A 55,513-nucleotide genomic window follows, 5' to 3' on the forward strand; every position below is an offset into this window, starting at 1 on the left:
ACGGCGTGATTGAGCTGACCCCGGGCATCCGTTCCCTGCAGGTGCATTTCGATCCGCAACGCTTGCCCCGTCACACCCTGCTGAAAACACTGGTCGAAGCCGAACGGGCCCTGCAACAACAGGATGATCTGGAGGTGCCCTCCCGGATCGTGCATATCCCGCTGAGCTGGGATGACCAGGCCTGCCACCAGGCCATCGAGAAATACATGCAGTCAGTGCGCAAGGATGCCCCCTGGTGCCCCTCCAACCTGGAATTCATTCGCCGCATCAACGGCCTGGACAGCATCGATGAGGTAAAAGAGATCCTTTTCAGCGCCAGCTATGTGGTCATGGGGCTGGGCGATGTGTATCTGGGTGCGCCGGTGGCCACGCCCTACGATCCGCGTCACCGTCTTGTCACCACCAAGTACAATCCGGCCCGCACCTGGACCGCGGAAAACTCCGTGGGCATTGGCGGCGCCTACCTGTGCGTGTACGGCATGGAAGGTCCCGGGGGGTACCAGTTCGTGGGCCGCACCCTGCAGATGTGGAACCGTTACCGAAAAACCGGAGCCTTCGACAAACCCTGGCTGCTGCGCTTCTTCGACCAGATTCGCTTCTATGAAGTCAGCCACGAAGAACTCAACCAGATCCGCCGGGATTTCCCCAAAGGGGACTATCCCATCAAAGTGGAAGAAACCACCTTCAAGTTGAGCGAGTATCAGCGTTTTCTGGATGACAACCAGCAGGACATTACCCAATTCACCGAAGCACGTAACCGGGCCTTTGATGAAGAACTGCAACGCTGGGTGGAGAGCGGCCAGATCCACTTCCAGTCCGCACAGGATCTGGATGCAGACAACGTCACCGAAGAGGTGGCCGGCACCCCGGTGGAGTCCCCGGTGGCCGGCAACATCTGGAAACTGAACGTGAGCGAAGGGGACACCGTGAACGAAGGCGACGTGGTAGCCGTACTGGAATCCATGAAAATGGAAATCGAAATCTACGCCCCGGCAACCGGCAAGGTAGTCGCCCTCTCGCGACAGGAAGGTCAGCAGATCAATGCGGGGCAGGCCATCATGGTGCTGGATTGAAGCCTGTGACGGGTGCTGTCACTGAGACAGCACCCGTTCCAGCCAGCCCTGGATCGTTTCAGAGACCGTCGCAGGCGTGCGCGCCCAACGAAAATGGTCCGCCTTGTCGCCCAGCACCTGGGCATTTAACACCCGATGCTCTACTTCGGCCTGTATGAACTTGTCACTGACCGCATGCACCGCACCCCGGGGCGCGAACACATCGTCCTGCATACGCAGGCAGAGCACCGGACCGGTATAGGCGGCGATGCCGCTGTCCAGGTCCTGGCTCAGACCACTGGCCTGATAGCGGTTGGTTTTTGCCACGGCCAGCCAGTCCGTCATCAGCGTCCGGGCCTCACGGTCCCCAAAACCCAACTGCTTTCCGGGGTAATAGCCGAGCAACGCACAGGCCGGCGGAATCAGTCTGCAGAGCCATTTTAACTTCCGTGCAGTGTCACCGTTGAAGCCTCCCAGCCAGGGACTGCCGCAGGCAGCCAGAATCACCCCATTCACCTGTTGGGGATAGAGCCCCGCCGCCATGGCGGCATAGTGCCCGCCCAGGGAATGACCCATCAGATAAACCGGTTGATGCGGCGCCGTGGCCGTCAGCCATTCCAGGGCGGCGGGGATTTCATTGATCAGGGTCTCTCGAAACCCCCAGTCACAACGGCGCGATGCACGCCATGGACTGTCGCCGTGGCCGCGCTGTTCCAGCAGAGCCACATTAATGCCCTTGTCCTGCATCGCCAAAGCCAGGGGCTGATAGAACCGTGCCCCCATCCCCAACGCCGGCATCACCACCACCGTGGCAGCAGCAGCCTCGGCGGCAAACCACTGCAAGGGAAGCCTATAACCGGCACCGGCAGGCAGGGAGACGGATTCAGCCGCTCTCATTGCTGGCCTCCTGACGGCGGGGGCGACGCACCAGCTCCCCCTGACAATTGGGGCAACGGCTGGCATGGACGGTGCAACAGTCCACGCAGTAGGTGCATTCGTAGGAGCAGATATAGGCTTCTGCCTGGGCCGACAAGAGACGCTGGCAGGTCTCGCACTGTGTTTTCATCTTCAGCATGAAATGTCCTTGCAGGCTGTCGAAGTGCCCGTTGCATGTTCAGCGTGAAACGGGCTCTTCAACACGCAGCTAGTGGGCCTTCACTTTCTGTTTGCCGCAGCGCTCGCAGCGATACACCGTCACCAGCTTTCCCTGCTTCACATCGAACTGCTTGTCCTTGCACACCACCCATTTATGAAAGCCATGCTGACACATGCCTTTGCGCGGGGTTTTCTTTTCCGGTTTCTTGAACGGCAGAATATCGCCCATGACCACAGCACATCTTGATAACGATCCACCGAGGATAGCGTAATTTCCTGTTCAACGCGTCAGCAGCCCATGGCGAGAGATGTCATTTCCTTGATAGAGAAACCGGAGCCCCTGCCAGGCCCCGGCACTCGCTCAGGCCAGTTGTTGACGTTGCAGGCCCCGCCGCTGGCATAGCGCACAAAACGCCACCAGTAACGCCACATCCAGCAGCAGGATCTGGCCCCAAAAGGACAGCCAGGGAGCGGCCACGATCATGGCCACCGGGGTGGCCACCACCCAGGCAGCATCCGCTGTAGTGATCATTTTGGCCAGGAGCCGAGAAATCGGCTTGCGGGTAGCCACCCAGGCCACATCAGCGGCAAACAGCAGCAGCCCGGCGCCAAGTACCATCAGGATCAGCGGATTGAACTCACCCATCAGCGCCGCCACGGCACTGGGGTAAAACAGCAGAATCACTCCCAAAATGGTAGAACACAGGGCATTGAACAGCAGAGCAGATTTAAGAGACGTCCAGGGCATGATGCACCTCCGATTTGATTAAGTGGTACATTCAGATTTCCCTGATCAGGGAAGAGGAACAATTACCTCAGAGGTAATGGTGAAGCCTGCCACGCTCTTTCATGCTTACCCGGCACTCGGACAACCCCGCTCCAGGAGAGCCCATGCAGACCGGACAGATACTCGCTGAACTGCGCAAGACACGGCGCCTGAGCCAACTGGATCTGGCTCTGCGTGCGGACGTTTCCAGTCGACATCTGAGTTTTATCGAGACCGGCCGTAGCCAGGCCAGCTCGCAGATGCTCAAACGTCTGGCCATGGAGCTGGAGTTGAGCTGCCGGGACACCAATCGGCTGCTGCTGTCCGCCGGTTATGCCCCGGCCTTCAGTGAAACCGATCTGGACAGCGAGTCCATGGCACCGGTGCGCCAGGCGCTGGAGGTCATGCTGGTCAATCACAATCCTTTCCCTGCCGTGGTGCTGGATGCCCAGTGGAATGTGTTGATGGCCAATCAGGCACAGCAACAGCTGATGGCCATGATGATGCAGGAGCGTGGCCCCTTCCCGCAGACCACCAATGTGGTGGAGCTAGTGTTTGACCCCCAGGGTTACCGGCCTTTCCTGGCCAACTGGGAGGAAGTGGCAAGCGTTCTGTTACGGCGCCTGCATCGGGACCAGCAAGCCCGTCCGACCCCGGCGCTGACCCGCCTGCTGGAACGCCTCGGAGCACTGGCGGATGTGGAGACCCTGCTCCACCGGGACCCGCCGAGCGACCGCAACGAGCCCATGCTGGCTCTGGATATCCACCTGGCCGGGCAACGCCTGCGCAGTTTCTCCACCCTGGCCAGTTTCGGCACCGCTCTGGATGTGGTGATGGAAGAGCTGTGTATCGAGCACTTTTTCCCCGCCGATGACGCCACCCGCCGCTGGTTTCGCAAGCAGATTCAATAACCCCATCGAAGGGGCAGGCGCAAACCCGTATAATTCGCCCCCCGAGAATCAACCGGCAGTGATAATGACTGATTTTACCCCCGGCCAGCGCTGGCTGAGCGAATCCGAAACCGAACTGGGCCTCGGCATCATCAAGGAATTGGATTACCGACTGGTCACCGTGGGCTACCCGGCGGTAGAAGAGGAGCGTACCTACGCCATCAACAACGCGCCCCTGTCGCGGGTCATCTTCAGCACCGGCGATACCATCCGCACCGCCGACGAGCTGGAGCTGGTGGTGACCGAGGTCAACGAACTCAACGGCCTCAAGGTCTACATGGCTCACCCACTGGGCCAGCCAGAAGACGTGCAGCCGGTGCCGGAAACCCATCTGGGCCACAAACTGCGCCTGACTACCGCCCTGGATCGTCTGCTGTCCAACCAGTTGTCCTCCAATCGCTGGTTCGAACTGCGGGTGGATGCGCTGAACGCTCACTGCCAGCAACAGCAGTCCACCATCAAGGGATTACGTGGCCCGCGCATCGACCTGATCGGCCACCAGCTCTACATTGCCGACCAGGTGGCCAACCGCTTCGCTCCCCGGGTACTGCTCGCCGATGAAGTGGGCCTGGGCAAGACCATCGAAGCCGGTCTGATTCTCCATCAGCAATTGCTCAGCGGCCGTGCCAAGCGGGTACTGGTGGTGGTGCCTTCACCGCTGGTGCACCAGTGGTTTGTGGAAATGGTGCGTCGTTTCAATCTGCACTTTTCCATTTTCGATGCGGAGCGGCTTAACGCGCTGCAGCCGCAAACCAGCATCAAGGATATGCTGGCGCAGATTATCGAAGAGGAAAAAGCCGCCGCAGAAAACGACGGGGGAGATGACACCGACGAGGCCGCAGAGCAGACCTGGGACAACCCCTTTCTCAGTGAACAGCTGATCCTGTGCAGCACTGATTTTCTCGCCGAGTGCGATATCGACCAGCTGGCGGCTGCCGACTGGGATCTGCTGGTGGTGGACGAAGCCCACCACCTGGAATGGGCGTCAGACGCCCCCAGCGACGATTACCAGCGGGTAGAGACCATTGCCCGCCAGGCCCGTGGCCTGCTACTGCTCACCGCCACCCCGGAACAACTCGGCCTGGAAAGCCACTATGCGCGGCTGCGCCTGCTGGACCCGGATCGCTACCCCAGCCTGGAGGCCTTCCGCGAGGAACAGACCCACTACCAGGAAATCGCCAGCCTGGCCGGCAAGCTCCATGACGAGGACAGCTGGTCCGCTGACCTGAAGGCCGAGGCAGCCCGCCTGCTGCCGGACATGACCATCAGTGAAGACCAGCGTGAGGCAATTCTGGCCGAACTGCTGGACCGCTCGGGCCCCGGCCGGGTCATGTTCCGCAACACCCGTCATAACATTGCCGGCTTCCCGACCCGCCACGTGCACGGCATTCCGTTACCGCTGCCGGAGGAATACCAGTACGACAGCGACGAGGAACGGGAAGGCCATCTGCACCCGGAAACCCTGTTCCACGACGACCGCTGGTGCACCCTGGACCCTCGGGTCAGTTGGCTGGAAAAGTTCTTCAAGGAACACCGCAAAGACAAGGTGCTGGTGATCTGTGCCAACCGCCATACCGCCACCGATCTGCATGCCCACTGCAACTACAAGCTGGGCATGAACGTGGCCATGTTCCATGAGGACATGGACCTGATCGAGCGGGACCGGGCTGCCGCCTTCTTCGCCGATGATGTGGATGGCGCCCAGGCGCTGATCTGTTCCGAGATCGGCTCCGAAGGCCGGAACTTCCAGTTTGCCCACCATCTGGTGCTGCTGGACCTGCCGCTGAATCCGGACCTGCTGGAACAGCGCATCGGCCGGCTGGACCGTATCGGCCAGACTGAAGACATCCAGATCCATGTGCCCTACTTTGAGGCCCACGCCCAGGAAGTGCTGTTCCGCTGGTACCACGAAGGCATGAATGCCTTCGAGCACACCAACCCGGCCGGCCACGACATCTACCTGCGTAGCCGCGATGCCCTGGAACCGCTGCTGTGTGGCGACCCGGAATACACCGCCATTGATGCCCTGGTGTCGGAGACCCGCACCATTGCCGATGAACTGCATACCCTGATGGAAACCGGCCGCGACCGGTTGCTGGAGCTGAGTTCCTTCGACAACGATCGGGCCGAACAACTGAAACAGGCCCTCGCCGACTCCGATAACGACAGCCCCCTGCCCTTCATGCAGCGGGTCTTCGATCGCTACGGTGTGGATCAGGAAGACCATTCCGACACCGCCGTGATCCTCAAACCCGGCCCGCATATGCGCGATGCCTTCCCGTGGCTGCCGGAGGAAGGCGTAACCATGACCGACAACCGGGCCACCGCCCTGGCCCGGGATGACATGCAGTTCCTTACCTGGGAGCATCCCATGGTCACCGGCAGCCTGGACATGCTGCTTACCGAACACCGTGGCAAGGCTGCCGTGAGTCTGCTCAAAAACCCAAAGATCAATGCTGGCACCCTGCTGATCGAGGCCATCTACACCATCGATGCGGTGGCCCCCAAATACCTGCAGGCGGACCGCTTCCTGCCCACCACGGTGATTCGCCACTTGCTGGATGCCAACGGCAAGAACATCAGCCAGGCGATCAGCCACGAGGGCCTGAGCCAGCAATGTCACAAGATGGACAAGCCACTGAGTCGCAAGATTGTCGGCAGCCAGAAACCGCTGCTGGACAAACTGCTCAAGGCCGATGAAGCCCGCGCCGCCGAAGAGGCCCGCAGCACCATCGACGATGCCCTGGAAAAAATGCGCCTGGAACAGGCCCATGAACTGGCCCGCCTGAAAGCCCTGCAGGCCAAGAACCCGGCGGTGCGCGATGAGGAGATCCAGGCGCTGGAAGCACAAACTGAGGCGCTGGAAAAGGTACTCGGCGAAGCCCGCTGTCAGCTGGAAGCCGTGCGCGTAATTGTGGCCGGCGGGGTTTAAGCACTGGCTGTTGCGCTGCCCCGGCGACACCCACGTTACCAAGTGCCTATTGTAGGAGCTATGCTTGCATGGCGAACCGGCTAGCGGACCGACCTGCGGTCGGGTTCGCCATGCAAGCATAGCTCCTACAATGCCACTCATTCGCCGGGCGGGAAATTCCCCTCCGACCAGACAAGGACAAAGCATGAGCGAACTGTTGAAGTGTGTGGAAATCGAGCCGGCCGGCGACGCCACGGCTACCGTGATCTGGCTGCATGGCCTTGGGGCCAGTGGCCACGATTTCGAGCCCATCGTGCCGGAGTTGCAGTTGCCCGCTGGATTGCCGGTACGCTTTGTCTTTCCCCATGCGCCGGACATTCCCGTCACCGTTAACGGCGGCATGGTAATGCCCGCCTGGTACGACATTCTCGCCATGGATATCGACCGCAAGGTGGACGAGGCCGGCGTGTTGGCGTCCGCCGATGCCGTAGACGCTCTGATCGAACGGGAAATCCAGCGCGGCATTCCCGCCCATCGGATCGTCATCGCCGGTTTCTCCCAGGGCGGTGCCGTTGCCTACCAGGCTGCACTGCGCTACCCGCAGAAGCTGGCCGGGCTGCTGACCCTGTCCACCTATATGGCCATGCCGGTCACACCGTCTGCTGCCAATGCGTCCCTGCCCGTCATGATCTGCCACGGCAGCCAGGACCCGATGGTCCCGGAAGTGCTGGGTCGTCGCGCCGCAGACACCTTGACCACTATGGGCTTCGCGCCGGAATACCTGACCTACCCCATGGAGCACATGGTCTGCCTGGAACAGATCCGCGATATCGGGCAGTGGCTGAGCCGCGTACTCTCAGACTGATCTTCACTTTCTGTTGGAGCCTTGCTTGCAAGGCGAGTCCTGGCTGGCTTTGTGAAAAAGGATAGCCTTTCGCCTTGCAAGCAAGGCTCCAACGCGGTCATCTCTACTCTCTTTCCAACGCCATTCACAATGGCGCCTCGATAACAGCCCTTTGCCGGGGCGTTGCTCACACCATTCAGATCGAAACAAAAAAAGCCGCGCTCCTCTCGGAGCGCGGCTTTTTTGGTGTTGCCTGCAGCGTGAAGCGTGCTGCCGCCTGCTTACAACCAGTAAACGGTCACGAACAGGAACAGCCAGACCACGTCCACAAAGTGCCAGTACCAGGCACCCGCTTCCCAGGCAAAGCAGTTATCCGGGCTGAAGTGACCCTTGATCACACGGATCAGAGTGATAAACAGGAAGATGGTCCCGATGGTCACGTGGGCACCGTGGAAGCCGGTGAGCAGGAAGAACAGGCTGCCGTAGATGCCTGCATCCAGCGTCAGACCCATGTCATAGGCGTGCACATATTCCAGGCCCTGCAGACCCAGGAAGATGACACCCAGTACCACCGTAATGGCCTGGAAGATGATCAGCTTGCCACGCTGGTTTTCCAGCAGAGCGTGGTGGGCAATGGTCAGGGTAATGGAGCTAACCAGCAGGATGGCGGTGTTGATGGCCGGCAGACCCCAGGCCCCCATGGGCGTGGTGGTGGTACCGTCCGGGGTCACAGTCAGCGGCCACATGGCCTGGAAACCCGGCCACAGCAGTTCGTGGGTCATGGCGTTGGAGCCTTCACCGGACAGCCACGGAATGATCAACCAGCGGGTGTAGAACATGGCGCCAAAGAAGGCGGCAAAGAACATCACCTCGGAAAAGATGAACCACAGCATGCCCTGGCGATAGGACCCGCCCAGCTGGTTGCTGTGCAGACCGCCCACGGATTCCTTGATGGTGTCGCGCCACCAGGCGGCAATCACCAGCAGCAACCAGGCCAGACCAATGAAGAACAGCGGCTTGCCGAAGAAGTTCGGCTCCATGGTATCCATGGTGCTCTGCTGAATGAACTTGGCACCGCCAATGGCGGTCATGAACAGGCCGATGGACGCGGTCAGCGGCCACGGGCTGCTCTCGGGAACGTAATACTTTTCAGTAGCCATTCGAAAATCTCCTCTACAACCGGCTGTTATCAGTTCACAGCCACGCTGTTATTTTTACCGGCGACCCGCTCTGTCACATCGAAGATCGTATAGGACAGAGTGAATTGATTAATGTGACCGGGAATTTCCGGGTCCAGATAGAAAATCATCGGCATGTCCTTGCGCTCTCCAGCCGCCAGGGTCTGCTGATCAAAGCAGAAACACTGGGTCTTGTGCAGGTAGCGCGCAGCTTCCCCCGGTGACACGGAAGGGATGCTCTGGGTAATCATGTCCTTTGATGTCGGGTTGCTGGCGTAAAAATGCACCAGGGTGATTTCCCCCGGATGTACCTTGACCCGCTTGGTCTCGGAGGTGAATTCTCCTGTGAGACCATCGCCTTTCTGGGTAATGAATTCCACGGTCACGGTACGGTCAGCCACCACCTGTTCGGGAACATCGGTGGCTGCCGTACTGGATGTCTTGCCGTTGAGACCGGTGATGTCACAAATAACGTTATAGAACGGCACCATGAGAAAGGCGAAGCCGAACATGGCTACCGCCCAGATCAACAGCTTCTTCAGCGTACGCTGGTTGCGTTCTTCCACGCTGAGCTGTTTTTCACTCATGGTGCCCGCTCCTGTCCGTTATCCGGGACTTACTTGACCACCGGCGGGGTGTCGTAGGTGTGGAACGGCGCCGGAGACGGCACTTCCCATTCCAGACCCTCGGCCCCATCCCACGGCTTGGCCGGGGCTTTCTCGCCTTTCTTCATGGCGCACAGCACGGCGACCGCAAGGAACAGCAGCTGGGACAGACCGAACCAGAAGCCACCAATGGAAATCCAGAAGTTGTAGTCCGCAAACTGCAGCGCGTAGTCAGCGTAACGACGCGGCATGCCGGCCAGACCCACGAAGTGCATGGGGAAGAACAGCAGGTTGGCGGAAATCAGGGAGTTCCAGAAGTGCAGCTCACCCAGGGTCTTGTTGGGCATCACGCCGGACCACTTCGGCAGCCAGTAGTAGGCGGCGGCGAAGATGGAGAAGATGGCACCGGTCACCAGTACATAGTGGAAATGCGCCACCACGAAGTAGGTGTCATGGTACTGGAAGTCCACCGGAGTGATCGCCAGCATCAGGCCGGACAGACCGCCACAGGTAAACAGCACCACAAAGGCGATGGCCCACTTCATCGGCAGCTCGAAGCTCATGGAGCCGCGCCACATGGTAGCCACCCAGTTGAACACCTTCACACCGGTGGGAACGGAGATCAGCATGGTCATGTACATGAAGAACAGGGTGCCGGCCAGCGGCATGCCCACGGTGAACATATGGTGGGCCCAGACCACGAAGGACAGCAGCGCAATGGACGCGGTCGCATATACCATGGAGGCATAACCGAACAGCGGCTTGCGGGCAAAGGCCGGGATGATCGCTGACACGATACCGAAGCTCGGCAGGATCATGATGTACACCTCGGGGTGCCCGAAGAACCAGAAGATGTGCTGGAACAGGACCGGATCACCACCACCGGCGGCATCAAAGAAGCTGGTGCCGAAGTGACGGTCAGTCAGCATCATGGTGACCGCACCGGCCAGTACCGGGATAACCGCGATCAGCAGGAAGGCGGTGATCAGCCAGGTCCAGACGAACAGCGGCATCTTCATCAGGGTCATGCCGGGGGCACGCATGTTGAAGACGGTAACGACCACGTTGATGGCACCCATGATGGAAGAAATACCCATCATGTGGACGGACAGGATGAACAGGTCCGTGGAATCCGGGCCATATTTGGTGGACAGCGGAGCATAGAAAGTCCAACCGAAGTTCGGCGCACTGGGATTGCCATCACCGAAGGCACTCATGATCACGGAACCGATCAGGATCGCGAAGGCGAAAGGCAGAATCCAGAAGGACCAGTTATTCATCCGCGGCAGCGCCATATCCGGCGCACCAATCATCAAGGGAATCATCCAGTTGGCCAGGCCAACCGTGGCGGGCATTACCGCACCAAACACCATGACCAGGCCGTGTACGGTGGTCATCTGGTTGAAGAATTCCGGATCGACAAACTGCATGCCGGGCTCGAGGAGCTCGGCACGAATCACCATGGCCATGAAGCCGCCAGCGAGGAACATGGCGAAGCTGAACCACAGGTACAGAGTACCGATATCTTTGTGGTTGGTGCTGAACAGCCAACGTTTCAGGCCGGTCGGGGCGTGGTGATGATCGTGGTGATCATCATGGGTTGCAGCTGCAGTAGACATTGCTATCCCCTCCCTTATTCGTGGTCGTTAACGTCGGCGGGCTGGATCAGGTCGCCGGTGTCGTTGCCGAATGCGTTACGCTCGTAGGTCACTACCGCGGCAATCTGGCGCGGAGTCAGCTGAGCCTTGAATGCAGGCATGGCAGCACGGCCATTAACCAGCACATCGATGTGTTCGTTCAGGTATTCCGGCTTGGTGGAGAAATCGGTACCCGCAAACGGCAGACCGATACCACCTTCACCATTGGCGCCGTGGCACAGTGCACAGGCGCTGGCATAGACCTGCTTGCCTTCTTCCATGGCCTGATCCAGACCACTGAACGGGGTCAGGTCAGGGCCGGAGGCGGCTTTCTCTTTCTCTTCGGCAATCCAGGTCTTGAATTCGTCCTGGCTGACCACTTCCACTGCGATCGGCATGAAAGCGTGGTTCTTGCCGCAAAGCTCGGCGCACTGACCGTAGTAAGTGCCTTCCTTGCCTTCCGGAACCTTGGCCCACATTTCATTGACGAAACCGGGGATAGCGTCTTTCTTGCCACCGAAATCGGGGATCCAGAAAGAGTGGATCACGTCGTCGGAGGTTACCAGGAAGCGAACTTTCTGGCCGGACGGAATGACCAGCTTGTTATCCACTTCCAGCTGGTAGTTGTGATCTTTCTCGGGAGCTTCCTTGCCGACCAGCTCTTTGGCGGTGCCATAGGGGAACAGACCACCGGACAGCACCGGGTTGTTGTACTGCTCCGGGGGAGTCGCCAGGTTGGAGAAGAAAGACACACCAATGTCGTTGTCGTCTTCGTAGGTCAGGTACTCGTAGCTCCACTTCCAGCGGTAGCCGGTCACCTTCACCGTCAGTTCCGATTCTGCGCTGTCGTCGATCTGCACCAGAACCCGGGTTGCAGGCACCGCCATGGCGATCAGAATCACGAAGGGAATCACGGTCCAGAGGACTTCCAGAAAGACATTCTCATGGAAGGTGGCCGGATTGGGGTTCTTGGCGCGGCGATGGCGGATCATGGAATACACGATCAGGCCAAACACCAGCAGACCAATAACGGTCACAATCCAGAGCACGGTGGTGTGAAGATCTTGAATATCCTGACTGACCTGGGTCACCCCCGGTCGCAGGTCGAGGTCGGAACGTTCGGTCCAGTCGCTGGCGAAGGTCATGCCACTGATCATCAGTGACGTCAGACCCGCCGCCGCGCGGTGGAACAGAGTTGACTGCATGCGTTTGCTCCCTGTTTTCCCCAGCATGGCCTCGTAGGGCACGCTTGTTCTTTGCCGTCACCGGCACCTGGAAAGCGAAGTTTCAGGATGATGCGGTGGAGCCACAGCCAACGCCTTGACCCGCAGACCTCAGCGACCAAGGGGGCGGCCACCAATAGGGATCATACGGGTGGCAAAATCCAATAAAATCAAACAGCTAGAAATCAGCATGATCAATTTCGCCGGATAGCCACAGGTGCGGCAAATTGCCCCACTGCATATATGGGCGCCAACTCTAGTCATTCGGATGGCCAAAGTCCAGCCGAAAGGTAGGGTTTATCAAGCCTTTCAGGCAGATACGAGCCCTCCCTCATCGTGCTAGACTCCGCTCCCCTTTACCACACACAGCTTGTACCACATCCATGTCAAAACGACGTCAAATCTATCGGGTGATATTCCACAATCAAGGTCATGTGTACGAGATCTATGCCTCACAGATATACCAAAGCGACCTTTACGGCTTTGTCGAGGTGGAAGACTTTCTGTTCGGAGAGCGGGCCAGCCTGGTAGTGGACCCGGGGGAAGAAAAGCTGAAACGGGAATTCAACGATGTGATGCGTTCCTTTATTCCCCTGCACGCGGTGATCCGTATCGATGAGGTGGAAAAGGAAGGCGTCGGCAAGATCATCGAGTCCAGCGGCAACAATATCACCGCTTTTCCCATGCCGCCGGGGCCGGCACCCAAGAAGTAACCCTTCTCGCCGGACATCAGACAAAAAAGAAGGGCGCCAGTCTTACTGAACGCCCCGAGGGTTGCCTGATGTTACAAGAGGAGAAAACGTATCTTGCTTACCTGATTGGTCCACCGGCGGGGAAAAAGGTTCCACCCACCGGAAAAAAATGTGATCGGGTTCAAACCCGGGGTTTCGCCGAATCGCGCAGCGGGTCGCCGGTATTGAGCGTCACCTGCTCGGCCCGGGCCAGCAACCGCACGAACAGAACCACCATCACTCGGGTTATCCATTCCATAACGCAGCCTCCAGACAATTCGGGGATGGGGTGAAGTGCATCCTGCTCCTTGGCCATCCATTTCCTGGCCCTTCACCACACTGTGCCCGCACTCGGCGGGCTCGTCAGGTGAGAGGCCGGCACTCAGGAGAAGTTCGGGGACCCGGCCCGTTTTTACCTGACTTTTACAAGCCGCTTCTTCTTATATAGGCAGGGAGCGTTACTGGGCCGGGGCGCTCTGCTCGATGGGCTGACCGTAACGTTTGGTGGGATTCACATCGTGAGGCTGAATCCAGCCCATCATCATGCTCAGCAGAATGAACAGGAAGATCACCGCCGAAAACCCTACCCGCCAGGCCAGGGCACGCATGGTCTTGCCGGACCTGCCATCATCCTTGACCAGGGAGAACAGCGCCCGGCCCAGGGAAACCACCGCCGCAATCAACAGCACGATGACTATCAGTTTCACCCACCACATACATACACTCCGTCTCGATGGCCCTTGGTCTTGACACGCGCTTGGCGGCAAGCGGGCTTTACTATACTGTGCCGCCATTGTAATGGCCGCACCTGCCAGTGCACGCACTATCCGCTGCAGCCCATTCATCATGGATGCTGCAATCGCGAGAGCAAAGATCATGTCAAACACCGAGAACCGACGTCCGGTTCTGTCCTGGATCGCCTTTCTGGCTACCCTTGCGGTGGTAGCCATCTGCCTGCGGCTGAGCTGGTGGCAGCTGGAACGGGCCGAGGAAAAACGTCTGTGGCTGGCGACACAGGAAGAAAAGGCTCGCCAACCGGCAGCAGGCCTGCCCGCCCTGCTGGCTGATCCTGCCCCCCTCCACAGACAAGCCGCGCTCTCCGGCAGACTGGATAACACCCACAACGTGCTGCTGGACAACCGAATCCGCGATGGAATCGCCGGTTACTATCTTCTTACCCCCCTGCAGACCCCGGAGAATCATTGGGTGCTGATCAACCGGGGCTGGCTGCCACGCGGCGCCAGCCGGGAGCAGTTGCCGGAGATAGCCGCCATCAGCGGGACAATTACGGTGGAGGGCACGGTGTATCGCCCCTCCCGGGAGACATTTGTCCTGCAGAATGCCCCATTGCCCGACAATCAGTGGCCTTTGCGTGTACAGAAAGTGGATTTTGACGCCATTGGCGAAAAACTTGGGGTAGAATTGGCGCCCTTCGAAATCCGGGTGCGCCCGGATCTGGCTCTGGGCGGCCAGGCGCCCTTGCCTCGCCCCTGGCAGGACATCGCCCCCATGGGCCCGGACAAACACAAGGCGTATGCGCTGCAGTGGTTTGCACTGGCATTGGCCGCACTGCTGATATATGTTGCCGCCGCCGTGCGCAACCGGCGCAGAACCCGAGAGGACACCTAATGTCTCCACGGATCAAGAACATTGCCACTCTGGTGGCAATCGTTGCCCCTTTTATCCTGTTTTTTCTGGCGGGTCGCTTTCTGATAGACCCCTGGGAACTGCCAAGGGAAAACAAGGGCCAACTGCTGATTCCCCATATCGACATGGCCACCCTGAATGCCGTCGATGAAGAGGGTGAAAACTATAACGGCGACGACATGGCCGGCCTGTGGACCATCCTGTATGTGGCAGGCAGCGACTGTGACACTCGCTGCAAGAATGGTCTCTACTACCAGATTCGCCAGGTACGCCTGACCCTGGGTGCCGATGTGGACAGGGTGCGCCGCGTGATCCTGCACACGGCTCCACCCAGCGAAGCCCTGAACGACTTCCTCAACAATAACGTGGACGGCATGGTCTCCATTCATGCCGATCCGCAAACCGTGAATACCGCCCTGGCACCGGTTTACGACACGACCACCGGTGAACCGATTGGCGATATTTTCCTGGTCAGCCCGGACGGCCAGATCTTCATGCGTTATCCCACGCACGAAAACATGGATGCCACCCTGGAAGAGGCGGAAAACATCCGCGTCGATCTCAAACGCACCCTGAAAGGGTCTCTGATCGGTTAACGGAACGCTAACTATGCAAGCGCTTACTCGCTCACAAATCTGGCTGCGCCGTTTTTGCGTACTGGCTGTGCTTATGGTGTCAGTCGTCATTATCCTTGGAGCCTGGACACGCCTGTCGGATGCCGGCCTGGGTTGTCCGGACTGGCCCGGTTGCTATGGACACCTGGATGTTCGAAAAGCCATCGATCATGTCAACACGACCAACAGCGCCATGCCGGGCAGCCTTCGCGAAGCGCACAAAACCGTGCCGGAGATGGTCCACCGCTATTTTGCCTCCAAGCTGGGCCTGGTGATCCTGATCATCGCCGCACTCTCATTACTCAATCGCAAAAAAGAGAAACAACCGGTCAAACTGCCCCTGTTCCTGCTGGCTCTGGTGATCTTCCAGGGGATTCTCGGCAAATGGACCGTCACCATGGGGCTGCAACCCACCATCGTGATGCTGCACTTGCTGGGGGGATTCACCACATTCACGTTGTTGGTACTGCTGACGGCGCGGCTTTACCGGTGGCCCAGCTTCCTCAATGATTGCGACGTGCGCATGCTGAAACCGCTTGCCTCGATCACCCTGGTAGCCGTGATCCTGCAGATTGCGCTGGGCGGCTGGACCGCCAGCAACTATGCGGCGGTCGCCTGTACCGAACTGCCGGTGTGCGAAGAAGGCTGGCAGGACCGTCTGGACTTCGAGGAGGCCTTTATTTTCTGGGGGCACGAGCATGACAAACCGGACTACGAATTTGGCGTGCTGGATAACGACGCCCGCACCACGATTCATGTGATGCATCGCTTCGGCGCCTTGCTGGTGACCCTGCTGGTGCTGGCACTGGTGGGTAAAATCTTGCTGCGGGCCCGCAGCGTCTTTTTCCGCAATTTTGCCCTGGTGATCCTTGGCCTGCTGGTGGTGCAAATCGGCCTGGGGCTGAGTAATGTGATGTTTGCCGTTCCCCTGGATGTGGCCGTGGCCCATAACTTCGTGGCCGTGTTGCTGCTTGCCAGCCTGGTGCTGTTTATCCGTGCCATCAACGTGAAATGCGGCCTGCGCAAACCGTCTGCGTCAACATCGTCCAAAGCGCAAGGAGCGTGACCATGAGCCAACCTGCCACCTGGCGCGACTATCTGGCCCTGACCAAGCCCGGGGTTGTCATGCTGCTGATGGTGACTGCCGTGGCCGGCATGTTTCTGGCCACCGAGCCAGCCGGCATGGTGCCCATGGAGATCTTCATTCCGGCTTTCCTGGGACTGACCCTGGCCATGATGTCGTCCGCGGCCATCAACCAGATCATGGACCAGAAAATCGATGCGATAATGAAACGCACCGAAAAACGCCCGCTGGTGGCCGGCAAGCTGAGCCCGAAAGCCGCCATTGCCTTCGCGGTGCTGCTGGCGGCCGCATCCATGGTCATGCTGTATTTTCTGGTCAATCCGATCACCGCCTGGCTAACCCTGTTCGGCTTCGTCGGCTACGCCTTCGTCTATACCCTCTATCTGAAGCGTGCCACCCCACAGAATATCGTTATCGGCGGTATTGCCGGGGCGATTCCCCCGCTACTAGGCTGGGTGGCGGTCACCGGGGAAGTGCATCCCTACGCCTGGCTGCTGGTGCTGATCATCTTCGTCTGGACGCCACCGCACTTCTGGGCCCTGGCCATTCACCGCCGGGACGAATACGCCAAGGCAGATATCCCCATGCTGCCAGTGACCCACGGCATCCCCTTTACCCGGGAATCGGTGCTCTACTACACCATCCTGCTGTTTATCTGCACCCTGCTGCCCTATCTCACCGGCATGAGCGGCCTGATCTACCTGCTCAGCGCCCTGATTCTCGGGCTGGTGTTTCTCTACCACGCGGTGCGACTGCGGTTTTCCACCGACCCCAAGCTGCCGATGAAAACCTTTGGCTATTCCATTACCTATCTGTTTGCGCTGTTTACCGCACTGCTGGTCGACCACTACCTGCCGGTGACGCCGCAGGCTGTGGCCGGGTGGCTTGGCGCGTAAGCAAGACATTTCCCGATACGAGTTTCGAGTCGCGAAAAGCAAGCCCCGGGCCCGACCTGGCCTTTCGCAACTCGCTTCTCGTCGCTCGCAGCCGAACTTTCCGAGCTGCATTTTGGGTGCGATACTCCTGATAACGGCAAACACACCGAGGGAGTAAATCATGACTACCCGCAGCATGGATGAGTGGCTGGACGCCTACGGCGAGAGCCACCAGAACCCAACGAACAAGAAAGTACACTTTATCTGTGTCCCGGTGATCTTCTTCAGCATAGTGGGGTTCCTGTGGGCACTGCCTGCGCCCTTCTTCGCCGGCTTCTGGGCCTTTCTCACCCTGGTTGGCGTCACCCTCTATTACGCGCGTCTTTCCCGCCCCATTGCCCTGGGAATGCTGATTTTCAGTCTGGCCTGCCTGTTCGTTCTCTTCCTGATTGCCGCCAGCGGTGCCAGCGTCTTCTGGGTTTCCCTGGTTCTGTTTGTTGCCGCCTGGATCGGCCAGTTCTGGGGCCACAAAGTAGAAGGCAAGAAACCGTCCTTCTTCGAGGATATCCAGTACCTGATGATTGGTCCGGCCTGGATCATGGGATTTCTGTATCGCAAGTGGGGGATCAAATACTGACAGCCTCTCTACGAAACCACTGTAGGAGCACCTCTCGAGGTGCGAACCGAGCGATAGCGAGGGATGCGTTAGAGGTTAGCGCCAAAAGCATTTTATTGATAAAGCATTGAAGCAAGGATGACCGCTACTCCTTCGCCAGGGCTCGGATTCGCACCTCAAGAGGTGTACTGGCTACGCTCACCCTTCGGGCCGCACGGAACTGCGTGCGTTACTCCGCTACGCTCCGTTCCTACAGGCGCCTACTAGTGCCGCCTTTCCCCATTAACACTTTTGCAGTAGTTTATAGCCACAATAAAACTGCACGGGGAAGGCTGTCGTCATGGGGACTCTTATCTTTATCGGTGTGATCGTCGCCGTCATCATCTACATCATCGCCGTCTACAACCGTTTGATTGCACTCAAGAACCGTTTCAAGAACGGCTTCGCCCAGATTGATGTGCAACTGCAGCGCCGTCATGACCTGATCCCCAATCTGGTGGAAACCGCCAAGGCCTACATGAGCCATGAAAAAGACACCCTGACCCAGGTGATTGAGGCCCGTAATCAGGCAGTGAACGCCAAAAAAGCCGCTGCAGACCATCCTGACGATGCTGGCGCGGTCCGCAATCTGGGCAAGGCCGAATCCCTGCTCTCCGGCTCCCTGGCCAACTTCTTCGCCCTCAGCGAAAACTACCCGGATCTGAAGGCCAACGAGACCATGGCCCAATTGATGGAAGAGCTCAGCAGCACGGAAAACCGCATCGGTTTTGCCCGCCAGGCGTTCAATGATGCGGTGATGAACTACAACACCTACCGCGAACAGTTCCCGCAGAATTTTATCGGCGGCCTGTTCGGCAGCTTCAAGGAAGCCCAACTGCTCAAGATTGAAACCGAGGAAGCACGTCAGGCGGTGAAAGTCACCTTCTGAGTCGGCCACCATGGATTTCTTTCGGCATCAGGAGCGGGCCCGCCGCAAGACCGGACTGCTGGTCCTGTATTTTATTCTCGCGGTGGCGGCGGTGGTCCTCTGCGTCAATCTGGCATTGCTGCTGGCCTTCGTGTGGATGGACGTACAACTGGTCCCCCCCAGCCAGTGGTTTAGTCACCCTCTGACGCTCTGGATCACCCTCTTCACCCTGTTGGTGATGGTGTGTGGCTGCCTGTTCAAGACCTGGCAATTGCGGCGGGGAGGCAAGGGACTTGCTGCCATGCTCGGCGCTCGCCCGATTGATCCGGATACCCGGCACGGCGACGAAAAGAAACTGATCAATGTGGTGGAGGAAATGAGTATCGCCTCCGGCATCCCCGCCCCTCAGCTTTATGTTCTGGACAAGGAAGAGGCGATTAACGCCTTTGTGGCCGGCTTCCGCCCCTCGGAAACCGTGCTGGTGGTCACCCATGGCACCTTGAAAAAACTGGACCGGGACGAACTCCAGGGCGTGATCGCCCATGAATTCAGTCATATTTTTAACGCTGACATGCGCCTGAATCTGCGACTGATCGCCGTGCTTGCGGGCATTCTGGCAGTGGGCAAGATCGGCGAATTCATGCTGCGCGGCTCCTCCCGTCGCAGCACCTCCAACCGCAAGGGCAACAGCCTGATACTGGTAGCGCTGGCTCTGGTAGTGGTGGGCTATCTGGGCCTGTTTTTCGGTCGGCTGATCAAGGCCGCCATTTCCCGGCAGCGAGAGTTGCTGGCCGACGCCTCCGCGGTACAGTTCACCCGTAACCCGGCCGGCCTGGCCGGTGCGTTGATCAAGATCCGTAACGGCGACGGCTCCCACCTGGATTCGGTACACGCCGAAGACATGAGCCATATGTGTTTCGGCGAAACCCTGGGGTTTCGTTTTCGCAATCTGCTCGCCACCCACCCCCCGCTGGATGACCGTCTTGGCGCCCTGGGCAGCGACTGGGTTGCCCGGGCCCGCAGCCGCGCACGTTCGGCGACCCAGGCCGCCACGCCATCCACCGCATCCGTACCGGAAGGTGTGTCAGCATTCCAGGGAGACAGTGGCGCCAGCGTCGAGCCGACTGTGGCCGAGCCGGCAACGTCCCGGCGGGTGGGGACAGTCAGCGACGCGGACCTGGGCTATGCCCGCACCCTGCTGGAGACCCTTCCTGCCGATCTGCACAAAAAGCTTCACAACCCGCACCAGGCCGAACTGGCCCTGTATGCGCTGATACTCAGCAGCTCGGACAGCGACCCGCAACGCCTTCTGCAAAGCGCCGGCCTGGGCGAACACCTGTCTGACCTGCTGCCCTTGCGCCAGCAACTGTCCGAGCTGGGCAGCCGACTGCGCCTGCCCATCATCGATCTGGCACTTCCTACCCTCAAGGGGCAACCTTCAGCCCAGCGCAAGGCTATTCTGGAGCGGCTGACAAGCCTGACCCAGGCCGACCAGCGCACCACCCTGTTTGAGTGGGCACTGGTCGCCCTGGCTCGACAGCAACTCGACGATCATGCCAGGCGCAACCGTCACACCCGCTTCAATCGCTACCGCTCAGTGGCAGGTGAGCTGCAACTGGCCTTCTCGGTGATGACCTGGGCCAGTGGCGCTCGCGACGAGCAGGCCCGGGCCCTGTTCCGACAGGCCAGTCATGGACTGCTGCCGGAGGCTCGCACTCTATTGCCTCTGTCCCAGTGCAGCAGTCAACGACTGGGACAGGCGCTGGATCGGCTTGCCGACCTGTCTCCCCTGCTCAAGGGCCCGGTGATCGACGGGCTGGCGGACCTGGTGTTGGTGGACGGCAAAGTGCAGGTGAGCGAAGCCGAAATGCTGCGCGCCATAGCCGCCTTGATGGAGTGCCCCTTGCCGCCCCTTTTCGCAGGCCGACAACACAGCTAAATGCGCACATCAAAAAAATGAATAATGTTCATTTGTCCGATATCTCTTACACTTTTTGCGGCAAATCGCCGCTGTACCGGCTTTTGATTGCAGGCACAATGCAGTCATCGCCATAACGCTGCCACCGGTCGCAAGCCGTGTGATAAGCCAGCCGCATTCAAGGACGATCCGGAAGCAAGGTCGAGGAAGACGCCATGGAACCGAACAAAGCCAGCACTCGCAATGCCTGGGATGCTGTGGCCAGCATCACCACACAAATCCGCGACGGCAGCCTGGACCCGGCGCTGACTGACTGGATCACCGCCCGCGGCTTTGCTCTCACCAGCACCGTATTTTCCAGCGTTTGCCGTTTTGATGATGGCGTCTACACCGGCACCCTGGTGGATCATCAGGGCCACGCCTGGGAGTTCCTGGCCGACCTGAATGATCCCCATGGCAGCGAGCTGGAAGATGTCACCGCCCACCTGGGGCCGAAATCCCCGGATCACCCCAACGCCGATCTCTGCGATCTGGTTACCATGGCGATTTACTACCAGCGCGAACAGCAAGTGGCTGCTTAACACCAAATACGAAACCGAAGATCGGGAATTCCGGCAAGGTATTCAGCTTGCCGCTGGTGCGTCGCTGGCGGCGCGATTCCTTCCATGCCGCCTACCAACCCCGTTGGAGCCCATGCTCGCATGGCGAATAGGTTTGGGAGATGGCATCAGGAGGGGGGATTTGGATAGACCTGTCGAGCGCTGGCATTCCTGATCGCCCTGCGGCCGATTTCCGCGCAAGCGCGGTTCGCGGCTCAAGCGGGGTTATTCGCTTCGCTCACCCTTCGGGCCGCACGGAGCAACGTGCGTTACTTCGCTACGCTCCGTTCCCACAGCGGCTTCGTCGAAGCGCCAATATTCCGGGAATTTGCCAACCTTTGCCTACCCAACAAGCATAGCTTGTAGCTAGTCTCCGCCCCCTTTTCTGAACGGCAACAGCGTCATGGCCTCTTCCCGGTAACGCTGCACGTGCGCCGCCTCTTCCCGGCAAAAATCCGCAATGGCGCGGTGAAAAGCCGGCTCACGCAAATGGTGCATGGACCAGGTAATCACCGGCTCGAAGCCACGGAGAATCTTGTGCTCCCCCTGGACTCCCGGATCAAACGCCGCCAACTGCTGCTCAATGGCAAACTCGATGCCCTGGTAGTAACACAGCTCGAAATGCAGGGCATCCCGCTCTTCCAGACACCCCCAGTACCGTCCGTACAGACACTTTGCATCGAAAAAATATAATGCGGCCGCCACGGGACGCTCTCCGTCCCGTGCCAGTACCAGCATCAGTTGTTCCGACAACCGCTCGCCCACAGCCGAAAAGAAGGCCTCGTTCAGGTAGGGCAACTGGCCTCGCTTCAGGTAAGTGCTGGCATAGCACTGGTAGAAGAACGCCCAATCGCTGGCGCTGATCCGGTCACCATGATGACGGGTAATGGTCAGCCCCTGCTCCTGGACGCGTCGCCGCTCCTTGCGCAGATTCTTGCGTTTGCGGGACTGGAACTGGCCAAGAAAATCCTCAAAGTCCCGGTAGTCCCGGTTCAGCCAGCGAAAATGGCAGGCCTGCCGGGATACCAATGGCAGTTCCTGCAACTGCTCCCGCGCTGCGGCATCGGGAAACAGCAGGTGCCAGCCGCTGGCCTGATGTTCAGCCATCCTGTCCTTTACCCCGGACCAGAGCGACGCTGCAGACAGATCACCACGCCAACGGGGCCCGGTGACCGGCGTAAAAGGAATCGAGGTGACCAGTTTCGGATAGTAAGCCAGGCCATGGCGGTGATAGGCCTCCGCCCAGCTGTAATCGAATACATACTCGCCCCGGGAATGACTGCGCAGATAGAGAGGCATCCAGCCCTGCTCTGTCTCCAGGTGGCAGGGTTGCCAGCCGGTTTTCGGGGCAACGGCCCCACAGCCCTGCAGGGCATCGAAAAAATCCTTGCCTAGGAAGGGGTATACAGACACAGCCTCTCCAGAATGCCGCATGAGTTTCGTCGCCGGCTTGGGTACAATGCGCAAATTGTACGGTTCAAAAACCTGTGTCGACGGCTGGGATCCCGTCGCAAACAGTGACACCGTGCAATACCGCCTCGTTTCCCGGCGGTTTACAGAGACTGTTTCAGGCCGGCGCCACCCATTGTGACCGCATATTCTCCGCGGAACAGCGGCGTTTTGGCCGGAATCAGCTACTTTTATCACTCATCGCTCAACAAGGTAACGTCAATTTCATGAATGTCTCTAAACCCCTGACCGTTTTTTATGTGGTTGCAGCCCTGTTACTGGCCATTCCCGGCGCCTGGCTGCTTTTTGCTCCGGAAATGGCACTGGTCACCCTCCACGAGAATCTTGCCGTGGTGAAAATCTCCAATATCCACAGTCAGCAAACCGGCCTGGGCCTGCTGCTGGCGGCAGTGGTAAATCTGGTTTGTCTGCTGGGTGGCGGACAACGCCTGCCTCTGCACGTGGCGGTGTTCTTCTATCTGGCCGGTCTGGTGGCCAGCCATGGCAGTGTGGTCTTTGCGGATCAATGGTGGCTGTGGCTGCCGGTGCTGGTCTACCTGCTGCCGCTGTTGCCACTGGGCAAACTGGTACCGTCCAAACTGCCGCTGGTGGGCGGGAATGGCCAGCAGCGTGGCGAAGTGAAGTGGTTCAACCCCAACAAGGGCTTCGGCTTCATCCTCACCGATAGTGGCGAAGAACTGTTCGTACATTTCAAGGCGGTACAGAACGGCGGTCGTCGCAGCCTGCGCACCGGCACCCGGGTCAGCTTTGACACCCGCATGTCCGACCGCGGCGAACAGGCCGATAACGTCTACATCGAACAATAACGCTGCTCGCGACCGGCAACACGCCAGCAGGCGCGCTGCCGGTCGCCGGTTGCCTGTATCGAGAGAACAATAATGACATTGGCAACGGCTGACTGGGTGGTCCTGGCGGGCTACCTGTGTGTGGTGCTGGGCATCGGCATCTACTTTTCCCGACGCAACACCAGTACCGAGGAATACTTTGTGGGTGGCCGCCGCTTTCGCGGCTGGGTCATCGGGTTGTCTCTGGTAGGCACCTCCATCAGCTCCATCACCTTCCTGGCCTACCCGGCCGACGCGTTCAAGACCGACTGGCTTCGCTACCTGCCCAACCTGGCCCTGTTGCCGGCCATGCTGGTGGCGGCGTTTGTTTTCCTGCCGTATTTTCGACGCGGCAATATGACCAGCGCCTATGAATTTCTGGAACAACGTTACGGCCCCTCCATCCGTGTCTACGGAGCCGTTGCCTTCCTCGTCGCCCAGATAGTGCGCCTGGCGATGATCCTGTGGCTGCTGTCCCTGCTGATACAGCAGGTCACCGACCTGTCCCCTGCCACGGCCATCGTCCTCGGCGGGCTTTTTGTGGGCCTGTATACGGTAATTGGTGGTATTGATGCGGTGATCTGGACCGATGTGCTGCAGACCGTGGTGTTGTTGCTGGGCGGGCTGCTCTGCCTGTGGGTGGTACTGGAGGCCCTGCCCGGCGGGCTCGGGCAAATTTTTGATCAGGCAGGCAAGGCCGGAAAATTTGCCCTTGCCCCCTGGGAGGATGGCGCTCCCGGCGAGACCTCCTGGTCACTATCGCTGAGCGAAAAAACCGCCACCATGATGTTGCTGATCGGCCTGACAAACTGGCTCACCGAATACTCCAGCAACCAGAACACCGTGCAGAGATACTGTGCCTCCCAGTCTACCGCGGAAGCCCGCAAGGGGCTGTGGGTATACCTGTTCACCGCGCTGCCCATCTGGGCGTTCTACATGTTTCTGGGCACGGCCCTGTGGGTGTTTTTTCAGGTCTATCCGGATGTCCAGGCCGGCGCCATTCTCAGTGGCGAAGCTCGCGCTGAAACCTTGATGCCCTATTTCATCACTAACTACCTGCCCGCCGGCGTAGCGGGCCTGGTGATTGCTGCGGCCCTCGCGGCGGCCATGAGTTCGCTGGATTCCAGCATCAATTCGGTGACGACCGTGAGCGTGGTGGATCTCTACCGTCGCCATTTTCACCCCGGCCAGGATGACCGCCACTATCTGAAAGTGGCCTGGGGCATCGCGGTGGCCGTTACCGGCCTGATGATTGCCGGAGCCCTGTGGCTGAATGAGGCAGACACCAAAACGCTGCAGGACACGTCCACCATTCTGGTGTCGTTACTGGGCGGGGGCATGCTGGGATTGTACTTGCTGGGGTTCTTCAGCCGCCGGGGGGATGCCCGGGCAGCCTGGTGCGGCATCATCTGCACCCTGCTATTCACTGGCTGGACGATCCTGACCAACAAGGGGCTGCTGCCGGAAGCCCTGAGCGCCCCTTTCGATCTCTACTACACCGGCCTGATTGGTAATCTGCTGATGTTTGCGGTGGGATATCTGTCCGCCAGTTACTGGCCGGCGGACAGGTCGTCAGCCTTGGCGGCGGACGAAGACTGACTGCTTGCTGCCGGAGTTTCGGGCGCGGGCATGGCCCGCGCCTGCAACAGGCGATCACGGATCAACCAGCCCGCTGCCCAAAGTACCAGCCAGGGATCAATCAGATAGTCCCAGAGATTGTCACTGACCAGTAGATCCGCACCGAATGCCAATTGCGCGGACACCAGAATCAGACAGGTGGCATAGGCGCGCAACACCCAGGCCAGCAACCCCAGTAACAACAGCGCGGTACTGAACTGGAAATTGCCGAAGCCCAGGGCGTACGGGTCCGCATAACTGGACCCCATGCTCATCGGGTAGAACCACAGCGCCATCAACACCAGCATCATGCAGGCTCCGCGCAACTGTTTCAGGGGCAGCCAGTAGTGGCCGACAATGCGATGCTGAATGGCCAGCACCGCCAGCAGGCCTGAGGAAATGCTGAAGCCGGCAAGATAACTGTTCACCCAGGGGGCCAGTCCCAAGGGAAATGGCAACACCGCCCAAACGAACACCAGCACAGACAGTATTATTCGCCCGCGCACGGAGAGCAGCGAGGCACTGATGCGCAACTGTACTGCCACCAGCACCAGGGCGCAGACCAGAATATCAAGCGTCATTATTCTGCTCCTCGTTGCTGTTTAGGGCCGCGGAATCCGCTTTCAGCCAAAGGTGGCGGATGGCGGTTTTGTTCCAGGTGTAGACCATGTGCAAATCGCCGCTGCGGGTCCGAATCATGTAGGGGTAGTCGTACTGGAATTCGCAGCCGAGACGACCATCACACTTGTTGTGGCGAGCCCGATCCAGAAGCCGGGAGGGATCTTCCGGCGGCACATCACTGTTCAACTCCGGATGGATCAGGGTAGAGAATTGCTGCTCGGTCATTTCCTTTCCGCGCCAGCGCTCCCGATCGTGAAAGGTCCAGCGTTCCTGCCAGCTACGCCCCCCATCACGGGTTTCGCGGATACACAGATCATCCCGTTCAATGCGGTTACAGTTGGCAGCGATCAGCCAGTGACCTTCTGCCATGGCCAGACCACTCAAGGCCGCACTGGGGTTTTCCAGGGAAGAATACGCCAGCTCGTCCCACTGCCAGCCCCCGTCATGGCTTTCTGATTGATAGAGAAAGCCGTTGTTGGGCTCGTTTTCATTACGCAGGAAAGCCACCGCATGGGAGGGGCTGTCTACCAGCACCAAGGGCTGGATCGCCTTGCGTCCATGACCAATACGGGCCTTGCCGAGAATCTGGTTGTCCTTGTCCAGCCGCAGTATTTCACCGAATTTGCCGGCCATTTCATGATAGACCGGCAGGCCGATGGTGCCATCGCTGTAACGAATAGGGGCGGTTTTAACCAGAGTACTGATATTCAGGAAGGGCGTGGTGACCAGGACACCGTCGAAGCGCCAGTTTTTACCCTGGTCAAAGGACTCCATCACCACCACACGACTGCCTGCCCAGCCACCAAAACTGACCGCCACCACAAACAGGCGCATCCGACCATCATCATCCAGCACAGGCACCACATTGCCGAGCTTGCGCACATGGCGGCCCCAGCCTTCCGCAATCTGTTGCCGGGTAATCACCGGCTCTTCATTGGACCAGGTACCGGACTGCGGATCGAACACCGAAGAATGAATGGCCACATCCGCCGCGCCCTCACGGCTGCCAGCAAACCAGAATGTCCTCACCGAGCCATTCGGCAATTCCACCATGGATGCGGCATGCACCAACGGAGTGTCGCCATCGGAGACGAACGCACTTCGCCATTCACCGTTATCCGGCACCTTGGCCTGTGGTTCTTCAATCATGGCGGGAACCGGTTCCCAAAGGTGGGAGGGGGAAGCGGCAAAGTATCCCGCCACCAACATGGCCCCAACAAAAAGGTGAAATGCACGTTTACGCATAGGTAGTTGGCCAGAAAAACCGAATTATCGTGTCGTCGGCCAGAGACCGCCGACCTGCGGCAGGCAAGTCTAGCAAAACCGCATAAAATTGCCTGCCATCGAAGCATCGAATGACAACCGATCATCCGAAGCGGACAGCAGAGCGATCCGCCAACGGTCAAAATATGTTCAGCGGGATCGCAATAATGGCATAATGCCGCCGCGTTCAAGGAGCCTCTGTATAACTCCTTGTTTACTCAGCGTGGCCTAGATTGCGGGCCAGCCTGAAAGACTGAGCATGCAAGGAGTTATTCAGAGGCTCCTAAATTCCAATAACAGGCACGCAAGGATCCGGTTTTTCCATGGACAGACTCATCGCTCTCTTTGTGGCACTCATTGTTGCCTCTTTCAGCCAGACTGCCCTCAGTAATGATCTGGAGGACTGGAAGCTGGTTAGCGACCGGAATGATATCCAGGTCTACATGAAGCACCGGGACGAATCCCGCCTCAAGACATTCCGCGGCGTCACCCGTTTTACGCTGTCCGACGAATACTCACTGGTCGCCTTGCTCAATGATTACCCGTCCTACCCCAAGTGGCTGCACTTTGTGGACAGTGCGGAAGAATTCAACCGGGTCAGCCCGCTTGATCGCTCGCTGCGTTTTACCACCCAGCTTCCCTGGCCACTGGCCGACCGGGAAGCCGTTTTGCGTGCCAAGGTCACGCAGACCCTGACCGAAGACGAAGAATCGGTGATGGTGGACCTGATCAACCGGCCGGACGCCCTGCCGCCCAATAATGAATATATCCGCTTCCCGGAAATGACCGGCAAGCTGGGCTTTGTGCGCCTGGGCAATCAAAGAGTGGAAATGACCTACGAGCTGATTCTGGATCCCGGCGGCTACATTCCCGCCTGGATCGCCAATATCCTGCTCCGTGACGCGCCCTACTTCACCCTGGAACGATTGCGCCGCATCGTTAGCAAGCCGGAATACCAGAATCATTATTATGATTATCTGGATCTTCGTGGCCCTGGCCGCCCCTCGGCAGCAATGGGTAGCGCAAATAATGAAAACGTAACAAAGTAATTATCCATCTGTCATATTCGGCCAGCTCTCCATTACCATAAGGAAAAACCTGAACAGGTACGGAGAGCTCGATCCATGCGGCTGTTTTTCTTCCTCTATAGCTGGCTTGTCTTTGTTCCGCTAATGGCAGCCACGACTCTGGTACTGGGGGCACTGTGCCTGTTACTGGTGCCCTTCCTGCCCGCGGATCGGGTAGCCCGTCTTACCGCTGTGCCATGGGCAAAACTCTGCCTGCTCTATAGCGGTGTCCGCGTGGATGTGCATGGTCGCGAGAATCTGCGCCCGGGGCAGAGCTATGTGATCGTTGCCAACCATCTCAGTCAGTTCGACATTTTCGTGCTGTACGGTTATCTGGGAGTGGATTTTCGCTGGGTCATGAAACATGAGTTGCGGCAGATGCCAGTGATTGGCATCTGCTGCGACAAACTCGGCCATATTTTTATCAACCGGTCCGATACCCAGGCCGCCATTGCCAGCCTCAACCAGGCCCGCACCCGACTGGCCAACGGTGCCAGCGTGCTGTTCTTTCCGGAAGGCACCCGCAGCCGCAGTGGCCAGCTCAAGCCCTTCAAGAAAGGCGCCTTCAAGATGGCCCTGGACCTGCAACTGCCGGTGCTGCCGGTCACTCTCACCGGGACCTTCGAGATACTGCCACCGGGCACCGCACGGTTGCGCCCCGGTCAGCATGCCCAGATCACGCTGCACCCTGCCATTTCCCCATTGGGCCACAGCGAGGCGGAGCTGGTGCGGCTCATGCACCAGAGCCATACCGCCATTGCCGCCCCCCTTGGCGAAGCCTGCCCCCAACCGGGCTAGCCCCGTCTTCCCCGGCCACAGATTATCCTCAGCGCCGCTGGCCAGCGGCGCCATCGTCACGGTAATACTTCCTTGTTAGACAAGATTGGCCCATTCTGCAGTGACAAAGTGTCTACACTCGATCGCCGAATTGAGTTGAGAGTTCAAAGTTGAAAGTTTCAAGGCGCGAGCCAGCTTGTTTGAAACTGACATGCCCTGCCCGCGCAGCAACCTTGTAACGGCGCAGATCAGGGATTTTCCGTTGGCACTGTCAGCGCCTGCGTGTTTCAACTTTGAACTTGCAACTTGCGACTGAATTAAGCGGATACAGGAGTCATCATGAAGAATTTCAAAGACAAAGTTGCCGTTATCACCGGTGCCGGTTCCGGCATTGGCCGTGCTCTGGCTCAGGAACTGGCGTCCGCTGGTGCCAAGCTGGCCCTGTCTGACATCAATGAAGCCGGCCTGAAAGAAACCGCCGATCTGCTGGGTCTGGCTGAAGACCGCCTGATGACCCGCAAACTGGACGTGGCAGACCGTCAGGCGTTTTATGATTTTGCCGATGACGTGGTCAACCATTTCGGCTATGCCAACATGATCTTCAACAATGCCGGTGTTGCCCTGGGTGCCACCGTTGAGAAGATGAACTACGACGACTTCGAGTGGTTGATGAACATCAACTTCTGGGGCGTGGTTTACGGCACCAAAGCCTTCCTGCCTTACCTGAAGGAAGCAGGCGAAGGCCATATCATTAACGTGTCTTCCGTGTTTGGACTGATCGGCATTCCCACTCAGTCTGCCTACAATGCGGCAAAATTCGCCGTGCGCGGTTTTACCGAATCCCTGCGCCTGGAGCTGGAAATGGAACAATGCGGTGTCTCCGCCACGTCCATTCATCCCGGCGGCATCAAGACCAACATCGCCAAGTCCGCTCGCATTAGCGATGATGTGGCCGCCATCACCGGATCCGATCCCGCGCAATCCAAAGCGGATTTCGAGAAGATGTTCCGCACCACACCGGAAGAAGCCGCCAGCACCATCCTCAAGGGGGTTCGCCAGAACAAGCGTCGGGTACTGATTGGTTCTGACGCCCTGGCGATCGACACCATGCAGCGGCTGTTGCCTACCAGCTACCAGCGTCTGATGGTGATGGGCCAGAAGTTCATGAACAAGAAGTAATGACAGAACGCCCTTACTCCCAGGCCTGCGAGAACAACAAGGCTCCGATCCTGGCCGTGCTGAAGCAGCATTGCCAGGCGCCGGGTACCTTGTTGGAAATTGGTGCCGGTACCGGCCAGCATGCGGCCTGGTTGTCCGGGCAACTTCCCCATCTGCAATGGCAGCCTTCCGATGTGGCCGCCAACCTGCCCTATATCCAGCAGTGGCAGAGTGATCCGGGCAACCGGGCCCTGCCACCGCTGGCGCTGGACGTTGCCGGCGAATGGCCAGCCGGCCGCTTCGATTACCTGTTTACTGCCAACACCTTCCACATCATGGCCGAGCCACTGGTGGAAGCCTGTATCCGCAAGGGCTGTGAGCATTTGACCGAGGACGGCAAATTCCTGGTCTACGGCCCGTTCAACTACCAGGGCCAATTCACCAGCGATTCCAACCGCCAGTTCGACCAGAGGCTGCGAGAGGGTGACGGTGACCGCGGCATTCGCGATCAGGAGTGGGTGGTAGAACAGTTCGCCCGCCAGCAACGCCACCTGCTGGCCGACCATGAAATGCCCGCCAACAACCGGCTACTGGTATTTGGCTAAACCGTGTGCCGCAGGGTCCGCATTCTCGGCTTGAGATAGGCCACCCCGAAGATCATGATCATCAAGGCGTCGCGCCAGTGAAACAGCCCTCGCCGCCGAATCCATACCATAAAGCCGATGCATTCCAGGGCATGCAGGACCGCAACAACCAGCCCGGCCCCCAACAGCAAACGGTCGAAGGGCGACGGCAGATCCAGGAAAATGGCTAACCCTACTGCCACCCAAAACACTACAATAACCCCGCGAAGCAACCCCATAAGAAACATCCTCTGACAGCGCTGGCTATTTTTTCTACAATACCCCGTTTTCAGCAGGAACGGGTGGACTGATTACCGCCCCGCGGCTGTGTGCCGCCAGTGCCAATATCGGCACAGACTCTTGCATTCAGACTGAGCGAATACATGCAAAAAGACAAGACAAGCACCTGGACCCTGGATCAGTTCCCGGTGCCGAAAAAAGACGGTGAAACCCGCTTCCATGACTTTGATCTGGACCTGAACCTGATGCGCGGCATCGCCGACCAGGGCTTCCAGTATTGCACGCCCATCCAGGCGGAAGTCCTGGGCCATACCCTGGCCGGTGCCGACGCCATTGGCCGGGCCCAGACCGGCACCGGCAAGACCGCCGCCTTCCTGATCACGGTGATCAACGACCTGCTGCGCCACCCCATTCAGGTAAAGCGCTACGCCGGCGAGCCCCGGGCCCTGATCGTTGCCCCGACCCGGGAACTGGCCATGCAGATCGAAAAGGACGCCAGGGCGCTGGCCAAGTACACCGACTTGCAGGTGATGAGCGTGGTTGGCGGAATGAACTTCAACCGCCAGCAGGAGCGCCTGCAGAACGAGTTGATCGACATTCTTGTGGCAACCCCCGGTCGCCTGCTGGATTTCGCCAAACGCCGTGATCTGTGGCTGGACCGGGTGGAATTCCTGGTGCTGGATGAAGCGGACCGCATGCTGGATATGGGCTTTATTCCCGACGTGAAACGTATCGTCGGCATGACCCCGAAAACCCGATACCGGCAGACCCAGCTGTTCTCTGCCACGTTCAGCGATGATGTGATGAATCTGGCCCGCCGCTGGACCGAGGATGCCGAGGTGGTGGAAATCGAGCCCGCCCAGGTCACCACCGACACCGTGGAGCAGAAGGTCTACATCACGAATGCCGATGACAAATTCACCCTGCTCTACAACCTGATCACCGGCATGAACATGGACAAGGTAATCGTCTTTGCCAACCGCCGGGATATTACCCGCCGGGTCAGTGACCGCCTGCAGAAGAAAGGTCTGAAAGTGTCGCTGATCTCCGGTGACGTGCCCCAGACCCAACGCATGAAGACCCTGGAACGCTTCCGCGCCGGCGATCTGCAAGTGCTGATCGCCACCGACGTGGCCGGCCGGGGCATCCATATCGACGGCGTCTCCCATGTGGTGAATTACAACCTGCCGGAAGACCCGGAGGACTACGTTCACCGTATCGGCCGCACCGGTCGGGCTGGCGCCAGCGGCATGTCCATCAGCTTTGCCTGTGAAGACGATGCCTTCCTGCTGCCGGAACTGGAAAATGCCATCGGCATGAGACTGGAATGCGAGTATCCGCCGTCGGATCTGCTCGCCGAGAAGGACTCAGAAAATGGCAAAACGCATCAGCCCGGATGAGGGCAAAACCCGTTTCGACCAGGGCGACGCCCTGTTCGTGGATATCCGTGACCCGGCCAGTTTTGCCGCTGGCCATTTACGCGGCGCCGTCCACCTGACCCAGGCCAATGTGGAGCCGTTTCTGGCTGATACCGCCCCGGAAAAACCCCTGGTGATCTACTGCTACCACGGCAACAGCAGCCAGGGCGCCGCCGACTGGCTGAGCGAGCAGGGATTCAGTGATGTGGTCAGCTTGGATGGTGGCTATGAAGTTCTCCGCCAGCGCTTCCCGGAACTGCTGGAAGAAATGGCCTGACCCGTGACCATGAGCCGCACAGCGGAGCCTGCTCATGGTCATCGGGCTTTCCCCCAACGTCATAGGCCATGCCTGCAACCCGCTACCGGGAGCAGGCGTGCCCCTGACGCATAGTGCCTCAGAACCGGTAACCCAGCCCTACCATGTACACCCAGGGATCGATTTCCACATCGATCTTGTCCACGCGGGCGTCATTGACATACAGGCGCGCCTCGGTATCGATATCGATGTTCCAGACGCTGACGTTGAACAACCAGTTCTCGTTCAGGGAAAAGTCAGCACCCACTTCCCAGGCAAAGCCCATGGAATTACTGAGCTTCACATCCGCATCAGCCCCCCCCAGCAGCGGACTGACCACTGCATCGTCGATGCTGTCCTCGAAAAACAGGGTGTAGTTCAACCCTGCGCCCAGATAAGCCCGCATGGGCCCGACCTGAGGGGCATAGTATTGTGCCAGCAGCGTGGGCGGCAGGTGCCCGGTTTCGCCGATAACCACCCCGCCGCCACCGGTATCCAGAAGGATGTCATGGGTAAAAGGGGTCGCACCGACCAGCTCAACACCGATCGAGTCAGTGACCATATACGCCAGGGTCAACCCCAACTGGGTATCGTCATCCACATCGACGCCCAGGCCACCCACCGCAGGCAGCGCCGGATTGAAGACCTCGCTGCTGGCATCCGGATCCACCTTAATCCCCCCCAGGCGCACAATCACATCCCCCGCCTTGTGGGCCAGGGCCGGCCCGGCCATCAACACTCCGGTTAGCAGCAGCGCCGCTTTTCCTTGTCCTCGCAGTTGCATACAGTTCCCCTTTGTTCCAGCAAGATAGAGACAGTGACCCGATACCCGGCACAGGCTGTAATGGCCACCCCACCGGTACTATTGAAAGGCCGTTGGAGAACGGGGGTATTGTTCTGAATCAATAAAAAGAGGTTTTACGACCATGTCATCCGCCGAATTGATTTCCGCCCTGCGCGATGCGCACCAGGCACACCTTTGTGCACAACTGCAGAACGAGGACCACTGGCAGGCCCTGATGGCTCAGGCCAGTGACAGCCTGGGCGCCGTTCCCCTGGGCAAACTGGTAGACAGCGATTCCCTGACCTCGGTAGTGGATCAATGGCTGCAACAGGCGCTCAGCGCCCAGGGACTGCAGACGGTGGTCAGCGATGTGAGCAAGGCGGTCTGGGAAGCCGCTGAAAAGGATCCGGCTACCGTGGGCGAGCTGCTCAGTGAAGACCATTTCGAGGCGATCCTGGAGCAGGTGCTGAAGCTGCAAACCCTCCGCGAGAAAGCCATCCACGCGGCCATGAGCCATCCGCTGGTCAGCGAAATGGTCAGTGAAATGCTCTATACCGGGATCAAGAACTTTCTGCTGGAAGAAAATGCCCTGGCCAAACTTCCCGGCGTCAGCAGCGTGATGAAAATGGGTCGCAAGAGCATGGTGGGCAAGGCCATGGGTGGCATGGAAGAGTCCATCCGTGATTATCTGAGAAAGAATATCCGTGTCACCCTGAGAACCGGCGAGCAATGGTTGAACAAGCAGCTCACCAATGAGCGCATCGAGCAACTGGCCAGAGACGGTTACCAGCGTGTGGCACCGCTCAAACCCGCCAACTATCTGAAGCTGGTACCCGCCGGCACTATCGATGAAGTGGTCAGCCAGGGCTGTGCCATCGGCGATGAAACTGCCCGCCTGGACTACACCCGCCGTCTGGTCAGCGTGGGCATCCACGCCGCCGTTCAGTCCCTCAGCGACATGCCCCTGCAAACCCTGCTGGACGGCATGAAGATCAGCGAAGATCAGGTCCGCCAGATCACCGCTCCCGCCCTGGCACGCGGTGCCACAATCCTGATTGAGCAGGGCGTACTGGAACCGTTTATTCAGTGGGTGCTGGATGATTTTTATCAGTCGGAAGCGTGCAAGGCAGCCATAGAGAAGATTAACGGCTGATAGGAAACCGCTGTAGGAGCGCCTCGAGAGGCGCTCCTACAGGTTAACCGCTACGCGTTAAAGAAACTGCTCGGCGTATTCCGCCAGCAACGACCTCGGCACCCCGTTCAGCTGCACCGAACCACCATGAACGAACCGCTTGAAGCGTTCGGTCATGTAGGTCAGGCCCGAGCTGGTGGGTGACAGATAGGGGGTGTCGATCTGGGCCAGGTTGCCCAGGCACACCACCTTGGAGCCTTCCCCGGCCCGCGTGATGATCGCCTTCATCTGATGGGGAGTCAGGTTCTGGCTTTCGTCAATCAGGATCAGGGATTTCTGGAAGCTGCGGCCGCGGATATAGTTCATGGCCTTGAACTGGATGTTGGCCTTTTCCTTCACGTACTGAATGCTCCCGGAAGGATTTTCATCGTTCAGGTGCAACGCCTCGATATTGTCGTTGATAGCCCCCAGCCAGGGGTCCATTTTTTCCTCTTCGGTACCGGGAAGGAAACCATGCTCTTCCGCCAATGGCGGCGTAGACCGGGTGGCGATGATCTTGTTGAAACGCTTCTGTTCCACCGTCATTTCGATGGCGGCCGCCAGCGCCAGAATGGTTTTCCCGGACCCCGCGGCCCCGGTGAGGGTGACCAGGTGCACATCCGGATCCATTAACAGTTGCAGCGCCATGGCCTGCTGCAGGTTTTTCGGGCGTAACCCCCAAACCTCCTGATCCAGCAGACTGTCGGCCTTGTAATGCCGCAGGGTCACGACGCCGTTGTTCACATCCATGACCCGCCCGACAAACCCCTGTTCATCAATCACGTACTGATTGGGATAGACCTCTTCGCCCAGGATCTCACTCACCAGCAGACCATGGGACAGATGATGCAGGGTATCGGCGCCCACCTGCTCGGTTTCCACCTGGGTGACCTGATCCCAGAAGGAACCGGGCACTTCGAAGTAGCCCCGGGTCAGTTGCTTGATGTCCGATACCAGCTGATCGTTGTGGTAATCCTCCGACTCGATGCCACAGGCCCGCGCCTTGAGGCGCATGTTGATGTCCTTGGTCACCAGAATAAAACGTCGCTCCGGCTGACTGGCCTGCATGGCCACCACATCGTTGATGATGCGGTTATCGTTCAGGTTATCAGGCAGTGGCGCCCTGTCGTTGTCCGGCTTGGACATCAGCACCGTCAGCGTGCCCTGGGTGACCGTCTCCGGCCCCCGGGGGATGGGGATACCCGCTTCCACCTCTGCCGGGGTGGCACTGCCAAGCACCCGGTCGATCTGGCGAATGGCCGCGCGGCAGTCTGCCGCCGTATGGGATTTGCCGCTCTTCAGCTTATCCAGCTCCTCCAGCACCGTCATGGGAATCACCACCCGGTGTTCCTCAAAATTGAGTAACGAATTCGGGTCGTGGATCAGTACGTTGGTATCGATGACGTAGGTTTTTTGCTGTTCTTGTTCGAGGGTTGAATCGTTCTGGTTGGCGCTTGCGTGGTTGACGGAGAGGGTGTGAAGTCTGGCCGCGCGCTCTTCCATGCGTATCCCCTGTGACGGTTGCGTCGTGGGCGGCTACGGCTCGGGCGTCAGATCTGGCTCATACTGTGACAAAGCGAGAGTGACGCCTGCGCCTGCCGCCGTTGGTTTAAGCCTTTTGGCGGTTCAGTTGCAGCAGCTGTAACAGCTTATGATCGCGATCACTCCCGCAAGGGCGGGATTGGAATTACCATAACCCAGCTTTTTCGAAATGATCAATAGAAAACCTCGCAAAGTTTGCCAGCGGACAGGCAGCTGGCTGTCATAGTGTTTAGAATACCCGCGTATTTTTCTCTTCGTTTTCTGTCACCAGGTGATTGCCATGTCCCTCGAGCACCCGCAAGTAATGATGCCGCCACCGGCCCTGTATCTGGGGGGGCTGCTGATGGGTTATGGCATCGATCAGGCCCTGCCGCTCCCCGCCCCGGCATTCCCGGGTGATCACTGGGTGATTCTGGCGCTGGCCGTGATTGGCACCACCCTGGTGCTGGCTGCGGCGATCCAGCTGCGCCTGGCACGCACGACCCTGGTTCCCCATCGCCCCGCCAGTCAGCTGCTTACCACAGGCGTATTCCGGCTGAGCCGCAATCCCATCTACCTGGGCTTTACCGCGCTCTACCTGGCCATGGCCCTGAATCAGCACAGCCCGGGCATGCTGATCATGCTGGTCCCGGTGGTCTGGGTTATCCAGCAGCATGTGATTGTTGCGGAAGAAGCGTTTCACGCCCAACAGTTCGGGGAGCAATGGCAGGCCTATCAGCAACGTGTTCGGCGCTGGCTGTAACCCGGGCCCGGATGGCGGTGGCTTGTGGCCCACTCTTGAGAAACTCCACGGCCCCCAGCTTGCCGTGTTGCAAACGCATGTGACGGGAACCGAAATGCCCCGGCACCAGCGTGCTGGCGCGGGTCTGGCGGGGTAACCAGCCCAACCGCCGGTACAGTTCCGCCACCAGTTCCGAACAGAACCAGCCGCGCTGGTCCGGCTTGCGGGTAAAACCGGTCAGCACATCCAGGGCATTGCACAGCACGTAATTCTTGTAGGGACGGTGGAGCAACCGTTTGACCAGGCGCGTCAGCAGTTGCTGTTGACGATCACTCAATGGCGGCCCATGCCGTCGACGCAACGCCACCGTGCCCGGGTAATCTCGTAGCTTGTCTGCCAGTGGAACCAGCGCCACACCGGCCACCGGACAGCCCAGGGTCACATCCGGTGATTCACTCAAGGTGGTAGATTCCAGAACCAGCGGATCGGGATTACCGGGCAGGTGCACGACCATGCCGATATGACTCCAGGGACTACGGGTAAAGACCCGGATCACCTCACTGGTAAAACCGCGGCCGGAAAACAACAGCAGATCCCCGGTTCGCAGTGAGCAAGCAGAATCAAGAGGCATTGTCATGGGCACGGCCACAGGCTCTTATCCGTTGCAGGACTATCCTGTGGCCACACTAGAAATTCGGCGTGACAGTTCGCTGACAGTGGCGTCACGGTTTGGTGAAGAAAAACTGCCCATCTCGCTACAGCGCCGCGGTAGGAACGGAGCGCAGGGGAGTAACGCCCGCAGGGCGGCCCCGTAGGGGTGAGCGCAGCGAATAACACCTCTTGAGGTGCGAATCCGAGTGACAGCGAAGGAAATGTACCAGGTAACCACCGGCTCCTTCTAAAGACACCTGTCGAGCCCGGAAATCCCTGATCGCCCTTCGGTCGATTTCCTCGCTTCGCGAGGTTCGCGGCTCAAGATCCGCTCCTACAGCGGCTCCGTAGCGTAGATACCCAGGTGATAACATGCAGGCAAGGCATCGTCACATTCCTGTTATCTGCCGTCGTTACCCTGTGTAATTCTCTTTGCCAGTCCCCGCCCCCGCCTATGGAAGACACCCTCTACCTGCTGCAACGCCATCTGCCAGAGCTTCTGCATCTGGATGCCCTGATTCGTCATGGTGAACGCCACCTGCGGGTGTCCACGGTTCATGAGGTGCCCATGGGTGAGTTGTCCTTGCCGGTGCGGGTGATCGAAATGGGCAGCACCTCCCCCGGCGTGCCGGTGATCGGTTTTTTTGGCGGTGTGCATGGGGTGGAGCGGATCGGCAGCCAGGTGCTGATGTCCTGGTTGCACAGCCTGATTCATCGTTTGCAGTGGGACGATCAGCTCCATCGCCGGCTGGAGCAGGTGCGTCTGGTATTCATGCCCATGATCAACCCGGGTGGCATCTGGAAGCGCACCCGCAGCAACCCCAATGGCGTGGACCTGATGCGCAACGCGCCCATCGATGCCATGGGCCGGGTGCCTTTTCTGGTGGGCGGCCACCGCATTAGTCGACACCTGCCCTGGTATCGGGGAAAAAGTGGTGCCCCCATGGAAGCGGAAGCCCAGGCGTTGGTGCGCGTGGTTCGGGAAAAACTGATGCCAGCTCCCTTTGCCATGAGCGTGGATTGCCACAGCGGCTTTGGTCGTCGGGACCGTATCTGGTGCTGCTACGCCCGCAGTCATCGCCCTATTCCCCACATCGGTGAGGTGTACCGGCTCAAACAACACTTCGAAGACACCTATCCCCATCATCACCCCTACCTGATCGAGCCCCAGTCGGTGAACTACACCACCCATGGCGATCTCTGGGATTATCTCTACGACGATGCCCAGGATCGGGCACCGCAACACACCTTCCTGCCCTTTACCCTGGAAATGGGCTCCTGGCTCTGGGTGCGCAAGAATCCCCGGCAGATGCTGGATTTCTTTGGCTATTTCAACCCGGTCATCGGCCACCGGCACCACCGGGTACTGCGCCAGCACCTGCCCCTGTTCGAGTTTCTCACCGCCATGACCGCCAACGCCGGCAACTGGTTACCCTCCAACCGGGAAAAACCTGCACTGACCCGGGAGGCGATCAGCCACTGGTTCGGTGACACACACTGATCCCATCGTTACTGTTGCCCCCTCGCCGGGCTCGCTGGCAATTCATGGCCCCGACCTTGCAACAGAAACCCCATTGGGTCTGCCGTCCGGCTGACATACACTTTGCCAAACGCCCTGATAAGGACACATCATGAAAGCCCTGATTTTCGCCCCTCTGGCCCTGCTGGCCGGCTGTCAGCATCTCAATTACCAGGAACCCACCACTGGCGAGACCGCCCAGGTTACCTTCACCAGCAACGATACCGCCGCCCAGCCCGTCGTCTGTGTGCCCGGCAAGGGCTTCCAATCCACCGACTATGCCCTGTCGCAAAGCCCGATCAGCGGTGGTGCACTGGACGAACTGCTGGAAACCATGAAGAAAAGCCCGGAGGTCACAACAACGGTCGACGCGGCCCCCGCCACCCGCATTGGCGTGATCTACAATCGACGCCAGGCGGACAACAGCCGGGACCGCTGTCGTGTCGCCCTGCAGTTTTCTCCCCAGGCCGGTGGCGAGTACCAGGCGCACTTTGTCTACGACAAGGGTCAGTGCGGTCTGTCATTAAAGGATGCCGCTGGCAACAGCGTCGATGCGGTGCAAACTGACTGGCAGTGCCCATAACGGGCGCACCAATGCGGTGCGCGGCACCAATTTCGCGCACCGCATTCTCTGTTTCCCCTTTGTGAAACCCGCTTTTTTCCCCCCAACAATCATCAAGCCACTGTTTTTTATCAACAAAAAATAGTTGGCACGCTCTCTGCAATATCTAATGCGAGCCGAAAAGGCGGTGCGTCACCAGCGCACATTGAACGAATTAGACTTGTTAAGAGGGTTGCACATGAAAAACGTATTTGGTCTGAAGAAAACCGTTTTGGCCGCTTCCATCGTCGCTGCCAGCCTGGCTCCGGCCATCGCTGCTGCTGAAGTCAGTGGTACCCTGGGTGCGTCCAGCCAGTACTTGTGGCGTGGTCAGCAGCTGACTGACGGTGCTGCGGTATACGGTAGCGTTGACTACTCCCACACGTCCGGTCTGTACGCTGGTGCCTGGGCCTCTTCTGAAACCGACGACACCGAGTACGACCTGTACGCCGGTTTCGGTGGTGAGTTCGAAGGTCTGAGCTACGACATCAGCTACATCGACTACAACTACACCGCTGGCGGCACCGCAGGCGACAACCCTGCATCCGGCGCTGACTTCCAGGAAGTTCACCTGGGCGTTGGCTTTGCCGGCCTGAGCGCTGATGCCTTCATCGGTGTGGGTAATTCCGGCAAGGGTGGCGATGAAGATTACGAAAGTGACTACTTCGCTGTGGGTTACGGCTACGACAAGTACTCCGCCACCGTGGGCTTCTATGACTTTGAAGCTGACGACAGTGACTACACTCACTTGGATCTGAGCTACGCCGTTACCGATCAGTTCACCTTCACCCTGTCCAAGATCGTTGATCAGGAAGAAGACGACACCTACGACGACGATCTGGTGATGAGCGTTTCCTACGAGTTCGCACTGTAAGCACCAAGAACACGGGCGGCGCATGCCGCCCACTGTTTAACGCCGCGGGGCTCTCCCTGGTCCTCGCAAACACGCAAGCAACCCCGCGGCGTCTTTTTCGTTTCCACGGAACATCCGCCACGCTCCAGGCAACACGCCAGACCTGCCCTTTTATCTCCCTCCAGTAAAGTACACGACCACCGCATCATGATCAGACACTGGCGTCACGCCCTGACTGCCGTACAAGCTGTGATAGCGACCCGCATTACCCCGGGTTACCGCCGTTCTGGAGACTGCCTTTTTCGCCGCCCGTGACACCCAGATATGGTCCAGCGCCTGTGGCCGGCAACGATAACGAAAGCTGTAGCGCTCCGGTTCCGGCATAAGCTGCCACAGATTGAACAGACCGGATTCCGCAAAACGCGCATAGCTGGCAGAGAGCCGCCCGGCATCCCAGGTGCTGTTGAAGTCACCGGCGACAATGAGCGGTCCATCCTGCTTAGTGACCCAGTTGGCCAGCAACGCCGCCTGGCTCTGCCTTTTTTCCTGGACCTGCGCTTTTTGCAGACCTCGCGCACTGCGCAGGTGCACCACAACCAGCTGCAACTGCCGAGGTGCATGCACCGTCACGTGCAAGGGCGGACGGGAAAACAGTGCGTGGCCGTAAAAGTCCTGCTCCACAAACAGGCTTTCCGCCGAGGCAATCTGCACCGGCTGACGATAGAGCAGGCCCACATCCATGCCGGAGGGATCATTGCCCTCTTTCAGAACGACGCGGTATCGCCAACCGTACCCGGCAAGTCGCTCTACCAGCGCCGCCAGTAATTGACGGTTTTCCACTTCCTGAACAGCCAGCATATGGGGCGCCCGCAAAGGGCCGGCGATGAAATCTGCCAGCGCCTCTAATCGCCTCTCCAGCACAGCAGAAGAAAGCGGTTTATCCAGATGGCTGTCTTTGCGGATATCACGAAGCCGCCACAGGTTCAGCGTCGCCAGGTTCCATTCATTTTCTGCCGGGGCGGGTACACCACGGGCGGGAGCCAGGCCTCGACAATCTGCCCACAGGCTCACAGGAACAAGAAGCAGGTAGACGATCAGTAAATAGCGCATTGACGCAGTTTATGAGGTGTCGGCAAAGCACAGCAGAGGCGAAGTCTCAAACATGGGTAGGAAAGAGGACCGACCGCTGCAGGGGGATCTCTGTCATTTTGGCACTGGCTTGCCCCGGAATTTCTTCCGGATAACAGGGCCCCGACTGTAAACCCCTGACCGCCCCCTATAGCGTAGGGTGCCACTGAGCCTGGGGCGAACTGCACCATCAAACGCCGAATCGGTGCAGTTCGCCCCAGGCTCAGTGACACCCTACGTTTTGCAACACTGCCGTGGGCGGATAGGACCATAAAAAAGCCCGCCGATGAGGCGGGCAAGGGGTCTGTGAACAACAACAGAAAACGTCAGGGCCGGTACACCACCTTCAGGTCCGGGGTTACCTGTGAGGCATCCAGGTAGCCAACAAAATTCCGGTTACTGCCTACCAGCAAAACCATCTCCTGGTCGCTGGATACCTCTCTGGGCGGCATGCCACGACCGGTGAAGATCATCCGCGCCCAGTAGCTTTTCATTTGCTCCGCACTCTTGCCGAGCACCTGCTGGTAAAACGCCTCCCGGGCGTCGCCTCGCGATGGCAAATCCAGCGGCTTCACCGAGACACCGGAAACCCGACGGGCCTGGCCATTGAAGATCTGCCGAACTTCATCCTGTGTCAGCGCCCCAAGACTGCTGTTGGCAGACACCACCACCACCGGGTCCGCCTGAACGGTGGTTGCCAGCATCAGGAGCAATGAGAACATTATTCTTTTCATGATCATTCCTCCTTAAAAAACCAGATCGGCACTGAGACGAATCACTGTGGCGTGGTCCTCCTCAAGCGGTGCACCCTCGGTAACAAAGAAACCGGAAGTGCTTACCTCACTATCGGAAAAATCGTAGTAGTAGCTGACTTCCCCTTTCAGGGCGATGGCCTCACTGAGGGAGTAGCGCAAACCGCCAGTCCAGCTTTTCTGCTGCTCTGCCAGACCGTTATTCAGGGCAGCGGGAAGGCTGCGATCCAGGTCACGGGGATTAACTTCGGCCCAGGTCACCATGGGCATCCATTTGCCGAGATATTTGCCGACGGTGACGTAGCCGCTCTCGCTGCTGGGATACCAGTTGCCAAAATCCAGTCGCGCTTTTTCTGCGGAAAAGAACCAGCTGCCATCATCGTATTGCAGGCCCAGGCCGGCAAAATAGGTGTACACCTCATCAAAGGACAGGCCCAGGATCGGGGGGACACCGGCGGCTGCCAGATCATCCTGGCTGACTGACACATCCGCGGCACTGTAGGCCGCTCTCAGCGTCCAGTTACGCCAGTAGCTGGTGAAGTTCAGGCCGCTCAGATCGTCGGCCTGAAACTGGGCGTTGGCCACACGGTCTCCCCCGTCCACGGTACTGGATCCCCAGAACCCGGAAAGGCGGTGCGAAACCGGCCCGGTGGTAAAACGCCAGGAAGCCTCCATCGCCTCCATGGTTTTTACCGGTGCCAGCTGATACACCTCCGCGGGCAGGCTGGCCCACGGGTAGGCATAGCCCACATCGATGTATTGGGAGTGCATATAGAACGGCGCCACGATGCGCCCGGCTTTCACGCTGACAGCGTCACTGAACTGGTAATCCAGATAGGCCCACTGCAATTCCGCATTGAATTCGTCAGCGCCGGACGCAAACAGCTGAACCACGGCCTCTGCCCGGTCGCTGAGCCTGGCGTTGAACTGGACCCCGGCGCGGGTCAGGGAATCATGGCTCCAGGTGTCATCGGCGCCATCGATATAGCTGGCAGAGCCCGAGGTCGTCTCCAGCTCCGCCCGGGACACGCCGGCGGACAGGAAGCCGTTGATGCGGATCCGGTCTGCGGCATCGTCCAGGGTATTGTCGAATTGTTGTTTTTCGAGCTGTTCCAGGCGCTGCTCATAATCCAGCAGCCGCTGCTGGAGATCACTTTCCGGAGTCTGGGCCCAGAGTGGGCTTGCACTCAGGGTGGCACCCAGCATCACGGATAATGCCTTTTTCATAGGTTCCCCATGCTTTTATAGTCGTTCCGGTTATGCAAAGACTACGAATAAAGCATGGGATTATCCGCAAAACGGAACCCGGTTCAACCGTCAGTTTGGGACTGGCGTATAACCGGGAAGCCAGTGCAGGCATCTTTCCCGCCTTTCAGGTGAAAACAGATCTCCACCGTTTCTCCGGGGGCCGACACCTCGGTGAGCTTCATCAGCATCAGGTGCTTGCCTCCCGGCGCCAGGGTGACACTCTCTCCCGCCGGGATTTCCAGGTGGTGTAGATGCACCATCCGGCGACTGCCATCACCGGTACTTTCCATGTCATGCAGCATGGTGTGACCGGCGGCCGGGGTACTCACGCCGGTGATGGTCACAGGCTCCTCCCCGTCATTGTTCAGGGTCACATACCCCGCCATGGCCGGCGAAACCGGGGGCACTGCACGCAGCCAGGGGTCGCTGAAGGTCAGCTCCGCGTGGGCAGGCACCGCAAGGGCAACCACCGCTGCCACCAGGGCGAATTTAAAGCAGGCTCTTGGCATCGTTTACCACCTCATCAATCGTGAAATCCGCCGGGTACAGTTTGCGCACCCGACCCTGGTCATCCAGCAGGTAAATATAGTCACTGTGGGTGAACAGATAATCCTGTTCTTGCTGATCCTTGATGAACACCACGCCGTACTGTTTGGCCACCTGGCGGATCTCCTCCAGACTGCCGGTGAGGCCGATGATGTTCGCCTTGAACCAGGTCAGGTATTCCTTAAGATGCGCCGCCGTATCACGCTCTGGATCAAAAGTGATGAAGACCGGCTGGACCTGATCCGCCTCCCCGGCTTCTTGCAGCTGCCGGTACACCTGGGCGACCCGGGCCAATACCGCCGGGCAGATATCCGGACAGTGGGTGTAGCCAAAAAACAGGATCGTCACCTTACCGTTGAGCGCTGCCTGACTGAAAGGCTCGCCGTTCTGGTCAGTCAGTGTAAACTCACCCCCCAGCCGGGTATTCACAGGCAAGTCACTTTCCTGCTTGCCACAGCCGGCCAGCAGAAAGGCCAGCAGCAGAGGCAGGAGATACGGTAGAAGGTACGGCAGTTTTCGCATGATCTCTCCGGTTGGTATAATCCGCGCCCATTTTGACGCTATTCGAGGGTTAGGCAAGCCAAAGCGGCTGACAACCCAATGATGGAGGTGCCCCTTGGCACGCAAGCTTTTTATTCAGACCCACGGCTGCCAGATGAACGAGTACGACTCCACCCGCATGGTGGACCTGCTCGAATCCAGCCATGGCCTGGAGCCCACCGACAATCCGGAAGAAGCGGACGTATTGCTGCTCAACACCTGTTCGATCCGGGAAAAAGCCCAGGAAAAGGTGTTTCACCAGCTGGGTCGCTGGAAAAAGCTCAAGGATGCCAAGCCGGACATGGTGATCGCGGTCGGTGGCTGCGTCGCCAGTCAGGAAGGCGATGCCATCCGTGACCGGGCCCCCTACGTGGACGTGGTATTCGGTCCACAGACCCTGCATCGTCTGCCCGGCCTGATTACCCAGGCCGCCACCACCCGAAAACTGGCCATCGATGTGACCTTTCCGGAAGTGGAAAAGTTCGACAACCTGCCAGAACCCAGCGTGGATGGCCCCAGCGCCTTTGTGTCCATCATGGAAGGCTGCTCCAAGTACTGTACCTTCTGCGTGGTGCCCTATACCCGTGGCGAGGAAGTGAGCCGCCCGGTGCAGCCGGTGCTCCAGGAGATCGAGCATCTGGCGGAAATGGGGGTCCGCGAGGTCAACCTGCTGGGCCAGAATGTGAATGCCTACCGGGGGGTCGGCGCTGATGGTGACACCCTGGACCTGGCTGACCTGATCCGGCTGATCCGCGACATCGACGGCATCGATCGCATCCGCTACACCACCAGCCACCCGGTGGAGTTTTCCGATTCGCTGATCCAGGTCTATGAGGACGTGCCGGAACTGGTCAGCCACCTGCACCTGCCGGTGCAGTCCGGCTCCGACCGTATCCTGGCCATGATGAAACGCAACCACATGGTGCTGGAATACAAGAGCAAGCTGCGCAAGCTCAAGCGTATCCGCCCGGACATCTCGTTCAGCTCCGATTTCATCATCGGCTTCCCGGGAGAAACCGACCGGGACTTCGAGGACACCATGAATCTGATCCACGACATCGGCTTCGATATGTCTTTCAGCTTCATCTACAGCGCCCGTCCGGGTACCCCGGCGGCAGACCTGCCTGATGACGTGCCCCTGGACGTGAAAAAACAGCGCCTGGCCATCCTGCAGCAGCGCATCAACCAGAACGTGCAGGACATTTCCCGCAAGATGGTGGGCAGTACCCAGCGCATTCTGGTTGACGGTTTTTCCAAGAAAGACCCGGGCCAGTTGAAAGGGCGTACCGAAAACAATCGAGTGGTGAACTTCCGCAGCGATGATACCGATCTGATCGGCAAATTCGTGGACATCACCATCGCCCAGGCCTACAGCAACTCCCTGCTGGGCAGCGACCCGCGCAACCCGGGCTGAGCCCGGGTTGCCCCTCACGCCGCGCTAAAGCGCCACCGCTCGGCCGATAAACAGAACCGGGCCGGTGGGTCGATCAGCAGGGGAACCACCCGGCGGTTCCAGCGTCAGTTCGAACAGCTGACCGCTTTCCACGTCCCCCACCCGGCTGGCAGGCAGGACCAGAGGCTGGCCAGGATTCACCAGACCCAGAGAGCGAGGCCCTTGCGCGGGATCCGCCAGGGTCCAGAACTGAACACTGCGATCCACCGGGTACTCGCTGTCTGCCAGCGGCGTCAGCTGCAAGTCACCCCGGTCAGAAACGGTGATTCGCCAACCCGGACTCGCCGCCTCCCCCGGTGCCTGTAACACCACGGTATACACCGGTGCCGGAACCCGTAGCGGCCCCAGCAACAGAACCACTGCCACCAACAGGCCGGCACTGACCGTTCGCCACAGCGACGGGCTTTGCCAGAGCGCCTGCCAGACCGGACGACGGCGTGTGGCCACTTCAGCGATTTGTCGTTCGATACGCTGCCATAATCCAGGGGGCAGCGGTTCCGGCTCCAGCAACTCGGCTGCGCCCAGCCAGTGGGCCTGCCAGTGGCTGGCCAGCTGGGCGGCGTCGTCATCCTGCTCCAGCCAGCGCTCCACCTCGGCGGCCTGCTCGGGGGAAAGCAGCCCGAGAACATGCTCGGCAATCAACAATTGCCGCTCCTGGGAATCGCGGGGAATCATAATCGCAGGCACTCCTGCAATCCTTTCAGCCCGGAGCGAACACGGCTCTTGATCGTGCCCAGGGGGACGGCCAGGGTGTCGGCAATCTGCTCGTAGGTGAACCCCTGATAAAACGCCATCAGAATGGGACGCCGGCGATCCATTTGCAGGGTCTGCAAACAATCGATGATGGCACGGCGTTGGTCATTCTCCAGGGAGCATTGCTCCGGAGACGGGCCCGGGTCCGGCCACTGGTCACCCGGCAGGGGCTCGAAGGCTTCCCGGCGGGACCGGTGATGCTGATTGATCAAACGATAACGCAACAGCCCGAACAGCCAGGTCCGCGCGCTGCCACGTTGACTACGGAAACGTCCGGCATTTTTCCAGACCTGGACAAAGGTATCCTGAAGCGCATCTTCTGCCAGGGACGCATCCCCGGTAAATCGACGGGCCAGCGCCAGCATGCGCGGTGCCTCGTTGACGTAAAGCTGATGGAAAGCTCGACGATCGCCCCGGGCACAGGCCTGCACCAGGGCATCTCCCTGCTCCAACTCAGCGCGCGAATCGTCCATGAAGCAACATCCCTGATGAAAGACTAGGTGAAGATCATTCACCAGAGTGCGAGAAAAATGTGTCAAGAAGAAGACCGGGCCGCCGAAGCGGCCCGGGACAGGGGGACCGTAATACGGTCCCCAGACGTTACTCCGGAGCGCGACCAAGAGAATCCGTAATCAGGGACACCGATTCCGGTGACGACTGATTCCAGGTTTGCGACGGTGCCACATCGCCACTGGCAGCACTGAGGATATTATCGAAGCGCAGCACCACACTCTGGGATTTCTCCGCCACGTACAGGTGCTGGCCATCAAAGGCGATATCCACCGGGTTACCCAGCAGGGTACTACCCACCGAATTGTTGTCGCCGTTATCGATATTCACGGTGACATCGGTGATACCGTCAGCGGTTGAACCGTTATCCAGCACATACAACTTGCCATCGGTGGGATTGGCACCGCTGCCCACATCCGACAGGATCAGCTGGTCGGTCTCTGCCACATGGACGATGCCATGCAGGTTGGTCGGAGCAGCAAATGCCACGCCCCCTTCTGCAGGCGTAATCAGCCGATCCGGGCCGGCACTGCCACGGGCCGTGCTGTAACTGTCGAATACCGCCACCGTACCGTCGGTGAGCGCCACGTACAGCCGGTCAGCCTCCGGGTCATAATCCAGATCCCAGGGCGCCACGCTGAGCGTGGTGGTAAACAGGGGCGCCACATCGCCGTCGGCCTGGGCACCGAACACTCTGACGGACGGGTTGCCATTGTCAGTCACCAGCACCCAGCCCAGGGCATCGGCCACATCAAACCCTTTCGGCGCCATCAGCCCGGTGCCGGCCCCCTCAATCAGCCGGTCACGGCTGAGCGTGAAGGTCTCGCCATCGCGACCCGTGGCCAGACGATTGATCACGGCAAGTCCGGAATCATAGGTAATGTAGGCGTCGCCCATCTGGTTGAATGCCAGGCTTTCACGATCCTGCGTGGTGGAAAAGCCACGCTGCATGGCGCCAAGGTCCAGATCCAGTACCACCACATCCGGGTCACCCGGGGCGGCAGGAGGATTGCTGGTCACCGCAACCCCGGTGAAGGTCGTGCCGGTGCTATCGATATCGGACAGGTCCGGTTGCAAGGCCGGTTCAACAATAATGGCCAGGGATTCGGGCTTGATGCTGTCGACCACCCTGGTCGGCGCGATATCGCCGGAGTCACCGGAAAACACATTCCGGTAAACCAGAATGGCGTCGTTGGATTTTTCCGCGATGTACACCGTGCTGTCATCCAGAACCAGATCCACCGGATTGCCCAGCTTGGTTGCCGGGCCGGCCAGGGTCCGTGCAGGCGTCACCGTCCCCTCGGCCGTGGAGGCCTCTTCAATCACGTACAGGCGGCCATCATCCGCTACCGCCGCATCACCCACATCACTGACCACCAGGGTGTCCGAGTCAGCCTGGTAGGCGATCCCGTGCAGATTGGAAACCGTACCGGCCGAATCCGGCGTGATCACACGGGCCGGCGTCGCCATAAAGCCCCCTGCCACATAATCATCCACCACGATGACAGTGCCATTGGTCATGGCCAGGAAGAGACGATCCGCCGCCTCATCGTAGGCGAGATCCCAGGTATTGCCCGACAGGGCCGTGGAGGCAAGCGGCGCGGCATTGCCACCGGCAGCGGTGCCGTAGACTTCAACGCTGTTACCGCCGATATTGGCAGCCATGACCAGGCCGGCCTGATGGGCAATGGCGATACCTTTCAGTGTCATGGAGCCCGGTGCCGGGACACTGCGATCCAGAGTGGCAACCGGGGCCGTGCCGTCGGTCCGTTCTGCCAGTTGATGAAGGACCTGCAGGGTACTGGGCGCCCCGCTACTGTCGTTGGCGGCATAGAGATTGCCCAACAGATCCAGCGCGATACCTTCATTGGCGTCCGCATTGAAGGTGGTCTGCACTTCCAGATCCGCATTCAGGCGGTCGATTTGACCGGCGTTGGCAGCACCATTGTGCATCACCAGCAATGCAGGCCCCTGGGCCACATCGGGGGAATTGATCAGGGAGCGATCACTGCCATTGCCCCCACAGGCTGCCAGCGTCACTGCAACGGCCAGTGGCGACAGCCACAGCAAACCTTTGCCTTTCACATTCATGTCATCTCTCCTTGGATAGCGATACCGGCGTGCCGCCGGCCAGTCAGGACAATCGGGTCCTGTTTCGGATACCGCCAACGCAGAGAGATGGATGTAACAGCAGGTAATGATTCTCGATTAAAGTGTATCCCGTTCAGAAAACACGGCGCGACCGGTTGTCCGACATGCCGCCATCAACCCTTGCGACCCGCCACCCTACAAGGCTAGGCTGCGCGGGTGATTTTTCTTCCCCGACAACGCGCTTCGGGGTATTCTGAAACTCTCTGCAACAGCCCAAGGGGCCACGTTTTCCATCTTGGACACACCACTCGCTTCCCAGCATATCAGCCTCGAACCCAACGATTCCCGTCGCCTGGCCAGTCTCTGCGGCCACCTGGACGAGCACATCAAGCAGATTGCCCAACGCCTGCATGTGGATATCCACAATCGTGGTAACCAGTTTCATCTGGCCGGGCCGGCCACCTCCGTGGAAGCTGCCGGGGCGATTCTCAGTGAGCTGTATGCGCAGACCGGGGATGGCACCGAGCTGACCCCGGAGATGGTGCACCTGCATCTGCAGCAGTCCAATGTGGCCGACCATGCTTCCGGAAAACACACCGGCAACACCGTGGCGTTTCCCAGTGACGAGGTGGTGATCCGCACCAAGCGAGTGCGCATCAAGCCCCGCGGTGCCCACCAGCGCGAATACGTCAAACAGGTCCGCAAATACGACATCAATTTCGGCATCGGCCCGGCCGGTACCGGCAAGACCTGGCTGGCGGTGGCCTGCGCGGTGGACGCGCTGGAAAAAGCGGAAGTCCAGCGCATTCTCCTGGTCCGCCCGGCGGTGGAGGCCGGTGAGAAACTGGGTTTTCTGCCCGGGGACCTGGCGGAAAAGATCGACCCCTATCTGCGTCCACTGTATGACGCCCTTTATGAAATGCTTGGCTTTGAAACCGTGGCCAAGTTGATGGACCGGATGGTGATCGAGGTGGCTCCGCTGGCCTACATGCGCGGGCGCACCCTGAACAACAGTTTCGTGATTCTTGACGAAGCGCAGAACACCACCCCGGAACAAATGAAGATGTTCCTCACCCGAATCGGCTTTGGCACCCGCGCCGTCATCACCGGGGATGTGACCCAGGTGGACCTGCCCCGCCACCAGCGCTCCGGCCTGGTCAATACCCTGGAAGTCCTGGACGGGGTGAAAGGGATCGGCGTGACCCGTTTCGACAGCCGCGATGTGGTTCGCCACCCGCTGGTACAACGTATTGTAGAGGCCTACGACCGCCATGAACGGGATACCGACACCCAGCGTTGATATCCAGTGGGCCAGCGACGCCCCGGACGCCCCCGACGAATCCCGGTTATGCGACTGGGTGCGCCATGCTGCCCAGACAGCCGGCGGCGTGGTGGGCGACATCACCCTGCGCATCGTCGATGAGGACGAAATTCGCACCCTCAACCGGGAATACCGCGACAAGGACAAACCTACCAATGTGCTGTCCTTCCCGTTTGAAATGCCCGAAGGGCTGCCGGAAGATGCCATGGAGCCCCTGCTCGGCGACATCATTCTCTGTGCCCCGGTAGTGCGGCGGGAGGCCATGGAACAGAACAAGACACTGGAAGCCCACTGGGCCCACATGGTGACCCACGGTGTACTGCATCTGCTGGGCTACGATCATATTGACGACGACGACGCGCAGATCATGGAAGCCATGGAAATCCGCGCCCTGAATGAACAGGGTTTTGCCGACCCTTACCACCTTGAGAACAATACGGAGCTTCACCCCTGATGTCGGACGACTATTCGGATAACGGTACCAGCCGAAGTTGGTTGGAGCGTGTCGGCCAGTTTTTCTCCTCCACACCCGGAGACCGGAACGAACTGCTGGACCTGATGCGCTCCATGCGCGATTCCCACATTATCGACGGGGACACCCTGGGGATTATCGAAGGCGCAGTCTGTGTGGCGGACATGCAGGTGCGCGAAATCATGATTCCCCGCTCCCAGATGGTCAGCATCAAGGCCAGCTCCGACCCACGGGATTTCCTGCCCACCATTATCGACTGTGCCCACTCCCGTTTCCCGGTACTGGGCGACGACCCGGACGAAGTGATCGGCATCCTGCTGGCCAAGGATTTGCTACCGCTGATCCTGGAACCGGCCCGTATGGACCGTTTCTCCATCAAGGACCACATCCGCTCTGCTATGGTAGTACCGGAATCCAAACGGCTCGATTCGCTGCTCCGTGAATTCCGTATCAGCCGCAATCACATGGCGATAGTGGTCAATGAATATGGCGGCGTGGCCGGGCTGGTGACCATTGAAGATGTCTTGGAACAGATCGTCGGAGAGATTGAAGACGAGCACGACGTGGAAGAAGAAGATTACCTGATCAAGGATCTCGACAACCACGAATACACCGTCAAGGCACTGACCCCCATCGATGATTTCAACGAGCACTTCCGCTGTCAGTTCAGCGATGAGGAATTCGATACCATCGGCGGGTTAGTGATGCAGAAATTCGGTCGACTACCGGGCCGCGATGAAAGCGTCGAACTGGATGGTTACCTCTTCACCGTGCTCAGCGCCGACGGCAGAACAATAAGATTGCTGCGGGTGACACCGCCGGGGGAAAACCACGATGCCACTACCACCGAGGTCGAAAGCTGACTCCATCGCCATGCTGGCAAACGCGCCCTGGGTGGTGGCTGCCATTGTGGTTGCCCTTCTGCTGGGCGCGCTGCTGAACCCGGCGAAAACGCCCCAGCCTGCCCTCGGCTGGTATCAACACAGTGGCCTGCAGACCCTGGAATGGAATAACTACCTGTCCTGGCTGCGCTTCAATGGCCAGGGCAAACTCGCCGGTCAACTGGAACAGCAGCTGGCCGCCGGTGATGTCCATGCATTCAGCGCCGCGATGCTCTCCCCCGCCTTCGTCACCGACAGTGAACAGCGTGCCCGGGATTTCTGGTCGCCGGCCCAGAGAGACACCTGGTCCGCCCTGCGCCAGCAGGTACCCGGTCAGCTCGCCGCCAGCAACCTGTATCGCTGGGGACTAGCAGACAGCAGCCCCCGTCCGGCCCGCTTCTTCACCGCCCCCTTCACCGGCGGCCCCTTGTGGCTGACCGCTCTGACCCTCCTCGCGCTGATGCCACTGGCATCCTCTCTGGAACGGACCCTGGGTCATGGCCGGGTGCTGACACTGTGGTTGCTGGGCTGCCTGCTGGCTGGAGCCGGCTACCTGATGCTGGCCCGGGCCGGGCAAACGCCGTTTCATGGCGCCACCCCTGCCCTGATGGTCTGGTATGGAGCCTTCCTCGGACTGCAGGGCTGGCGCACCCGATTATCCTTTCCGGTACCCGGCAGGGCGTGGCCCACGATCGCCCTGCCCACCGCCGCCCTGGCGATCATTCCACTGGCCTTGCTCGTCCTGCAGGCCTGGCAAAGCCAGCCCGCCACGGCCTACCTGGCCGCCGGCATGCTGGCTCTTGGCGGCGGCATCCTGCTGGTGCAGTTCATGCGCCCGGCAGAACCGGCTCAAGACATCGAGATCGTCATGCCGGACCCGCAGGATCAGCAAACCCTGCAACGCGGCTGGGAGGCCCTGGGCAGCCTCCAGCCGGCGGCCGCCATTGACGCCTTTCAGCAGGTGATTGAGCGACACCCGGATCACTTTGACGCCCTCACCGGCCTGTTCACTGCCCACCGCATGGGCCAGCACAGCAACGACTGGCTCCACACTGCCCATCGCCTGTTTGCCCACCCGGCCACCGAAAAGGGCCAACCTCAACAGGTCGCCGGCCACTGGCAACAGTTCCGCCAGCAACAGGGACCGACCTTGCCCGCCGCCATCGGCTGGCCCCTGGTGACCACCCTGACCCGGGCCGGAGAATTTGCCCAGGCGGAAGCCCTGGCCGCCAGCCTGGATCACCACGACACTCGCAAACCGGCCCTGCAGGCATTGCGCGAGGCGTTACTTCGGGAAGGATTGGGGCACCGGGCCAAGGCGCTTGAGCCATAGCGGGAACGCGGGAAGGACCGCAACAGCGCCATACCCGCGACCAAAGGCTGTAGGAGCGTCGCTTGCGGCGCGACTCGAGCCTTGGCGAGGTTTTCTCCTTTATGTAGGAGCTATGCTTGCCCCCAAGGGGGATCTGCGACATGCGAACCGCGCGTAGCGAGTCGGGAAAGATTGAAATCGATCCTCCATTCCTTCTGAAACCTGTCGAACCCTGAGATTCCTGATCGCCCTGCGGGCGATTTCCGCGCACGCGCGGTTCGCACCTCAAGAGGTATTATTCGCTTCGCTCACCCTTCGGGCCGCACTGCACAACGTGCGTTACTCCGCTGCGCTCCGTTCCTACAGCGACTTCGAAGAAGGCTCGGAGCTTGAGCAACTCTCGGCCCTTTCTCTATCCAACGCGCGTCGCTCGTAGCCCTACCCCCACGCCGCGCGGTAGTCCGCCACCTGCTTGCGCAGCTTCGCATCCCGGCACTGGCTTTCCACAAAACGCAGATACTGTTCCGCCTTGCCGGCGAGCCCGAATTGCTCGGCCAGGATCTTCGCCAGTAACAGATAGGCGTCGCCCAACTCGCTGAAGTCCGGGTATCGGTCGTGAAGATCCTTGAGTAACGCCACCGCCATTTTCGGCGCCTGCTTGTGAATACCCCGGGCCAGAGCCAGACGCAGGGACGGTGATGCGGGCAGCCAGCCGGGGGTAATTTCCCGCTCACGAGACAGCAACACCAGCGCCTCGGACCAGGCAGAAGCAAGCACCATTTTTTCCAGATAGGCCGGTGCCTGGCTGCGGCGTTCATCCTCCCGGCCGGTGATTTCCAGCAGGCGATCATAGCGTTGCCAGTCTGCCACCGTGGCGCCTTTATGCGTCAGGCTTTTGCCCGTACTCAATAGCACTTTGTCGAAGCGGCCGGCACAAAGCTGCACCCATTGACGCCGCTCTTCCAGCGGTGCACTGGCTTTCCTTACACCTTGATCCAGCCCCCAGAGGCGACCATGACGGGCCAGGATATCGCCGCACAGGCAAGCCAGCGCCAGCCACCAGAGGGCAGCCAGCGCACCCGCAACCCCCTGGGCCAAAGGCAGCGGCATCACATCCACGGCCACTGCCACCAACGCTACCCCCAGCAACCAACCCACAGAGGCCAACAACCCGGCGACCAGATAATCCCGGGGCGCCGAGAAGATGTAGGTCAACGCTGCCGCAAAGGATCCGGGCTGCGCCCCCTGGACCTGGATCGCCAGCCAGAAGGCCGGCACCAGAAACAAGCCCAGCGCACCGATCAGCAAGCCTGCAGACACCGATACCCACACCAGCATGAAGCCGGCGGGCACCATCACCATCAACGCCGGCAATGCCTGCAGCAGTGCCGCCCTCCACCCTGCCATATCAGACAGGCAGTCCCACCCCGGCACAGCGATTTTGCGTGCTTTTCCGGGGTGACTGCGCAATGCCATCACCGCCCGGCCAAATCCCCAGGCCGGCAAGCCCCCCAACAGAGCCACCGGGACCATCACCGGCAAGGGTGGCACCAACGCAGCCAGCAACGCCCATACCAGCAGCACCGGCAACAGCAATGGGGCGAACGGGTAACGCAGGTACCGGTCCAGTTGTCGCCACAACGGCCCACCCTGACCCTGCGCGGTGCTTTGCAGCTCCTGGTTGCAGAGCAGACAACGGGCCTCTGTCAGGCTACCTTCCCGGCTCTCCACACATTGCTGACACAAGTGCAGTCCATCATGGCTGCAATACCATAGCGCCTCCGTCCCCGGATGGTACTTGCAATAGTGTTTCACTATGATGCCCCCAAGCATTCACAAGGTGGCACAGCAACCATGGTTGCCCACCACTGGCGCCCCGCCTTGATCCGCAGGCAGGGCAAGATTGATTATAGGTTGTGATTGATACTTTATTCGTATTTTTGTAGGGACTCTAGCCGTATTGGCCAGACGGCCTGCTCGCCACCCTGAAACGAGGAATTCCATGCGTCACCGTCTGCTGGCCCTGATTGCCGGCCTGC

General features: G+C 59.5%; 57 protein-coding genes (2 of these 57 running past the window's edge). 32 read left to right on the plus strand and 25 right to left on the minus strand.

The window, feature by feature from the left end; genetic code table 11:
• On the plus strand, positions 1-1,073 hold the end of the coding sequence (gene uca, locus A3714_RS04830; RefSeq protein WP_063508466.1) for an urea carboxylase. It extends 2,515 nt beyond the left edge of the window; only the last 1,073 of its 3,588 coding nucleotides appear in the window; its start codon lies beyond the left edge, outside the window; it ends in the stop codon at positions 1,071-1,073.
• An 18-nt stretch (positions 1,074-1,091) separates the two neighbouring features.
• Here the strand turns inward: uca and A3714_RS04835 are convergent, their stop codons facing one another.
• The 4 genes from A3714_RS04835 to A3714_RS04850 form a co-directional block, all read right to left on the minus strand.
• Positions 1,092-1,949, minus strand: a complete 858-nt coding sequence (locus tag A3714_RS04835) for an alpha/beta fold hydrolase (RefSeq protein ID WP_063508467.1) — start codon at positions 1,947-1,949, stop codon at positions 1,092-1,094.
• The gene (locus A3714_RS04840; protein WP_063508468.1) at positions 1,936-2,127 is read right to left on the minus strand and encodes a DUF1272 domain-containing protein; all 192 of its coding nucleotides are present in this window, start codon (positions 2,125-2,127) and stop codon (positions 1,936-1,938) included. The genes A3714_RS04835 and A3714_RS04840 overlap by 14 nt, the downstream gene beginning before the upstream one ends.
• Positions 2,128-2,196: 69 nt before the next feature.
• Complete coding sequence (locus tag A3714_RS04845) at positions 2,197-2,376, minus strand: hypothetical protein (RefSeq protein WP_063508469.1); 180 nt, start codon at positions 2,374-2,376, stop codon at positions 2,197-2,199.
• Between the two features lie 132 nt (positions 2,377-2,508).
• Positions 2,509-2,895 carry a hypothetical protein gene (locus A3714_RS04850; RefSeq protein WP_063508470.1) on the minus strand — a complete coding sequence of 129 codons (387 nt, stop codon included), beginning with the start codon at positions 2,893-2,895 and terminating at the stop codon, positions 2,509-2,511.
• Between the two features lie 143 nt (positions 2,896-3,038).
• Here A3714_RS04850 and A3714_RS04855 point away from each other — a divergent pair, with 143 nt between their 5' ends.
• From A3714_RS04855 to A3714_RS04865, 3 genes are all read left to right on the plus strand, one after another.
• Entirely contained in the window at positions 3,039-3,824 is a 786-nt protein-coding gene (locus A3714_RS04855; protein WP_063508471.1) for a helix-turn-helix domain-containing protein, read from the plus strand.
• 64 nt (positions 3,825-3,888) lie between these two features.
• Complete coding sequence (gene rapA, locus A3714_RS04860; protein ID WP_063508472.1) at positions 3,889-6,795, plus strand: RNA polymerase-associated protein RapA; 2,907 nt, start codon at positions 3,889-3,891, stop codon at positions 6,793-6,795.
• A gap of 184 nt (positions 6,796-6,979) precedes the next feature.
• Positions 6,980-7,639 carry an alpha/beta hydrolase gene (locus A3714_RS04865; protein WP_063508473.1) on the plus strand — a complete coding sequence of 220 codons (660 nt, stop codon included), beginning with the start codon at positions 6,980-6,982 and terminating at the stop codon, positions 7,637-7,639.
• A gap of 260 nt (positions 7,640-7,899) precedes the next feature.
• Here A3714_RS04865 and A3714_RS04870 read toward each other — a convergent pair whose 3' ends face one another.
• Genes A3714_RS04870 through coxB form a run of 4 tightly spaced genes read right to left on the minus strand, consistent with a single transcriptional unit; the run spans position 7,900 to position 12,243 of the window.
• Positions 7,900-8,778, minus strand: coding sequence for a cytochrome c oxidase subunit 3 (locus A3714_RS04870; RefSeq protein WP_062817424.1), 879 nt, complete (start codon positions 8,776-8,778; stop codon positions 7,900-7,902).
• A 29-nt stretch (positions 8,779-8,807) separates the two neighbouring features.
• Positions 8,808-9,383 carry a cytochrome c oxidase assembly protein gene (locus A3714_RS04875; RefSeq protein ID WP_062817425.1) on the minus strand — a complete coding sequence of 192 codons (576 nt, stop codon included), beginning with the start codon at positions 9,381-9,383 and terminating at the stop codon, positions 8,808-8,810.
• A gap of 29 nt (positions 9,384-9,412) precedes the next feature.
• On the minus strand, positions 9,413-11,020 hold the full coding sequence (ctaD, locus tag A3714_RS04880; protein WP_062817426.1) for a cytochrome c oxidase subunit I: 1,608 nt from the start codon (positions 11,018-11,020) through the stop codon (positions 9,413-9,415).
• A 14-nt stretch (positions 11,021-11,034) separates the two neighbouring features.
• Positions 11,035-12,243, minus strand: coding sequence for a cytochrome c oxidase subunit II (gene coxB / locus A3714_RS04885; protein WP_062817427.1), 1,209 nt, complete (start codon positions 12,241-12,243; stop codon positions 11,035-11,037).
• A 401-nt stretch (positions 12,244-12,644) separates the two neighbouring features.
• On the opposite strand from coxB, the gene A3714_RS04890 reads away from it, so the two are divergent.
• On the plus strand, positions 12,645-12,974 hold the full coding sequence (locus tag A3714_RS04890; protein ID WP_062817428.1) for a DUF1820 family protein: 330 nt from the start codon (positions 12,645-12,647) through the stop codon (positions 12,972-12,974).
• A 476-nt stretch (positions 12,975-13,450) separates the two neighbouring features.
• Here A3714_RS04890 and A3714_RS04895 read toward each other — a convergent pair whose 3' ends face one another.
• Entirely contained in the window at positions 13,451-13,708 is a 258-nt protein-coding gene (locus A3714_RS04895; protein ID WP_063508474.1) for a twin transmembrane helix small protein, read from the minus strand.
• Positions 13,709-13,868: 160 nt separating this feature from the next.
• On the opposite strand from A3714_RS04895, the gene A3714_RS04900 reads away from it, so the two are divergent.
• The 8 genes from A3714_RS04900 (at position 13,869) to A3714_RS04935 (ending at position 21,234) form a co-directional block, all read left to right on the plus strand.
• The gene (locus A3714_RS04900) at positions 13,869-14,621 is read left to right on the plus strand and encodes an SURF1 family protein (RefSeq protein ID WP_063508475.1); all 753 of its coding nucleotides are present in this window, start codon (positions 13,869-13,871) and stop codon (positions 14,619-14,621) included.
• Entirely contained in the window at positions 14,621-15,235 is a 615-nt protein-coding gene (locus tag A3714_RS04905) for a hypothetical protein (RefSeq protein ID WP_062817431.1), read from the plus strand. Before A3714_RS04900 ends, A3714_RS04905 begins: the two co-directional genes overlap by 1 nt.
• A 13-nt stretch (positions 15,236-15,248) precedes the next feature.
• A complete protein-coding gene (locus A3714_RS04910; protein ID WP_062817432.1) occupies positions 15,249-16,319 on the plus strand; it encodes a heme A synthase in 1,071 nt (356 codons plus the stop codon).
• A 2-nt stretch (positions 16,320-16,321) separates the two neighbouring features.
• Entirely contained in the window at positions 16,322-17,233 is a 912-nt protein-coding gene (cyoE, locus tag A3714_RS04915) for a heme o synthase (protein WP_063508476.1), read from the plus strand.
• 160 nt (positions 17,234-17,393) lie between these two features.
• Positions 17,394-17,849 carry a DUF962 domain-containing protein gene (locus A3714_RS04920; protein ID WP_063508477.1) on the plus strand — a complete coding sequence of 152 codons (456 nt, stop codon included), beginning with the start codon at positions 17,394-17,396 and terminating at the stop codon, positions 17,847-17,849.
• Positions 17,850-18,168: 319 nt separating this feature from the next.
• Entirely contained in the window at positions 18,169-18,756 is a 588-nt protein-coding gene (locus tag A3714_RS04925; RefSeq protein ID WP_063508724.1) for a LemA family protein, read from the plus strand.
• A gap of 10 nt (positions 18,757-18,766) precedes the next feature.
• Positions 18,767-20,674 (plus strand): M48 family metallopeptidase, encoded by a 1,908-nt coding sequence (locus A3714_RS04930; RefSeq protein WP_063508723.1) that lies wholly within the window; start codon positions 18,767-18,769, stop codon positions 20,672-20,674.
• A 194-nt stretch (positions 20,675-20,868) separates the two neighbouring features.
• Positions 20,869-21,234: a hypothetical protein gene (locus A3714_RS04935; protein WP_063508722.1), complete on the plus strand. Its 366-nt coding sequence runs from the start codon at positions 20,869-20,871 to the stop codon at positions 21,232-21,234.
• Positions 21,235-21,618: 384 nt separating this feature from the next.
• Here the strand turns inward: A3714_RS04935 and A3714_RS04940 are convergent, their stop codons facing one another.
• On the minus strand, positions 21,619-22,665 hold the full coding sequence (locus A3714_RS04940; protein WP_082844677.1) for a GNAT family N-acetyltransferase: 1,047 nt from the start codon (positions 22,663-22,665) through the stop codon (positions 21,619-21,621).
• Positions 22,666-22,928: 263 nt separating this feature from the next.
• Between A3714_RS04940 and A3714_RS18355 the strand changes: the two genes are divergently transcribed.
• Both A3714_RS18355 and A3714_RS04950 read left to right on the plus strand, forming a co-directional pair.
• Positions 22,929-23,528, plus strand: a complete 600-nt coding sequence (locus A3714_RS18355) for a cold-shock protein (RefSeq protein ID WP_082810900.1) — start codon at positions 22,929-22,931, stop codon at positions 23,526-23,528.
• A 72-nt stretch (positions 23,529-23,600) separates the two neighbouring features.
• The gene (locus tag A3714_RS04950; protein ID WP_062817439.1) at positions 23,601-25,145 is read left to right on the plus strand and encodes a sodium:solute symporter; all 1,545 of its coding nucleotides are present in this window, start codon (positions 23,601-23,603) and stop codon (positions 25,143-25,145) included.
• On the opposite strand, the gene A3714_RS04955 is transcribed toward A3714_RS04950, so the two are convergent.
• Complete coding sequence (locus A3714_RS04955) at positions 25,097-25,744, minus strand: hypothetical protein (RefSeq protein WP_063508720.1); 648 nt, start codon at positions 25,742-25,744, stop codon at positions 25,097-25,099. The genes A3714_RS04950 and A3714_RS04955 overlap by 49 nt on opposite strands.
• The gene (locus A3714_RS04960) at positions 25,734-26,933 is read right to left on the minus strand and encodes an exo-alpha-sialidase (protein WP_231866128.1); all 1,200 of its coding nucleotides are present in this window, start codon (positions 26,931-26,933) and stop codon (positions 25,734-25,736) included. The genes A3714_RS04955 and A3714_RS04960 overlap by 11 nt, the downstream gene beginning before the upstream one ends.
• Positions 26,934-27,370: 437 nt before the next feature.
• Between A3714_RS04960 and A3714_RS04965 the strand changes: the two genes are divergently transcribed.
• The 4 genes from A3714_RS04965 (at position 27,371) to A3714_RS04980 (ending at position 30,654) form a co-directional block, all read left to right on the plus strand.
• The gene (locus A3714_RS04965) at positions 27,371-28,096 is read left to right on the plus strand and encodes an START domain-containing protein (RefSeq protein WP_063508718.1); all 726 of its coding nucleotides are present in this window, start codon (positions 27,371-27,373) and stop codon (positions 28,094-28,096) included.
• A 75-nt stretch (positions 28,097-28,171) separates the two neighbouring features.
• Positions 28,172-28,912 carry a 1-acyl-sn-glycerol-3-phosphate acyltransferase gene (locus A3714_RS04970; protein ID WP_063508717.1) on the plus strand — a complete coding sequence of 247 codons (741 nt, stop codon included), beginning with the start codon at positions 28,172-28,174 and terminating at the stop codon, positions 28,910-28,912.
• 318 nt (positions 28,913-29,230) lie between these two features.
• Positions 29,231-30,070, plus strand: coding sequence for an SDR family oxidoreductase (locus A3714_RS04975; protein ID WP_063508716.1), 840 nt, complete (start codon positions 29,231-29,233; stop codon positions 30,068-30,070).
• Positions 30,070-30,654, plus strand: a complete 585-nt coding sequence (locus tag A3714_RS04980) for a DUF938 domain-containing protein (protein WP_063509441.1) — start codon at positions 30,070-30,072, stop codon at positions 30,652-30,654. The genes A3714_RS04975 and A3714_RS04980 overlap by 1 nt, the downstream gene beginning before the upstream one ends.
• Here the strand turns inward: A3714_RS04980 and A3714_RS04985 are convergent.
• Positions 30,651-30,911 (minus strand): DUF1145 domain-containing protein, encoded by a 261-nt coding sequence (locus A3714_RS04985; protein ID WP_062817446.1) that lies wholly within the window; start codon positions 30,909-30,911, stop codon positions 30,651-30,653. The two genes, A3714_RS04980 and A3714_RS04985, sit on opposite strands and share 4 nt — an antisense overlap.
• 144 nt (positions 30,912-31,055) lie before the next feature.
• On the opposite strand from A3714_RS04985, the gene rhlB reads away from it, so the two are divergent.
• Both rhlB and glpE read left to right on the plus strand, forming a co-directional pair.
• On the plus strand, positions 31,056-32,312 hold the full coding sequence (rhlB, locus tag A3714_RS04990) for an ATP-dependent RNA helicase RhlB (RefSeq protein ID WP_063509442.1): 1,257 nt from the start codon (positions 31,056-31,058) through the stop codon (positions 32,310-32,312).
• Positions 32,287-32,607 carry a thiosulfate sulfurtransferase GlpE gene (gene glpE / locus A3714_RS04995; RefSeq protein WP_062817448.1) on the plus strand — a complete coding sequence of 107 codons (321 nt, stop codon included), beginning with the start codon at positions 32,287-32,289 and terminating at the stop codon, positions 32,605-32,607. The genes rhlB and glpE overlap by 26 nt, the downstream gene beginning before the upstream one ends.
• A 118-nt stretch (positions 32,608-32,725) precedes the next feature.
• Here glpE and A3714_RS05000 read toward each other — a convergent pair whose 3' ends face one another.
• The gene (locus A3714_RS05000; RefSeq protein ID WP_062817449.1) at positions 32,726-33,409 is read right to left on the minus strand and encodes an OmpW family protein; all 684 of its coding nucleotides are present in this window, start codon (positions 33,407-33,409) and stop codon (positions 32,726-32,728) included.
• Positions 33,410-33,551: 142 nt separating this feature from the next.
• Between A3714_RS05000 and A3714_RS05005 the strand changes: the two genes are divergently transcribed.
• Complete coding sequence (locus A3714_RS05005) at positions 33,552-34,562, plus strand: hypothetical protein (RefSeq protein WP_063509443.1); 1,011 nt, start codon at positions 33,552-33,554, stop codon at positions 34,560-34,562.
• 57 nt (positions 34,563-34,619) lie between these two features.
• Here A3714_RS05005 and A3714_RS05010 read toward each other — a convergent pair whose 3' ends face one another.
• Positions 34,620-36,083: a PhoH family protein gene (locus A3714_RS05010; RefSeq protein ID WP_082810901.1), complete on the minus strand. Its 1,464-nt coding sequence runs from the start codon at positions 36,081-36,083 to the stop codon at positions 34,620-34,622.
• Positions 36,084-36,402: 319 nt separating this feature from the next.
• Here A3714_RS05010 and A3714_RS05015 point away from each other — a divergent pair, with 319 nt between their 5' ends.
• Positions 36,403-36,864 (plus strand): isoprenylcysteine carboxylmethyltransferase family protein, encoded by a 462-nt coding sequence (locus tag A3714_RS05015; RefSeq protein ID WP_063509444.1) that lies wholly within the window; start codon positions 36,403-36,405, stop codon positions 36,862-36,864.
• Here the strand turns inward: A3714_RS05015 and A3714_RS05020 are convergent.
• Complete coding sequence (locus A3714_RS05020; RefSeq protein ID WP_063509454.1) at positions 36,764-37,480, minus strand: YiiX/YebB-like N1pC/P60 family cysteine hydrolase; 717 nt, start codon at positions 37,478-37,480, stop codon at positions 36,764-36,766. The two genes, A3714_RS05015 and A3714_RS05020, sit on opposite strands and share 101 nt — an antisense overlap.
• A 468-nt stretch (positions 37,481-37,948) precedes the next feature.
• Here A3714_RS05020 and A3714_RS05025 point away from each other — a divergent pair, with 468 nt between their 5' ends.
• The 3 genes from A3714_RS05025 to A3714_RS05035 all read left to right on the plus strand — a co-directional run bounded on the left by A3714_RS05025 (position 37,949) and on the right by A3714_RS05035 (position 40,488).
• Positions 37,949-38,995 carry a M14 family zinc carboxypeptidase gene (locus A3714_RS05025; protein ID WP_082810903.1) on the plus strand — a complete coding sequence of 349 codons (1,047 nt, stop codon included), beginning with the start codon at positions 37,949-37,951 and terminating at the stop codon, positions 38,993-38,995.
• A 130-nt stretch (positions 38,996-39,125) separates the two neighbouring features.
• Positions 39,126-39,596, plus strand: coding sequence for a hypothetical protein (locus A3714_RS05030; RefSeq protein WP_063509445.1), 471 nt, complete (start codon positions 39,126-39,128; stop codon positions 39,594-39,596).
• Positions 39,597-39,813: 217 nt separating this feature from the next.
• The gene (locus A3714_RS05035) at positions 39,814-40,488 is read left to right on the plus strand and encodes a TorF family putative porin (RefSeq protein WP_063509446.1); all 675 of its coding nucleotides are present in this window, start codon (positions 39,814-39,816) and stop codon (positions 40,486-40,488) included.
• A gap of 150 nt (positions 40,489-40,638) precedes the next feature.
• Here A3714_RS05035 and A3714_RS05040 read toward each other — a convergent pair whose 3' ends face one another.
• The 5 genes from A3714_RS05040 to A3714_RS05060 all read right to left on the minus strand — a co-directional run bounded on the left by A3714_RS05040 (position 40,639) and on the right by A3714_RS05060 (position 44,663).
• Positions 40,639-41,577: an endonuclease/exonuclease/phosphatase family protein gene (locus A3714_RS05040; RefSeq protein WP_063509447.1), complete on the minus strand. Its 939-nt coding sequence runs from the start codon at positions 41,575-41,577 to the stop codon at positions 40,639-40,641.
• Positions 41,578-41,921: 344 nt separating this feature from the next.
• Positions 41,922-42,329, minus strand: coding sequence for a hypothetical protein (locus A3714_RS05045; RefSeq protein ID WP_063509455.1), 408 nt, complete (start codon positions 42,327-42,329; stop codon positions 41,922-41,924).
• A gap of 12 nt (positions 42,330-42,341) precedes the next feature.
• Positions 42,342-43,574, minus strand: coding sequence for a hypothetical protein (locus A3714_RS05050; RefSeq protein ID WP_063509448.1), 1,233 nt, complete (start codon positions 43,572-43,574; stop codon positions 42,342-42,344).
• Between the two features lie 83 nt (positions 43,575-43,657).
• The gene (locus A3714_RS05055) at positions 43,658-44,104 is read right to left on the minus strand and encodes a copper chaperone PCu(A)C (RefSeq protein WP_063509449.1); all 447 of its coding nucleotides are present in this window, start codon (positions 44,102-44,104) and stop codon (positions 43,658-43,660) included.
• Complete coding sequence (locus A3714_RS05060) at positions 44,085-44,663, minus strand: SCO family protein (RefSeq protein ID WP_063509450.1); 579 nt, start codon at positions 44,661-44,663, stop codon at positions 44,085-44,087. Before A3714_RS05060 ends, A3714_RS05055 begins: the two co-directional genes overlap by 20 nt.
• 94 nt (positions 44,664-44,757) lie before the next feature.
• Between A3714_RS05060 and miaB the strand changes: the two genes are divergently transcribed.
• Entirely contained in the window at positions 44,758-46,095 is a 1,338-nt protein-coding gene (miaB, locus tag A3714_RS05065; protein ID WP_062817459.1) for a tRNA (N6-isopentenyl adenosine(37)-C2)-methylthiotransferase MiaB, read from the plus strand.
• A 24-nt stretch (positions 46,096-46,119) separates the two neighbouring features.
• Here miaB and A3714_RS05070 read toward each other — a convergent pair whose 3' ends face one another.
• From A3714_RS05070 to A3714_RS05080, 3 genes are all read right to left on the minus strand, one after another.
• Entirely contained in the window at positions 46,120-46,821 is a 702-nt protein-coding gene (locus tag A3714_RS05070; protein ID WP_197463365.1) for an anti-sigma factor domain-containing protein, read from the minus strand.
• Complete coding sequence (locus tag A3714_RS05075; protein WP_062817461.1) at positions 46,806-47,360, minus strand: RNA polymerase sigma factor; 555 nt, start codon at positions 47,358-47,360, stop codon at positions 46,806-46,808. The genes A3714_RS05070 and A3714_RS05075 overlap by 16 nt, the downstream gene beginning before the upstream one ends.
• A 127-nt stretch (positions 47,361-47,487) precedes the next feature.
• The gene (locus A3714_RS05080) at positions 47,488-49,488 is read right to left on the minus strand and encodes a hypothetical protein (protein ID WP_063509452.1); all 2,001 of its coding nucleotides are present in this window, start codon (positions 49,486-49,488) and stop codon (positions 47,488-47,490) included.
• 295 nt (positions 49,489-49,783) lie between these two features.
• On the opposite strand from A3714_RS05080, the gene A3714_RS05085 reads away from it, so the two are divergent.
• From A3714_RS05085 to A3714_RS05100, 4 genes are read left to right on the plus strand one after another with little or no spacing between them, the layout of a single operon-like run.
• Positions 49,784-50,788 carry a PhoH family protein gene (locus A3714_RS05085; RefSeq protein ID WP_062817463.1) on the plus strand — a complete coding sequence of 335 codons (1,005 nt, stop codon included), beginning with the start codon at positions 49,784-49,786 and terminating at the stop codon, positions 50,786-50,788.
• Positions 50,760-51,263: an rRNA maturation RNase YbeY gene (ybeY, locus tag A3714_RS05090; protein ID WP_062817464.1), complete on the plus strand. Its 504-nt coding sequence runs from the start codon at positions 50,760-50,762 to the stop codon at positions 51,261-51,263. The genes A3714_RS05085 and ybeY overlap by 29 nt, the downstream gene beginning before the upstream one ends.
• Positions 51,263-52,144, plus strand: coding sequence for an HlyC/CorC family transporter (locus tag A3714_RS05095; protein ID WP_062817465.1), 882 nt, complete (start codon positions 51,263-51,265; stop codon positions 52,142-52,144). The genes ybeY and A3714_RS05095 overlap by 1 nt, the downstream gene beginning before the upstream one ends.
• Entirely contained in the window at positions 52,116-53,495 is a 1,380-nt protein-coding gene (locus A3714_RS05100) for a rhomboid family intramembrane serine protease (protein ID WP_063508505.1), read from the plus strand. The genes A3714_RS05095 and A3714_RS05100 overlap by 29 nt, the downstream gene beginning before the upstream one ends.
• A gap of 417 nt (positions 53,496-53,912) precedes the next feature.
• On the opposite strand, the gene A3714_RS05105 is transcribed toward A3714_RS05100, so the two are convergent.
• Positions 53,913-55,220, minus strand: coding sequence for a hypothetical protein (locus A3714_RS05105; protein ID WP_231867824.1), 1,308 nt, complete (start codon positions 55,218-55,220; stop codon positions 53,913-53,915).
• 256 nt (positions 55,221-55,476) lie between these two features.
• On the opposite strand from A3714_RS05105, the gene lnt reads away from it, so the two are divergent.
• Positions 55,477-55,513: the beginning of an apolipoprotein N-acyltransferase gene (gene lnt / locus A3714_RS05110; protein ID WP_063508506.1), read on the plus strand. It continues 1,451 nt past the right edge of the window; 37 of the gene's 1,488 nt are visible here — the first part of the coding sequence; its start codon is at positions 55,477-55,479; its stop codon lies off the right edge, out of view.

The sequence above is a fragment of the Alcanivorax sp. HI0007 genome, from assembly GCF_001635525.1.
Lineage (GTDB): Bacteria > Pseudomonadota > Gammaproteobacteria > Pseudomonadales > Alcanivoracaceae > Alcanivorax.

What these genes read in the sequence shown, in the direction of transcription:
- A3714_RS04835 (WP_063508467.1), bottom strand. Translation starts at nt 1,949, where the DNA reads ATGAGAGCGGCTGAATCCGTCTCCCTGCCTGCCGGTGCCGGTTATAGG.
- A3714_RS04840 (WP_063508468.1), bottom strand. Translation starts at nt 2,127, where the DNA reads ATGCTGAAGATGAAAACACAGTGCGAGACCTGCCAGCGTCTCTTGTCG.
- A3714_RS04845 (WP_063508469.1), bottom strand. Translation starts at nt 2,376, where the DNA reads ATGGGCGATATTCTGCCGTTCAAGAAACCGGAAAAGAAAACCCCGCGC.
- A3714_RS04850 (WP_063508470.1), bottom strand. Translation starts at nt 2,895, where the DNA reads ATGCCCTGGACGTCTCTTAAATCTGCTCTGCTGTTCAATGCCCTGTGT.
- A3714_RS04855 (WP_063508471.1), top strand. Translation starts at nt 3,039, where the DNA reads ATGCAGACCGGACAGATACTCGCTGAACTGCGCAAGACACGGCGCCTG.
- rapA (WP_063508472.1), top strand. Translation starts at nt 3,889, where the DNA reads ATGACTGATTTTACCCCCGGCCAGCGCTGGCTGAGCGAATCCGAAACC.
- A3714_RS04865 (WP_063508473.1), top strand. Translation starts at nt 6,980, where the DNA reads ATGAGCGAACTGTTGAAGTGTGTGGAAATCGAGCCGGCCGGCGACGCC.
- A3714_RS04870 (WP_062817424.1), bottom strand. Translation starts at nt 8,778, where the DNA reads ATGGCTACTGAAAAGTATTACGTTCCCGAGAGCAGCCCGTGGCCGCTG.
- A3714_RS04875 (WP_062817425.1), bottom strand. Translation starts at nt 9,383, where the DNA reads ATGAGTGAAAAACAGCTCAGCGTGGAAGAACGCAACCAGCGTACGCTG.
- ctaD (WP_062817426.1), bottom strand. Translation starts at nt 11,020, where the DNA reads ATGTCTACTGCAGCTGCAACCCATGATGATCACCACGATCATCACCAC.
- coxB (WP_062817427.1), bottom strand. Translation starts at nt 12,243, where the DNA reads ATGCAGTCAACTCTGTTCCACCGCGCGGCGGCGGGTCTGACGTCACTG.
- A3714_RS04890 (WP_062817428.1), top strand. Translation starts at nt 12,645, where the DNA reads ATGTCAAAACGACGTCAAATCTATCGGGTGATATTCCACAATCAAGGT.
- A3714_RS04895 (WP_063508474.1), bottom strand. Translation starts at nt 13,708, where the DNA reads ATGTGGTGGGTGAAACTGATAGTCATCGTGCTGTTGATTGCGGCGGTG.
- A3714_RS04900 (WP_063508475.1), top strand. Translation starts at nt 13,869, where the DNA reads ATGTCAAACACCGAGAACCGACGTCCGGTTCTGTCCTGGATCGCCTTT.
- A3714_RS04905 (WP_062817431.1), top strand. Translation starts at nt 14,621, where the DNA reads ATGTCTCCACGGATCAAGAACATTGCCACTCTGGTGGCAATCGTTGCC.
- A3714_RS04910 (WP_062817432.1), top strand. Translation starts at nt 15,249, where the DNA reads ATGCAAGCGCTTACTCGCTCACAAATCTGGCTGCGCCGTTTTTGCGTA.
- cyoE (WP_063508476.1), top strand. Translation starts at nt 16,322, where the DNA reads ATGAGCCAACCTGCCACCTGGCGCGACTATCTGGCCCTGACCAAGCCC.
- A3714_RS04920 (WP_063508477.1), top strand. Translation starts at nt 17,394, where the DNA reads ATGACTACCCGCAGCATGGATGAGTGGCTGGACGCCTACGGCGAGAGC.
- A3714_RS04925 (WP_063508724.1), top strand. Translation starts at nt 18,169, where the DNA reads ATGGGGACTCTTATCTTTATCGGTGTGATCGTCGCCGTCATCATCTAC.
- A3714_RS04930 (WP_063508723.1), top strand. Translation starts at nt 18,767, where the DNA reads ATGGATTTCTTTCGGCATCAGGAGCGGGCCCGCCGCAAGACCGGACTG.
- A3714_RS04935 (WP_063508722.1), top strand. Translation starts at nt 20,869, where the DNA reads ATGGAACCGAACAAAGCCAGCACTCGCAATGCCTGGGATGCTGTGGCC.
- A3714_RS18355 (WP_082810900.1), top strand. Translation starts at nt 22,929, where the DNA reads ATGAATGTCTCTAAACCCCTGACCGTTTTTTATGTGGTTGCAGCCCTG.
- A3714_RS04950 (WP_062817439.1), top strand. Translation starts at nt 23,601, where the DNA reads ATGACATTGGCAACGGCTGACTGGGTGGTCCTGGCGGGCTACCTGTGT.
- A3714_RS04955 (WP_063508720.1), bottom strand. Translation starts at nt 25,744, where the DNA reads ATGACGCTTGATATTCTGGTCTGCGCCCTGGTGCTGGTGGCAGTACAG.
- A3714_RS04960 (WP_231866128.1), bottom strand. Translation starts at nt 26,933, where the DNA reads ATGATTGAAGAACCACAGGCCAAGGTGCCGGATAACGGTGAATGGCGA.
- A3714_RS04965 (WP_063508718.1), top strand. Translation starts at nt 27,371, where the DNA reads ATGGACAGACTCATCGCTCTCTTTGTGGCACTCATTGTTGCCTCTTTC.
- A3714_RS04970 (WP_063508717.1), top strand. Translation starts at nt 28,172, where the DNA reads ATGCGGCTGTTTTTCTTCCTCTATAGCTGGCTTGTCTTTGTTCCGCTA.
- A3714_RS04975 (WP_063508716.1), top strand. Translation starts at nt 29,231, where the DNA reads ATGAAGAATTTCAAAGACAAAGTTGCCGTTATCACCGGTGCCGGTTCC.
- A3714_RS04980 (WP_063509441.1), top strand. Translation starts at nt 30,070, where the DNA reads ATGACAGAACGCCCTTACTCCCAGGCCTGCGAGAACAACAAGGCTCCG.
- A3714_RS04985 (WP_062817446.1), bottom strand. Translation starts at nt 30,911, where the DNA reads ATGGGGTTGCTTCGCGGGGTTATTGTAGTGTTTTGGGTGGCAGTAGGG.
- rhlB (WP_063509442.1), top strand. Translation starts at nt 31,056, where the DNA reads ATGCAAAAAGACAAGACAAGCACCTGGACCCTGGATCAGTTCCCGGTG.
- glpE (WP_062817448.1), top strand. Translation starts at nt 32,287, where the DNA reads ATGGCAAAACGCATCAGCCCGGATGAGGGCAAAACCCGTTTCGACCAG.
- A3714_RS05000 (WP_062817449.1), bottom strand. Translation starts at nt 33,409, where the DNA reads ATGCAACTGCGAGGACAAGGAAAAGCGGCGCTGCTGCTAACCGGAGTG.
- A3714_RS05005 (WP_063509443.1), top strand. Translation starts at nt 33,552, where the DNA reads ATGTCATCCGCCGAATTGATTTCCGCCCTGCGCGATGCGCACCAGGCA.
- A3714_RS05010 (WP_082810901.1), bottom strand. Translation starts at nt 36,083, where the DNA reads ATGGAAGAGCGCGCGGCCAGACTTCACACCCTCTCCGTCAACCACGCA.
- A3714_RS05015 (WP_063509444.1), top strand. Translation starts at nt 36,403, where the DNA reads ATGTCCCTCGAGCACCCGCAAGTAATGATGCCGCCACCGGCCCTGTAT.
- A3714_RS05020 (WP_063509454.1), bottom strand. Translation starts at nt 37,480, where the DNA reads ATGACAATGCCTCTTGATTCTGCTTGCTCACTGCGAACCGGGGATCTG.
- A3714_RS05025 (WP_082810903.1), top strand. Translation starts at nt 37,949, where the DNA reads ATGGAAGACACCCTCTACCTGCTGCAACGCCATCTGCCAGAGCTTCTG.
- A3714_RS05030 (WP_063509445.1), top strand. Translation starts at nt 39,126, where the DNA reads ATGAAAGCCCTGATTTTCGCCCCTCTGGCCCTGCTGGCCGGCTGTCAG.
- A3714_RS05035 (WP_063509446.1), top strand. Translation starts at nt 39,814, where the DNA reads ATGAAAAACGTATTTGGTCTGAAGAAAACCGTTTTGGCCGCTTCCATC.
- A3714_RS05040 (WP_063509447.1), bottom strand. Translation starts at nt 41,577, where the DNA reads ATGCGCTATTTACTGATCGTCTACCTGCTTCTTGTTCCTGTGAGCCTG.
- A3714_RS05045 (WP_063509455.1), bottom strand. Translation starts at nt 42,329, where the DNA reads ATGAAAAGAATAATGTTCTCATTGCTCCTGATGCTGGCAACCACCGTT.
- A3714_RS05050 (WP_063509448.1), bottom strand. Translation starts at nt 43,574, where the DNA reads ATGAAAAAGGCATTATCCGTGATGCTGGGTGCCACCCTGAGTGCAAGC.
- A3714_RS05055 (WP_063509449.1), bottom strand. Translation starts at nt 44,104, where the DNA reads ATGCCAAGAGCCTGCTTTAAATTCGCCCTGGTGGCAGCGGTGGTTGCC.
- A3714_RS05060 (WP_063509450.1), bottom strand. Translation starts at nt 44,663, where the DNA reads ATGCGAAAACTGCCGTACCTTCTACCGTATCTCCTGCCTCTGCTGCTG.
- A3714_RS05075 (WP_062817461.1), bottom strand. Translation starts at nt 47,360, where the DNA reads ATGGACGATTCGCGCGCTGAGTTGGAGCAGGGAGATGCCCTGGTGCAG.
- A3714_RS05080 (WP_063509452.1), bottom strand. Translation starts at nt 49,488, where the DNA reads ATGAATGTGAAAGGCAAAGGTTTGCTGTGGCTGTCGCCACTGGCCGTT.
- ybeY (WP_062817464.1), top strand. Translation starts at nt 50,760, where the DNA reads ATGAACGGGATACCGACACCCAGCGTTGATATCCAGTGGGCCAGCGAC.
- A3714_RS05095 (WP_062817465.1), top strand. Translation starts at nt 51,263, where the DNA reads ATGTCGGACGACTATTCGGATAACGGTACCAGCCGAAGTTGGTTGGAG.
- A3714_RS05100 (WP_063508505.1), top strand. Translation starts at nt 52,116, where the DNA reads ATGCCACTACCACCGAGGTCGAAAGCTGACTCCATCGCCATGCTGGCA.